Source organism: Psychromonas antarctica, assembly GCF_022267535.1.
Taxonomy (GTDB): domain Bacteria; phylum Pseudomonadota; class Gammaproteobacteria; order Enterobacterales; family Psychromonadaceae; genus Psychromonas; species Psychromonas antarctica.
This window is the reverse complement of the sequence record NZ_JAHNZV010000003.1, coordinates 57672-107723: the sequence shown is the minus strand read 5'-3', so window position 1 is coordinate 107723 and position 50052 is coordinate 57672. Positions and strand designations below refer to the sequence as shown.

Sequence of the window (50052 nt, the reverse complement as noted above, 5' to 3'; positions counted from 1 at the left end):
AATGTGTTATCAATTTTAAGGTTTGTTTGGCTAAGTAAGTCAGCGGTTAATGATGGTAAGTTCAAGGTCTTTGTGGCAGAATTCATTCGATGTCTCTTGTTGTATTATCCTTTGTCTAGTTAACAAGTATTTTACCACAATGAGACATCAACCTCTTTAAAATCATCGAGTTATTTGGGTTTTATTGTTTGTTTTGAATCCCGAAACTTGAGTTATAACGACGCAGACGATTACAGTTTGGCTTACCTTACGGCGACTTTCATTTCTGAACCAGGACATCAATTTCATGACACATTAATCAACGGCTAGCCACGGGTAATGTAATACACTATTTTTTGATAAAAACACTCTAAATCAGCAAGATCAGCTAAATCATTTTTGCTCTAATTACAATAGTCCGCGCCGTATTTCTTGCACCATTGGCGAATCGTTCCATAACGGATAACTACGTCTCAGGTAGTCAGTAATTATTCATTATCAGGAAAACTCTGTATTAACATATGATAAAGCCAAACTGCATGGCTGATAATTTGAGCAGGATAACTGCACCACTATAAAAGAAAAAGAGACTCGGGTTCATTCTACTCTGGCAAATTGGCGTGGAGTAATTATTCTAGTCAATTACACTTAGCGATGCCCAATAGGCTCAGCTTTACCAATCAAAAGAGTTGAATGAGAAATATGACAAATCTGTCATACTTTTCATATTTGTTGCAAGTAAGCCGTATCAGGTGGGATACTTTAATCACTTATCTAAGGATTAAACCCAATGAACATTTTGCTTGTTGAAGATGAACAAAAAATCGCAGATTTTATCTGTGAAGGTTTGCGTGCAAAAAGTTTCAATGTGACTCATTGTGCCGATGGTAATCAAGGGTTTGAGATTGCAAACAACAATAAACACGATGCTATTATCCTTGATATTGGTCTGCCTGGGCGTGATGGATTAGATATTCTCCGTTCTCTTCGTCAAACGGGTAATGACACTCCTATTATCCTTCTTACTGCAAGAAATGAACTGGGGGATCGTGTTCAGGGGCTAGAGATGGGGGCTGACGATTATTTAGCAAAACCTTTCTACGTGGAAGAATTGAGTGCTCGACTTAATGCGTTACTTAGACGACATGAAGGTACCTCACAACATGTCGTTGAGGTTGGTTCGTTGCAACTTGATTGCATTAGCCGCAGCCTTAATTGTCACGGCCAATCGGTTGAACTCAGCAGTCGAGAATTTAGTCTGCTAGCCCATTTGATGCGTTCCCCTAATCAAGTATTAACAAGAGGACAACTATTGGAGCATGTCTGGGGCTACGATTTTGATCCCTGCACTAATGTTGTTGATGTCTGTATTAAACGGATCCGCCGTAAGATAGCTTCACTGGAACGTGCGGGGAAAATGATTGGCGCTATCGAATCGGTACGCGGTACTGGTTACCGACTGACCCCTCGATGAGGCTGTAGAATGTACTTTCGCACGCGTATTTTTGCTATATCTATCCTTACTGTGAGCGTTGTACTTACAGTTGTGGCCACACTAAGTTGGTCACGTATTATGAAGGTGGAACTTGAACACCTTGATAATCGACTTTGTATGGAAGCAAGGCGCGCTATGCGAATGAACTTAGCACCAAGACTTGATGGTGAGATGTCCTTACCCCAAGTAGCCACATCAAAAGGTATTGAGAATTCAGATGCGCGATTTATTGCTGATTTGATGGCGAAGTTACGCATTAACTCACAAAGCAATGTAATGGTTTTTGTTGACTCAGATGCGCATGGTGTTTTAATCGCGTCAGAAGGTACAGATATAAAAAATCTAATAGGCTCATTAGATTGGATTAAATCAGAGCGATTAGCACCACCAGATAAAAATCATCCCATCCGTTGTCAGTTGGCCTCGTTCGAGTATAAACACCAGCAATGGCGAGCGAGTTATTTTCAAAGTCACAATATCAAAAGTTTTATTGCGGTTGACCTTTCTGCTACAACCAGTGAATTAGAGACGACCTTGCGAACGGCTTTTTTTGTGGTTATTCCTTTCTCTTTACTGCTTAGTATTATTGGTGCCTGGTTTATCACTACGACTACCCTTCGGCCTATCAATCGCTTGCATAAGTCAATGGATAGGGTGACCCAAAAAGATCTCAGTCATCGTCTATTAGGCGATAAAGAAGACAAAGAGTTTAAAGTGTTGATCGATGCGTACAATATGATGTTAGAACGACTTGAGGATAGTTTTCAGCAGGTGTCTCGCTTTACCGCGGATGCTGCGCATGAGCTGAAAACGCCGCTCACTGTATTAAGAGGCAAACTTGAGCAAGCGGTGACATCTGAAAATACATCGCAATTAGATTTGAATGCCATTCTTGATGAAGTTGGGCACCTATCGGCCATTACCCGTAAATTATTACTGCTTTCACAGGCCGACTCTGGCTCCATGGCGCTTTATTTTGAACCAATAAATATGACCTCTTTATTAGATGAATTGACCGCTGATATGGAGTTATTGTCCGATGAACTGGTACTTCATTGTACGATTGAAAGAGAGCTTATTCTAAAAGGCGATATCGTTCTAATGAAACAACTTTTAAATAATCTATTGGTTAACGTGATCCGCTACAGCATTCATAAAAAAGGAGTGATTATTGAAGCCCGTCAAAATGAATCCTCCATAGAAATCCTGATCAATAATTTTTGTCTTCCGATGTCAAACGAAGTCAGGAGTCAACTGTTTGATCGCTTTTATCGTGGACAGCCAGAACAGTTGCAAGGCATATCCGGTAGTGGTCTTGGGCTAAGTTTGGCTCGGGAAATTGCCCGCGCACACGGTGGTGATCTCACGCTTGAAGCAAGTATAGAAGATGTTTTTTCTATGCGATTATTACTACCCATCGTTAAATGACAGCATTGTCATCCAACTCCGCCAGCTAATCTATAGACTTAAGGTTATACCAATTTAAATAAATACTTGATCATTCTTGCTGGTTAAATTTCCCTGCGCAATTATATGAACAATGACTTATCCATATTGGTGTTACTCATTAAAGAGTTACCTTAATTACTACGGAGATAGGTCCATGAAAGCAAAAATCATCCCCCATTTTTCCCCCATCGTTCCACTACTAACCTCGATATTGCTTATGTCAGCGGCAACTCAAGCCAATGAATCACTCGAACTCAGCAGTCCTGCATTTACAGATAAGGGGACGCTTCCCATTCAATTTACTTGTGAAGGAGAAGGGATCTCGCCACCATTGAACTGGAGTGGTACGCCGGATGGAACAGAGTCTTTTGTTGTAATCATGGATCATATGCCAGGGCACGGACCTGAGCCTAAAACGGCTAGTAATGAAAAAAACAAACCAGTCCCTAAAGTTGCCAATCGCGAAGAAAACACCCCACCACCTAAATCCCCTAAATCAAGAGGGCCAGAAGGACTGCGCTGGTACTGGACTATGTACAATATTCCGGCGGAAATTTCAGGTATTAAAAGTGGACAATCTGTTGGCACCCTTGGCAGCAATGTTGTGAATGATAATAATGAATATGCGCCACCCTGCTCGAAAGGCCCCGGCCCAAAAAACTACACCTTTCATCTCTATGCGCTTTCAAGCGCTTTAGAGTTGGCTCACTCAGACAAGGTTTCAGAAGCGACGCTGCGAAAAAGGTTGAGTGGCTTAGTACTCGGTTCTGATTCCCTAACCGTTACTTTTGCACGCAGCTGCCAAAGCCCACACAAACCTCGTCCGAACCAAAACAACCAAGTCGAAGAACACGAGCCACCATCAACATTACCGCTATGTAAAAAATCCAATAGTACGCGTACTTCAGCGCCGATAGAAGTAGAGTAATCGAAGATCAGTAGCTGCATAAAAATAGGCGAACGGAACAACATTCATCGAAGTTAAATAATCAAAGAGAAATGACGAGATTGGTATGAAAAAAAACATTAAAACTACATTGGCATTATTTTTTCTGATCGGCGCTATCGTCGTAGGTATCGGCTATAACTACATGGTGGCGAAACAGGTTCAGCCGATGTTCATCACTGATTTTGTGAAGCGTGGAAATATTGAAAGTGTGGTGCTGACAAACGGTGTCTTATACCCTTCGAAATTGGTCAGTGTTGGGGCTCAGGTTTCTGGTTTAGTAGGCAAACTTAATGTCAAGTTAGGCGATGAGATAAAGCAGGGAGATTTGATTGCTCAAATAGATAACCTTACACAACAAAATGCGATCAAAGAAGCACAAGCTTCGCTGAAGAGTATTAATGCTCAATGTGGGGCAAAAAAAGCTCAGATTAAAGTTGCGATGTCTGAGTTTGCACGAAAGAAAAAAATGCTGGTGAATGGTGCCACATCTCAATCAGAATTTGACTTAGCAGAGTCAATATTGGCTGTTTATCAGGCTGATTTGGATCAGCTTAAAGCTGAAAAAGAAAAATCAATTATCAGTGTAGACACTGCCAAGCTCGATCTGGGTTACACAACCATTGACTCTCCTATCGATGGTACCGTGATTTACATATCTGTCGAAGAGGGGCAGACGGTGAATAACAATCAGGGAACACCGAGTATTATTGAGATTGCACAGCTGGATGTGATGACCATTAAGGCGCAGGTTTCCGAAGCTGACATTATTAATGTTCAAGCAGGTCAAGAAGTCTATTTCACTATATTAGGGGCAACGGGCAAGAAGTACCCAGGTGTATTACGTGCGATTGAACCGGGCCCAACATTATTGAGTGGTGATGATAGTTCTTTGAAGATTGGTGATGATGAAGCAATTTACTACAACGCATTGTTTGATGTACAAAATCCAGAGAGCCTATTGCGTTTCGGTATGACCGCGCAGGTCTCTATCATTTTAGAAAATGCAACAGATGCTTTACTCGTTCCATCACAGGTTTTGGTCAAAAAAACCGCTGCGCCCCCTTCTTATCAGGTTCCAATTAAAATAAACGACCGAATTGAATATCGTGATGTGGAAGTGGGCATCAACAATAAAATTTATGCTCAGATACTCTCAGGTCTTAACCAAGGTGATGAGATCGTGATCGGTGAGGCGTCAGCGAGCGACGATAGTGTTTCGAGTAGTTCGATGAATGCGCTATCGGGATCTGAGATGCGTGGACAAGGCGGTCATGGCCAAGGTAGGAGGTAATAACGTATGACTGAAGCACTATTAAATATTGTGGGGGTTACCCGTTCTTTTTCTGCTGGCGATCAAGAGTTGACTGTTCTGAAAGATATTAACCTGCAGATCAACCGTGGTGAGATGATTGCGATTATTGGGACATCTGGCTCGGGCAAGTCGACACTGATGAATATCTTGGGCTGTTTGGATAAGGCAAATAAAGGCAGTTATTTCATTAATGGGCTAAATACCTCGACCATGGGTGAAGATGAGTTGGCGGCATTGCGACGCGATCACTTTGGTTTTATCTTTCAACGTTACCACCTTTTAGGAGATTTAAGCGCACTGGGAAATGTAGAAGTGCCTGCATTGTACGCAAATGAGGGGCCACACGCCCGTCAGGAAAAAGCAAAAAAATTACTGACTCGCCTTGGATTGAGTGATCGCTTAGATCATAAACCTGGTCAGCTTAGTGGGGGTCAACAACAACGAGTAAGTGTTGCCAGAGCACTGGTTAATGGCGGCGATGTTATTCTGGCAGATGAACCAACGGGTGCACTAGACAGTAGCAGTGGTGAAGAAATGATGAAACTTCTTCGTGAGCTACACGATGATGGGCACACCATTATTTTGGTTACGCACGACCCACATGTTGCCGCCTTTGCAGATCGAATTATTGAGATCAAAGATGGAGAGATTATTGGTGATAAACAAACTCGCCCTGCCAAAAAGGTGAGTGAGTCGATAAGCAATCACAAAACATCTGTAGAAAATAAGACAAAAGCAAAATTTGCGCTGAGTTGGTCACGTTATATTGAGGCGTTGAAAATGGCATTGATTGCGATGGCCAATCATCGTCTGCGTACATTTCTAACCATGCTCGGTATTATTATTGGTATTGCCTCAGTCGTGTCTGTGGTTGCACTGGGTAATGGCTCACAACAAACAATTCTGGCTAATATTGCTTCAATGGGCACTAATACTATTGAAATAAAACCAGGAACAGGACGCGGAGATCGTCGTTCTGGTCGAGTGCGTTCGCTCACAGCAGAAGATGCTAATGCGCTTAAAACATTGCCCTTTGTAGACAGTGTTACGCCAACGGTTAGGGCAAATGTGGCGATTCGTTATTCTAGTGAAACAGTAACAGGTTCAGTTCAGGGCGTGGGTACAGAGTATTTCCGTGTACGTGGTTATAGTTTGGCGCAGGGGCAATATTTTGCTGAAGACAGTATTGAGTCCTTAGAGCAGGTCGCTGTTATTGATGCAAACACTAAAGAAGCGCTCTTTTCTGATGGAGAGGCGCTGGGTAGTGTTATCTTTCTCGGCAAACTTCCAGTGCGTGTCATTGGTGTTACAAAGCCAATTGAAAGTGTTTCTAATAATAGTGATGAGCTCAATATTTGGGTGCCTTATACCACGGTATCTGGACGGATATTTAGGCAAAATTATGTCAGCGATATCACGGTAAGGATTGACGAAAATGTCTCTAGTGCTGTAGCGGAACAAGGCATTATTAGTTTACTGACCATGCGTCACGGCCTCGTTGATTTCTTTACTATTAATACTGATACGGTGCGAAAAAGTATCACCAAAACATCCGATACGATGACTCTGCTTATTTCTGCTATTGCGTTTATCTCTTTATTAGTTGGCGGAATTGGCGTGATGAATATCATGTTGGTCTCAGTCACAGAACGAACGAGTGAGATAGGTATACGCATGGCTGTTGGGGCGCGGCAGACTGATATTATGCGTCAATTTCTGATTGAAGCGGTGCTCGTCTGCTTCAGTGGAGGTGCGTTGGGCATAGGACTTGCTTATCTTATTGGTGTTATTTTTCAACACACGAGTAGCGATTTTCTGATGGTCTATTCGACTTCATCGATTATTGCAGCGGTTGCCTGTTCGACATTAATTGGTGTTTTGTTTGGTTTTCTCCCCGCTCGAAGTGCCGCAAAACTTAACCCTGTTGATGCGCTTTCTAGAGATTAAGGGCAAGGAAAATAAAATGAAAACGACTATTAAAATAAGAAGTAAAACCCCTATCACCATGATGGTATGCGTTATTTCGCTATTTGGATTTAGTTCCATGCGCAGTGACTATCAACAACCAGAATTAGAAACACCTGCACACTGGTCTGAAGGACTTTTGCCCAATGAAGATGCTAAAGCAGAAGCGCAGAGTAGCAATACAATTGAACATTCTGACAAGTGGTGGACTTTATTTGAGGACACGCAGTTAAATAGCTTGATCGAGCAAGTGCTTCAATCAAATAGTGATTTAGCAAAAGCGACGCTTACTTTAAGAAAAGCGCTATTAGAGGCTGGCACTAGTGAAAATAATAAAGTACCAACAGTGAGTTTTTCTCATGATTCCTCATTTGAATATGATATTGATTATAACGCATCAAATAGTAACTTTGCTTCGAATTTGTCCCTCAACTATGAATTGGCCCTTTGGCGACGTGTCGATGCCGATGCAAATGAATGGGCCGCGAGAGCAAGCTATGAAGACAGAGAGTACCCAAAAAATTTCAAGTGATATCTTTTATTTACCGAAGTGATTACCGCTTTCAGCTTTGTTTACTTTGCTAATAAATGAATTATGCCTTGTAGAACTTATCAAAATAACGAAATTTATTGAAAATAAAAATGTAAAAATAGACTCCGTTAAGGAACTTTTCGGCAACTGCTCTGCATGATAACAATCAGCAGATATAATGTATCAGTAAAAATTATCGGCCGCATATGGCCTCGCGAGGTTGGCTGCGAATACCTCCTGAAAGCTAACTTGCAAATAAGCTTAAAAATCCATCGGCCATTTTTATCACTAAATATGTATCACGAGGATAAATATCGTAAGCCACTAAAGCGATTGTTACTATCGCATGATGCCAAACGTCGTTTAAAAAATGTTCCTCAGTAATATCAGGGTTTGATCCACTGACTTTCATTCCCGTCATGCATTAAATCATGCACTTTAAATAAATATATATTTTTACAGCAAAGCCCTGTTTTCCTTCCTACAATGATATGAACGAGTATATTCCGCAACTATTTTCACGTTTATAAAGGAGACGATCGTGGTTAAATTATTACAAACAAGAGGCGTACATTTTATGGATTTATCCTCAAAAGAGTTAATTAACGATCTTAAAGAAGCGGTAACCTGTGAAGTATCAAATGTTTGCGCCTTACCATGTCACCGTTGCCCTTATATACGTGAAAAAATTGACATTGAAAAAATAAAAATAGAAGGATTGAATTCCTATACCATCAAATTAGAAAAAATAGAAGAGCAACAACTGTTGATTTATATCACTGCGACGGGTATTGATAATTGGCTGACAAAAAATAATCTGCCATTTATACTACCAGAAAATAATGATGAGGTAGGTAAAGTGGATAATTCAAAGCAGGCATAAGCTTGTCAACCCCTCCTTAGAAATAGACATGCAAAGGCTTAATATAGCGAGCTTTTATAGAATAACGTAAAACGAACCACGCAAGAATATTCGCTTGGTACAAATAATCGCTGGCGAGCATATTTTTTAGCACCGTTAAAGTTTCGCAATGATACTTTTATTGGCATCCGGGAAAGGGTATAAGGCAAGCTGTTCTTTACTCACCCACTTGACTGGCTGCCCTTCTCTGCCTTGCGCCTCTCCTGCGAATTGCGTTACCAAATAAAAATGTAAATTCAATTTACGATCGTCGTAATCAAAACGGACTGAATCTAATTCCTGATGGTTAAGGGCAGTTAATCCCACCTCTTCTGATAATTCTCGGCACATCGCCATTTCAGGTGTTTCACCTTGTTCAACTTTCCCCCCTGGAAACTCCCATTTTCCGCCTTCATGTACATCTTCTGCTCGTAAACAGATTAAAAATAAATGCTCTGAATTTCTTACAATCGCAATACTAATTTCGCTTATTTTCATTAAATATCCTTTTTGCCTTTTTAAAGCAAATAGTTTACCTAATTGCTTGATCTAGCGCCAATTCACTGATTCCAATATTTGCAATTTTAAGGCAAGATATGGTTATATAAATAAACACACCCAAGCTTAATAAAAGAGGTTAATAATAATGATAAAAACTTACTCTGATGCTTTATTTGATGAAATGAAACTGCTTGCTAAATTTCCTGAAAAATCACAACTAGCAGGTATTAAAATACATAATGATGCAGCTCCAACGGTCATTGAGGCTGCAAAATCTTTATTTGAAAAAGGGCTAACTACTTTGCCTGATGGCGGCTATTTAACGGATAGTGGCTTAGAAACAGTTGATCACCTTCACCATGTATTAGCAACCTTAAGCTAATTTATTGGTATTTGACCTTCGCTTGTTGAGTTATCACGCTTAGCAAGGTACATTCAGCCTTAATATTTGTTTTTATTAAGGCTTTTTTTATGAAAGTAATATCATTCAATATCAATGGGCTACGTGCTCGCCTTCACCAACTTCAAGCAATTATCGATAAACACCAGCCTGATATAATTGGTTTACAAGAGATAAAAGTAGATAACGATGCATTTCCTATCGACGCAGTTCAAGCAATGGGGTATCACACCTATTTTCACGGTCAAAAAGGCCATTATGGTGTTGCTATGTTATGTAAAGAAAAACCGATTACAGTGCAATATGGTTTTCCAACAGATAATGAGGATCACCAAAAACGGATGATAATGGTTTCGATTGAAGATCAACAAGGTGAAAAAACACACATTTTAAATGGGTATTTCCCTCAAGGTGAAAACCAAGAACATGAAACAAAATATCCTTATAAACGCCAGTTTTATATAGATCTAAATAACTACTTAAAAACACACCATAACCCCGAAGATAATATTATTGTCATGGGCGATATTAATATTTCCCCACTCGATTTAGACATTGGCATTGGCGATCATAATGCGCAGCGTTGGTTAAAAACCAAAAAATGCAGCTTTTTACCTGAGGAACGTGAATGGCTAGCTAAGTTAATGGATTTCGGTTTTACTGATACCTTCCGCTTGTTAAATCCGGAAGTCAATGACCAATATAGCTGGTTTGACTACCGCTCTCGTGGCTTTGATGATAATCGCGGACTACGCATTGATGTTATTTTAGCAACAGCAAAATTAGCAGATAAAACCATTGATACCGGGATTGATTATGAATTAAGGGCAATAGAAAAACCTTCTGATCATGCCCCTATTTGGACTGAGTTTGCCTAATAATAAAGGGTCATACTAAAATTGACCCATAACTTTAAATTTTTGGCCAAGCTAATTCAGCAACAGGGCCGATACTTTGTAGTTGGCTTAAGCAACGATCTGATCGAAAAAGCCCCCCAAATTGTGGCAATAGTTTAAAACTAAAGGCTTCCTTATTGAATAAAAAGTCCAGCTGATAAGCATGTAAATAACCGCGATCATATCGTTGCGTCTGTAATGACTTTTCTGCATAAAGCGGATCCCCACAAATAGCACTGCCAAGGCTTTTTAACGCCACACGAATCTGATGCGTTTTCCCACTATGCGGTTTGATAACAAAAAGACGTTTTCCCTCTTCAAGCGGGTAACTGAAAAATTGGGTCATTGCCAAATTGTTATTGTTTTTAGTCAGCTTCCACATAGAGCGACGTGATTTTTCCATTCCTCCTTTGATAAGCCCCTGCTTTTTTTTCGGCTTTTGATCACTAACTGCCAAATAATATTTTTGTATTTGATGCGTCGCAAATAATGCCGCAAGCTGAGCAGCAATTTGTGAGGATTTAGCCAGTAATAACAACCCAGATGTCATTTTATCTAAGCGGTGAACACTGTAAAGTTTGCAGCCCAGTGCTTTTTCTGCCGCCACTACGACACCGAAACCACCATCCTCACTATGAAAATTAATATTGGCTTGTTTATTGATAACAATAAACTGATCATTTTCAAAGTGCAAAGAGCAATAATCCGCATACTTAGCTAAATTTTCACTACGCTGTTCAATCATTCTTGCACCTTCGAAAGACACAAGCTACCTAATGCGCTTAGTAACCTAGGCAAGGCGTTAATAATTTCTTGCATATCGGGCAGCTCCATAAATAACGACTGCATTTGTGGATCATTGCTCTTAACTGTTGTCATTTTACTGAGTAATAACTGCGTTGTTTGCAATAATGGATCTGATTTCAGCTGCAATGAATGGTTTTGCCAACTCGCTTCAATCCGAGTTAAGCCAAGTAAATATCCGCAAGCAAATGATCTTCCTGCATCAGTCACTTGCAGAGACTCATTTAACCAACGCTCAGTTGGCAATGATAAAGGCGTTGATTGCTGGTAACTCATTAAACAATCATCATAAAATTGCAGCACCGCCGCAGCAAAATCGGCAGCGAGATTTTCATTACTGAATGATGGCGGCATTTCCTGATCCCATAACAGTGGAAACCAATCTGCCAAATCGATGCATGTCGGAGATGTCGCTATCGCACAAACTATTCCCAGCATTTCATCAAATGCACGACCATTTGTTTTTATTTCAGGAATACAGAAAAGTTCATTGAGAGCTTGATATCGGATTACGGGGGCCTTCATGGCGAATTCTCCAGATAAGAAAAAGCCCGCCAAACGGCAGGCTTTTAAACATAATTTAAGGTTGCTTTTTTCTAGAATAAAGCTTGAGATAAATCGTATAAATCTTGACGGAATGGACGTTTCATCTCTTCCAAGCATTCAATAATATCATGATCAACCATTTTGCCATTTTGAATACCAATACAACGCGCACTTTTACCTTGCATTAGTAACTCAACACTGTAAGCCCCCATGCGACTTGCTAAAATACGATCAAATGCCATTGGTGTGCCACCACGTTGGATATGTCCTAAAACAGTTGCACGCGTTTCACAATTGGTTTTCTCTTCAATTCGCTTAGCAAGCTTGGTGACATCCGTCACGTGTTCTGTGATCGCTATAATCGCGTGTTTTTTACCTTTTTCTTGGCCGCGTGCAATTTGTACGAGTAATTCTTCCTCGTTAAAACCAACTTCAGGTACGATTACATACTCACTGCCGCCAGCAATGGCTGCCCATAGTGTCAAATCACCACAGTAACGGCCCATTATTTCAACAACAGAAATACGGTTATGTGAAGAAGAGGTATCACGTAGGCGATCCACAGCGTCAACAACGGTGTTCAACGCAGTCATAAAACCGATAGTATAATCAGTACCTGCAATATCGTTATCAATTGTTCCAGGAATACCGATACATGGATAACCCATTTCACTGAGCTTTTTAGCCCCCATATAAGAACCATCACCACCGATCACGATCAGTGCTTCAATGCCATGTTCTTCTAAATTTTTAATCGCTTCTTTGCGTACACTTTCCTCTTTAAACTCAGGAAAACGAGCACTACCTAAAAAAGTACCGCCGCGATTAATAATGTCAGAAACAGAATGACGATGCATCTTTTTAATTTTATTTTGATGAAGCCCTGCATAGCCATCGTAAATACCGTAAACCTCAATATCATTTGCTAAACAGGTACGGACAACGGCTCGTACTGCAGGGTTCATGCCTGGCGCATCGCCACCACTTGTTAAAACACCAATTTTTTTAATCACTTACTACCTCGACTAATTACATAAATTAACAATTGACTCAAATACCAAAAAACGACAAATGCGAATTTTTAAATTATTTAAGTAATATAATTCAAAATTTTTATACGATAAAAACAGGATATTTTTATGCCCGTATTTTTATCACTTAATGCTGCAATACACCACAACTATTCCCAAGCCACTTGGAAATTTAAAAAAATTGTATTTCCAAGTCGTTCGATTTTGTAAAGGTGCATCTCGTTAACAAACCCAATCTGCATAAATACTTATATTGCTTATGCTCACTCAGCCTGATTATCTTACAGTAAAAAAAGAGATTCTTTGTTCTTTCGCAAGTTCGACTAACAAAAAAAAAGGAACTATCATCTATTTGTAATATTAAGCAGCTAGATTATATTAAAACTAATAGGAGTAATAATAATGAGAAATAAACAAAAACGCTTACGCAACAATCAAATTTGGTTTTCAGTTTGGAATGCTAAAAATACAGCTCCCAGTCCAAAATGTGACGCAGCTTATCATCCACCCCGTATTTCCAATAAATAAAAACAGGTCAATCGACCTGTTTTTTACTTAATTTCTAGTGCTGTACAATCTTTATGTAGCTAAGATTACCATAACTAAAAACACCTAGCCTAATCTGTCAGATGCAACTTTATAGAATGGATCTTCAACTAAGTTTATTTCAACCAATACGCCCGCTTTATTTAAGAGTTTACGACAGTCTTGACTCAAATGACGAATATGAACTTTCTTACCTTCACGCATATAACGATCCGTTAATACACTGATCGCTTCAATGGCAGATTGATCCACCACACGCGAACCTGCAAAATCAGCAATCACATGCAGAGGATCATTTTTAACGTCGAACAGATCTAAGAAATTGCTAGCTGAGCCGAAGAAAAGAGGGCCATTGATACGGTAACTCTTCTCTTTACCATCTTCACTAACTTGACTGACTGCATGAATACGGCGCGCATGTTCCCAAGCAAAGACCAAAGCAGAGACAATAACGCCGACAAAAACCGCTATCGCTAAATCGGTCACCACCGTCACCGCCGTAACCAACAAAATAACAAATGCATCTTTTTTAGGGACCTTGCGCATCATTTTAAAAGATGCCCACTCGAAAGTCCCCAATACAACGATAAACATCACGCCAACTAGCGCAGCTAGGGGTACCATCTCAATCAAATCCGACGCGAATAAAATAAAGGCCAATAAGCCTAATGCCGCCGTGATACCCGATAAACGGCCACGGCCACCGGAATTAATATTAATCATTGATTGACCAATCATGGCACAACCCCCCATACCACCAAATAAACCATTAACCATATTTGATACGCCCTGGCCAATACACTCTTTATTGGCTCGACCACGTGTATTGGTCATTTCATCAATCACAGTCAGGGTTAATAAGGATTCAATTAGCCCTACCGCCGCAAGAATCAATGAGTAAGGCAAAATAATATGCAGCGTTGCAAATGAGAAAGGCACTGCAGGTAATGCAAACGTCGGCAAACTACCGGCTATCGTTGCATTCTCATCCCCTGACATTGAACGCAAAAAATCAACAACAGTACGAGTTTCTAATGCAGGAATAAAATAAACCAATAACGTCACTGTAACAATTGCAACTAAAGTCGAGGGTACAGCCGTGGTTAGTTTAGGTAAAAAATGGATAATCAGCATCGTCAATAGCGCTAAACAGAGCATAATATACAGTGCACTACCTTGTAACCATTCAAGCTGCCCTGATGCAGTTTTAACCTTAAATTGGCCAAGTTGCGCCAAGAAAATAACAATAGCTAATCCATTAACAAAACCTATCATCACTGAATGGGGCACCATGCGGATAAATTTACCAAAATGAAAAACACCAAATAAAATTTGTAGCAATCCGGCCACTAATACTGCCGCAAATAGATATTGCACACCATGTTCAGAAACCAGTGATACCATTACCACTGCCATGGCACCGGTTGCACCTGAAATCATTCCTGGTCTGCCACCTAGAACAGCGGTCACTAATCCGACTATAAAGGCACCGTAAAGACCTATCATAGGATCGACACCGGCAACAAATGCAAATGCAACGGCCTCTGGCACTAATGCCAGTGCAACAGTCAGACCAGATAGTATATCATTTTTTGCACTGTTCTTACTGAACTGGGGAAAATCAAACACAGTTTATAATTCCTTTGGTAACACGAATAAATGGTCGCGAATTGTAGCCGCTTTTGTATCTAATTAATAGTAAACGATGAATTAATAAGCGCCGCTCTATTTGTGTTAGTCGTATATTTTATACAGATCTTTTTGGCAGATAAAAACTAGGGTGAAAGCTCGGTTTCCCTTTCCCATGCTTGCTGATGATATTGATAAAGTTGATTAGAACCTAAATAATTTACTTTTATGCTGTTTTGATCTACATAAAAATCTTTATTAAAAACAAAGGCACTTTGTAACAGCGCACTCGTTAACCAAGTTGTTTGTACTTTGATTTTTTCTTGGCCTTGCAAGCGCGCACTAACACTTCCGCCCCTTTTTGTCGCCACTGTCCACCCCCATTCTCCGAATGAGGGTACATTCTGATGGTACTGCTCAACGTCTTTAAATTTAGCAGTTTTAACAGTCTTAGCTATTGATATAAATGCATTTTTAGCATGAAATGGAGAGGTGGATTGGACCACCATTGCACCATCACCATTGAGTAAATGGTTAAGGCGGTAGTAGAAATTGACGCTGTACATTTTATTTAAGTCAGGATGACTGGGATCGGGTAAATCGACAATAATCACATCAAAAATTTTCTTTTTCTGTAATAAATGGTCGATCGCGATAAAGGCATCATCGTGAATGACATCAACACGCGGATCATTAAAACTATTTTTTGTTAAGTGTACGATTTTATCCGCTAAATATTCGGGGAGTTGCTTTTGTGGTGACTTAAATAGCGCGACTAAATTAGGGTCGAGGTCAATTAAGGTCACCGCTTTCGGCTGCCATTTTAAAACTTCACGTAGTGCTAAACCATCTCCTCCACCAATAATTAAAATATGATCTTGTCGGGCAGAGGCCTGCATTGCCGGATGTACTAAAAATTCGTGATAAATCTGTTCATCTAAACTGGAAAACTGCAAACGTCCGTTAATATAAAAATTATAAATGGGCTCTAATCCGCCCCCTAAGTGACGTCGAGTAAAAACGAGGTTTTGATAAGGGGTTTGTGTTTGATAGACCACTTTATCCAGATAAAGCATATTTTGCATCTGTTTTTGCCATAAACCACCATATTGAAAGACCAAAGCAATTAATGCAGCTAACAAGAGATGGCCTAATAATAAATATTTAATATGCTTGAGCTGCTTTTTAAAACGCAGCAAAAAAACAAATCCGGCAATAAGATTAAGTGTTGCAGTCAGTGCCGCTGCTTGGCTTATTTCAAGACGCAACATAAACAGCACCCAAATTGCAGCGCCAATACCCGCACCGATATAATCGGCCCCATAAATAGTACCTGCATTATGCGCTAAATGGTGGCCATAAACAGACTCACGAATACGTGCAATTAAAGGGATTTCCATGCCGATTAAAAACCCTAGTATAAAAGCAAACAGGTATGGAAGTTGGCCACTTAACCAACTTATTTGCGCCAGTATCCCACCTCGTGGCATAGCATCTATCGGGATCAAGTAAGTGTCTGCAATTATCTGTGGCAATGTTTGACTCAAGCCGATCACAGCCGCTATGCATAAAGTCGCACTGCAGCCAATAAAGGCGACAAGCAATTCTAAAACAACAAAACCTTGAAAAGCATCTTTTACTTTTTTAGCAGCAAATGCGCCTAAGCCCATAGAGACAATCATAATGCCGATAATTGCATAAATAACAGTTTCAACACTACCCAGAATACGTGCTGAATAATGAGAAAGTAGATACTCGTAAATCAAACCACAGCACGCTAATGTCGCCATAATTAAGATCAACAGAGAATCATCAACCAACAGTTTTAATTTTTTCGAATCGCCCATCTTTACTCTCTTTAGCCGTTAAAAAAAAAGTCACCAACACTGTGATGACCTTTATTACACGTGATTAATTAAAGATTAATTTAGGTCATTAAGGCCATTAACAATAATGCGATTGAGAATGAGGTGGTTAATTCAATCAGTGCAATACCAATATTTTGTTGATCTTCGACCTCTTCTCGACGGTTAATTCCCCACAACACAAGCACTTTTGCGAGCATCGTTAATAATGTTAAACAGACCATCAAAATTAAACTCATTACAGCCCATTGCATAATGCCGACCAACAAATTTTGGGCGTTATAATGAATGAAATAACTTGCGGCAGTGACCGACATCGCGGTTGATATGAGGTAACCAGAATAACGGATTGCCAACGCCATTTGACCCGCCTCTAACGTTGCTTGGAAGCTAACTGCGCTATTACGAGCATATTGCCACTCGAAGACCCGGGTAATAATAACGAGCATAAGTTGGGAAACAATCCATGCACAAAATAACGCGATAAAGGTATTAAGATCAATGCCTTCTACCCAAATCAAAGCAGCCCTCACTACAATTGCAGTGGCAATCACGGACGCTGCATCAACAATACCGACGGAGATATTTCTTTGTAATATCTGCTCATGTTTACGAAAATCAGGCAGTGCAAATTTATCATGAATATAACGACCGGCTTTAATCATCACCAGACCCGCCACGCCATAAGTTAACATCCCAATTAATTCAACAAGATATGAGCCGGCCAATTCACCGGTAATAGCCCCACTCAGGGCAATCCCCATTGCGGCCACGCCACCCGCTAAACTGATACCGTAGGCAAAATTATCTTTCTCAGCGAGCTCATCTGTGGTATCAACTTTACTAATGAAACCCATGGTATAGCGGATCCCACCCAATAAAAGAATAGCCACTGCCATATCAATTAGTAAATAGCCAACCAGCGAACCGCTTTGTCCTAACATTGTGATTAATTCATTCATATTATTGCCTTATTTTCCGCGACTTATGCCGCGAGAAGAAGTGGATTTGCTATTTCTGAAACTACTTGAAGATTTTGTTCTTGAAAAGCTCGACTTCCCCGAAAATGGGGCGGATTTTTGTGCTTGCTGACTTGAGCTTGACATGCGGCTTGCGCCTGTTTTCGATTTTGCATAAGGACTCTTAAAACCGCCTTTATTGGCAAACTGCTTATTGGTTTTTTTCGCTAAGTTATCTTGTGATTTAGCCTGTTGCGGCGAGGTATAACGGTTGCGTCCATAATCGTTATAATAGCTGTAATCTCGGCGAGAGGACCAGCGGTCGTATTGCACTCGACGAGGTGATAAGGCAGAAAACATAGCGTACATGCCATACCATTGCCAAAATGAACCACCACTACTATTGCTCTGCCAACTGCCATACCCGGGGTTACCAACTAACTGACTACCGGCACCATTATCCTCGGCTCCATTAGCTTGAAGACTGCGCTGCTTACTAATGGCGTTAACACGCGCTAACTTCCCTTCGGACATATCCGCAATAACATTAATCGGATCGGATAAGGCATCATTAAAAAGAATAGCATCTGCCGCTGCGATTAAGTTTTCTGTTTCATAAAGCTGCGCTTCAATGTCCCCCAATACTTGCGGTTGCTCTTTAACGGTTTTCAAACGGTTTTGCAGACCTTGATACATAGGGCCATCACGACTTGCATCACGGCTTAGTTGCCCCAGTAATGGCTTCAAATCGGGTTTTTCTTGTGCCAATAGTTTTGCGTACTCGCGCAAGATACTAGTATTGCGAATTGCATTTGTATCTAGGTTTTGCCCAAGATTTTCAACTAAATAATCTGCGCGTTGAATATTGCTCTTTAGTTGAGCTGGTCGGTCATCGCCACAGGCAACAACTAACAAGCTCATGCAAAACACCAGTAATAGTTTAATTTTCATTACCTTCCCTAATTAGATAAATAATCAATAACACGTTGTAAATCGTCAGCCGTATCAATACCGGCAGGTGGCACTTCACAAGCTTGTTGTACATGAATCTTAAACCCATGCCATAACACCCGCAGCTGCTCAAGCTTTTCAAGTGACTCTAATGGCGAAACGGACAGTTGCGCATACTCTGCGAGAAATCCAACACGATATGCATAAATACCAATATGGCGTTGTAATTTGCAGCTATCAAATGCATCCTTGGTTTTATTCTCAGCACTAAAGTTATCACGATCCCAAGGGATAGTCGCTCTACTGAAATACAAAGCCATCTGATTTTTATCACAAACCACTTTTACCGCATTAGTATTAAACACATCAGCTAAAGTGTCGATAGGTGCACTCAATGTAGCCACACTGGCACGCTTATTATGCTGTAAATTGGTAGCAACCTGACGAATGACTGCAGGAGGAATAAGCGGCTCATCACCTTGCACATTAACAATTATTTGATCGCTGCCGAATTGATACTTTTGGCATACTTCCGCAAGTCGATCGGTGCCCGATTCATGCATTATTGAAGTCATACAAACTTCAATATTTTCCACTGCCGTTAAAGCATCAACGATACGCTGATCATCGGTTGCAACAATCACACGTGAAGCACCACTTTTTAAAGCTTGCTGCGCCACACGAACGATCATACTTTTACCCACAATATCAAGTAGCGGCTTTGCAGGCAAACGTGTGGAATGATAACGCGCTGGAATGACAACAATAAAAGACATGGTTAAGCTTCCTCGTCTTGCGCAATAGTGCGGGCGCGCACTGTCAATAAAGCAGGAATACCATCGACAATAGGATAAGCGAGGTGATCAAATTTACAGATGAGCTCATTGGTTTCTTTTTTAAACCCTAATTTTCCTTTGCATACGGGACAAGCAATAATGTCGAGTAATTTAATATCTATCATCTTATTTCCTTAATTTTATCTAATAGCTGCTTTTCAAAAAATACTGGTAACTGCGCATCAATTGGCAAATACCACCAATTTTTCTGTGCGAAAGTGGTGCACTTTACCGCATCTTTTTCGGTCATCAACAAGGGTAAGTGTGGCTCAAATTGTGTAAAGTCACCTTCACTAAAAGCATAATGGTCAGCAAACGCAATCGCTTTATGTATCGTGAAATGTTGTCTGTTTAGGGTATCAAAAAAACGCTGAGGGTAACCGATAGCGGCACAGGCGTTTATTGTACAGTTTAAAGGTAGCAAAGCATCAGCCCCATCAACCCTTAAACAACGACTTGGCGCCAATAACATAGTAATTTCATCCGCGTGCAGCTGACCATTGTTGATAATAAAATCTACTTCTTTTAAACGCGATAAAGGCTCTCTTAACGGGCCCATCGGCATTAAGTGGCCATTACCAAAACGACGTTGCCCATCGACAACCACAATTTCGATATCACGCTGCAAAGCATAATGCTGTAGTCCATCATCGCTGATAATGATATCAACCGCACAATGCTTACTTAAGTACGCTGCTGCAGCGCTGCGTCGCGGATCAACAACAATCGGAAGTCCTAAACGTTTAAAAATCATCACGGGCTCATCCCCCGCTTGCTTTCCGGTTACTTCTTCATCAACAAGTAGGGGATAAACCTCACTTTTTCCCCCATATCCGCGGCTAATAATTCCCGGTTTATAACCTTGTTCAATTAACAGCTCACATAACCAAATCACAAAAGGGGTTTTTCCATTTCCGCCTACGGATATATTGCCGACAACAATTACTGGCAATCTGTTTTCCGTACTTTTGATGAGTGCTTTTTTATACACGAAGCGACGCACTAAAGTGATGCCAGCAAACAGCAGTGAAAAGGGGTATAAAAACCAGCCCCACCAGTGTATTGCTTGATACCAAAAGCGCATTACAAATCTCCAGATGCTTGAATTTTATTGAGGCTATGGTAAATCGCCTTTTCAGCCATCAGTTGAGCATGTGTGCCACGCTCAACCACTCGCCCCTCATCAACAACCAGTATCTGGTCGGCATGTTCAATCGTTGACAAACGATGCGCAATCACAATCGAGGTGCGATTTTTTTGTAATTCATCCAGAGCAGCTTGTATATGACGCTCAGATTCGCTATCCAGAGCAGAAGTTGCTTCATCTAGAATTAAAATAGGAGCATCACGAAGCAGTGCTCGGGCAATCGCTAAACGCTGACGCTGCCCACCGGACAATAACGTACCATTTTCACCGACAACCGTATCAAGACCGTTAGGGAAAGCGTTAATAAACTCCATCGCATGCGCCGTTTCTGCCGCTTTAATAATATCTTCACGACTGTATTTATCTGTATTAGCATAGGCAATATTATTAGCAATAGAGTCATTAAAGAGATGTACACTTTGTGAAACGATCGCAACTTGACTGCGCAAAGACGCCAAGCGGTAATTTTCAATATTAACCCCATCTAAAATTATCTCACCACTGTCAATATCATAAAAACGCGTTAATAGATTCGCGATAGTTGATTTACCACTGCCTGAACGTCCCACTAATGCGATAGTTTTCCCCGCTTTGACTGTCAGACTCACTTTATTTAAAGCCGGTTTCTCAGCGCTGGGGTAGGTAAAGATAACATCCTTTAATTCAATATCGCCGTGAGCCCGTTTAATTTCTAGTGTACCTTTATCTTTTGCCGGTGCTATATCTAAAAGAGCAAATAAACTTTCACTTGCAGCAATACCGCGTTGAATTTCATTATTAACCTGAGTTACCGCTTTTATCGGTTTCATCAACATCATCATCGAGGTAATAATGACCGCAAAGGTACCTGGGGTGAGGCTATCCATAATCTCAGGAAAAGTGGCAAGATAAAGTACAAAAGCCAACGCAAAAGAAGCCAAAGTTTGTATGATCGGCACGCTGATAGCTGAGGCGCTAGCCATTTTCATGTTTTGAGAACGAACGGTGTTGCTTATGCGGTCAAATTTATCACTTTCAATATTTTTCCCTCCAAACATCAACACCTCCTTATGTCCTTTTAACATTTGCTCAGAGGTAGTCGTAACTGTTCCCATCGCACTTTGTATATTTTTACCAATTTTTCGAAAACGTTTACTGACCACCTTGATAGCGATTCCTAGCACCGGAGCCACCAAGAAAAAAACCAGAGAGAGTTGCCAGCTTTGAAAAAACATCATCGTCACTAAGGCAATAACCGTCGCACCTTCTCGAAATATTTTGACCAACGCATTACTCGCTGCATTCGACACTTGACTCGCATCATAAGTTATTTTAGAAAGCAGATCGCCGGTATTGGTTTTATCAAAAAAACTAATTGGCAATACCATCAAATGGTTAAAAAGTTGACGTTGTAACTTCATCACCACATGCGTACCCACCCATGCCATGCAATAAGAGCTTAAAAAGGCGGCAATACCGCGTGCGCCGACAATAAGCACAACGAAAATAGGCATAAAGGTTAAAACAGATGGATCGTCTCCCGTGAGACCTTTATCCATTAACGGCTTGATTGAATAAACAAACGCAGCATCCACCGCTGCATAGCCTAACATACCAACAATTGCGCCAAACAAACCTGATTTAAACTCTTTAACATAGCCCGCTAAGCGCTTAAAGGCAGGCCAACTACTTTGTTCTTCGTTTTTCATGGGGACACCCAGTAATGATTTCTAGAGAGAAAAAGAGTGATGATACCAATAAGGGGCAAGATCTTCTCTATATGTTTGCATCTTAATTTTCTCTTGCGTTATAGTAAATCGAATAAAACCCTGTAAGCCCGTGTTGACCGTTTTAATGCCCTGCTTTTCATAAAGTGACTTTACCTGTGCCGCTGGAAATCCCCACTGATTCATAAACCCCGCAGTAAAAATGCCCCACCGCGGCGCAACCCTGTTGATAAAAGCACGACTCGATGAATGTTTGCTACCATGATGAGGGGCAAACAATAAATCACTTGGTAATGAAAGAGGCGAATGTTCAAGCAACAATAACTCCTGCTTTTTATCAATATCGCCAGTTAACAAGAGCGCGTGTTTGCCATCACTAATACGCAATACGCAGGAATTATTATTGTTGTTCTCTGTAACCGAAAAGGGAGATAAAGCCGCAATCGATAATAATCCAAAAGACCAGCTATCTCCCGCTCGACATAAATGTCTCGCCTCACTTACCGCTGCATCCTTAAGCAGTGGTTCACCAAAGATAATATGCTTAGGTTTAAATGCATTACGAATCACTGTAAATCCCCCCGCGTGGTCGATATCACTATGACTTATCACTAAATAATCCAACTCGCGAATACCCAATAAATCCAAATAAGGCACTATCTCACTTTTGGCAGTGCTAAATCCCGATGGATATGACGGGCCCGTATCATAAAGCAGAGTCTGCCCCTGACTTCTAACTAACACAGCTAGTCCTTGCCCCACATCAAATACCTCAACAAACCACTGCGTTGAGTCATTTAATTTATTCTTCCAGAATGAAGAAATAAATAGCGTGAGCAGCAGCCCACTAAATAACAAACTTGTTTTACGGTTATTAGCGAGCAGAAAATAAAGAACAAATAATGTAACAACCAAGCTGACAAACATAATAATAAGCTCACAATAAACACCTGAATAGCTTTGGTAGGCCACACCTCCCCAAGCAAAAAAAGTAAAGAAAAAATTGATCATTACATCGGCAGTAGAAAAGAGCAGTAATGCGATAGGCTCTGCGATAAGAGAAAACAAACACCCCAATAAAATCAAAGGAATTATCAGCACCGAGAAAAGCGGTACCGCAACAAAATTAATAAAGGGCGATAACCAACTAAGCCCAGAAAAACTTAATAACTGAATCGGTATCATCAGTAAGGTTAAAGATAATTGTATAAAAAAAAGAAAGCTTAAGTAGCGTTTGCTGGCTGCAAATAGACTATCGGTTGCGTTATCTTTATGCTGTTTTGCGACACCGGGAAAACGCCATATAATAATTAAGATAATAGTTACCGCTGCAAACGATAACCATAAACTTAAACTTAGAACAGATAAGGGATCCCATAATAGAATAACCAACAGAGTCACCCCCAATAGATCAACAAGCGCACATTTGCGCTTTAATGACAAAACCACAACGGCAAATAGCAACATTAAAAAAGCCCGCTGCGTAGGCAGTGAAAATCCGGCAAGGTAGACGTAAAAAAGCGCACCAGAGAGCGCAGTAAAATTCACCAGACGCCAAGCAAACCAACCTAAATAACGTTCAACACAAAAACGCTTTACTAGCTGCTGCACCAACAGATAAACAAAAGAGAAAAGAAGACCTATATGTAATCCTGAAATGGCAAATAGATGAGCAATAGCCAACTTTTGGATCAAGTCTTTTTTTTCACTGCTAATTAATGTTTTATCTGCAAATGAGAGCGCTAAAATAATGCCTTGGTGATTTAAAGAATTTGATAACGTAGTTACTTTTTGATAAAAAAAAGCGCGAAAAGAGCGCCTAGCTGATTGCTGAAAAAGATGTGCTTTAATAGTTGCCTGATAAGCAACATGGTTAGAGTAACGCCATTTTTGACGATCGAATCCAGCCGGATTTGCTCGCCCGTAAACAGGTTTAAAACGAACCTTAAAAGCATGCACCTCACCCGCTTGGACATCCAATGTTGGCTTATACCAGCGCATTTCTAACAGTGGTGAATAATTTAAGTGATTACCATCAATTTCAATTAATTTAGCGGTGAAATAACCTCTATTTTTAATACTTATTAATGAATTAATTTCCACTATTATGCTATGGTCTTGCTTATCAACAAACGTTTGTAATGATGTGCTGTTAGAAAAAGGTAATACCCTATTTAACCAAGATGGAGGCAAACTTCCCGTTAAAGCTAAATGAGTATAAAAAGTAATGTAAATAGCGAGCAATGGAATCACAGCTAAAGTGCGTAAACGTGGTAGAATTAATAAAACAAAAAAAATAATCAGGCAATAAACGATATCTTTATCATTTAACAGACGCGGCCAAAACAGGCTTGATAAAAAAACAGCAATTGCTAGCCACAAAACTATGCGCATTGTTATCCGAATTAATTAACAGTAAAACTTAATTATATGCCAAAAAAATTTATTAAACGGTTTTTACCAACTCCAGAAACATTAAAAGCTCACCCTCACCTTCGACATTTTAGTGAAACTTTACAGAATCCTAATTTATGGCATTTAAACCGTAGGAGTGTAGCTGGAGCTGTTAGCGTAGGTTTATTTTGCGCGTGGATGCCCATTCCGTTTCAGATGGTATTGGCTGCCGTTATTGCGATGCTATTTACCGTTAATCTCCCTATCTCGGTCGCATTAGTTTGGCTTTCGAACCCAATCACCATGCCGCCCTTATTCTATGGTGCATATCGTTTAGGTGCATTTATCTTGCAAGAGGAAGTGGTTGATTTTCATTTTCAGCTGACACTGACTTGGTTAGCTAAAACACTTGAAACCATAGCCCCCCCTCTGCTATTGGGCTGTTTTATTATGGGCACTATCTGCTCGATCTTAGGCTATGTGCTGCTACGTATATTCTGGCGTGTCAATACCACCAAAAAATGGCAGCGTCGCAATAGAAGATAGATTTAAAGCCTGTTACCTCAAGATGCAAAATCAGCATATTGAGGTAACGTAGGTCTATTCGCGAAACTCTCCACATTTATAAAGCGGCTAGAAAACACAATGGACATTGCAAAGTTATTTTTATAAGTGAACAAACCGAATTAACATCTGCTATTGAATATACTTGTTTTCCCTCCCGTTTTAGACCCACTATCTATTTTATCCAACGCTTACCAGCCCCCCCCAAAAAAAACACATCACCACAAAACACAAAACATAAGCGAGTGCTAAACTAACAGTGAGTATGTTAATGAACTGCGCACTAGATAAACGAAGAAAACTTAACAATCCATAACTATTGGCCACTGTTGAAAGCCATGTCAGGCTACAATTCTAAACAGTATCAATAATATGGCCGACCATAACAGGCTGCTGAAAGGTAAGCTATTATGATCTTAAGCTTGATGTAGATAGCGCATTATTTTACATGCTTATGTAGATGACTTAGGTTATTTTTTGTAAAAAAATTAAAACCACTACCACGCACACTTCATACGACTGCGAAACTGCGTTTCGGTTCGCATTCATAAAAGAGGGGCTGCGCGCTACACAGAGAAAAAACTAACATACTAAAATATAAGATAATTATTATTTTTTATGTTTTTCTGTGTTTTCCCTCATTTTACTCTGTGGTGCGATTTTTTGACGTGTTTTTATCTTTTCCCATTTTTACCTGAGTTAAGTGCATGAGCATGTTATTTTATATAGTTACGACTATTGATAAGGTATTTAATAGGGAGAAATACAATGATTTATAAGCATATATTAGTTGCTGTTGATTTAACAAAGTCCAGCGAAATAGTGATTAGTAAAGCCGTAGCATTAGCAAAAGAGGCGAATGCTAAGCTATCATTTATTTATGTTGATGCCAATTATGTGAGCATGGTGGGACCCGCCGGTACGTTAGGGTTAGCGAGGCAAGCGGCCTCTGATGGACGAGAGAAAAAGTTATTACAAAAAGAGCTGCACACCTTAGTCGATAAGCTTGATTATCCTGTACAAAACACGCTAGTTGTAATGGGTGATTTAGAAGAAAAATTAACAACTGCAGTCAATCAATTAGATGCGGATCTATTAGTTTGTGGGCACCATCATGATTTCTGGAGTCGTTTATTATCTTCAGTACGCAAACTTGTCAATACCGTTAGCACAGACTTATTAATTGTTTATATCGAGAAGTGATAAAGAAGCAGTTTATACTCTGAGCAATAATCACTACCGATCAGCGATGCCGATTGCAGCTTAATGAATTATGAAAGCGCAACGGCATATTTCCCACCCGTTACCCAGAGATGGTGTAAATCTATTGGAGCGATGCTGAAATTCGCTTCGATTGCTTATTTTTACGCTTATCCCCCAAACCACCTCAAGGTACACATTCAGATCATCGTCCGAACGTTAGAAAAAGGCGAAACATAATGCTTGTTTTCGGCCGCAGTCCCCGCAGGGCATTTTGAAGTGACATCGGTATAGATTAAAAAGTTTCGATTAATATTAGATCTGTAGGTATTTTTGTTAAGCAGATCTAGATAAACGTATTAATTAAACTTTATCTCATATTTACAATGCTATAGTAACGATCAGGTCAACTGTTTGTATATAGGAATCAATATGTTAAATGAAAATCACGCACTTATTCTGGACTTCCCAGAGCTAAAATTAGACATTGTTCATTTAAATCACAGCGATCAGATATTTAGAGAGAATGCACAGCAATATCACCTACTCGATTATGAGATTCGTCAACTTGAAATCGCAGATTGTCCGACCGATGATGAGAATATGAATCAGCTCAAACATGAAAGAGCAAAATTAAAAGATAGTTTATATCTACAATTAAAAGCACACCACGAGCTAATAACCTCTGTTTAATAAATATTAATAGTGGTCTAAGTAAATTAGCCACTATTTCTTTGTATATACGCAAGCTAATACAAAATGCTGATTTCTGCATCTTGTATTAGCTTACGTATATATTAGTTCGCACGTTCGGCGATACACTCCGTCTCTCCCATCTCAAATTCACGGCAAATCAGAGGTCGCTTTTCGTAAATAGTGCAGCGCATAGTATTTCGATCCAAAGCGGCACACCAACCATCATCTAATCGCGCCATGGTCTGCCCTCCCCACCTATCGGTCTTAATATAATTGTCGGGTACGCCTGTATCGGTAATAATCATCACTTCTAAACGGCAACAGCAGGCCTCACAGTTTGCACAGCTCACTTCTGTATCCGCTAGCGTTGTGATCTCAATATTCATTAGTTAGTTTCCATTTCAGTAAAGTCTTTATTGCCTTAAACTATTTCTATCATTGCCGCTCGCGATCTCCCGTTAGGTAAATCCACAATATTTGTTGTACAACAAATAACGCTGAGAATGAAAAATAATAGCATAACTTTAAGCCTGTTAGACTATGATTCAAGGATATATGTTGTTTGTTTACTAACAACGTAAAGGTTGCGGTTGTATTTATCTATAACGTTTCAAAAAGGCGGCACGGCCATGGAATATAAAGATTATTACAAAATAATGGAAGTTGGACGAGATGCCTCTGCGGATGAGATTAAACGTGCTCACCGTAAATTAGCCCGTAAATATCACCCGGATATCAGTAAAGAAGTAGATGCAGAAGCTAAGTTTAAAGAGGCTGATGAGGCCTACCGAGTGCTTAAAGATCCTAAAAAACGTGCTACTTATGATCGGATTGACCCCAATCTAAAATCGGGTCGGACGTTCTCTCCTCCACCTAATTGGAATGCAGGCGCAGAATTTAGTGGTGCTGAGTTTAACGATCCGGATGGTAGAGTTTTCAGTGATTTTTTTGAAGAGTTGTTTGGTCGTCAGAGGCGTTCGGCACACACGGAAAGTCACGCGCAGTTCAATAGCAGAGGGCAGGATCATCATGCCAAGGTGCAGATCGCCATTGAAGATGCCTTTACCGGTGCCACACGTAGCGTCAATCTGCAAAGTCCAAGCCTAGATGACTATGGACAATCTCATCTAACTCAGCGAACACTTAATGTGAAAATTCCCAAAGGTATTAAAGAGGGGCAACAAATTCGTCTCTCCGGCCAAGGAGCCCCTGGCATGGGAAATGGTGGTCGAGGGGATCTTTATCTGGAAATACATTTTAATCCTCATCCCTTTTATCACACAGAGGGGCGAGATCTGTATATGCAATTGCCTGTAACACCGTGGGAAGCGGCACTGGGCGCAACTGTTAAGCTGCCCTCCCCGAATGGCATGTTAGATCTCAAAATTTCAGCGGGATCAAACAGTGGTAATAAACTTCGTCTTAAAGGCAGAGGGATCCCCGGCAAACAAGCTGGAGATATTTATATCACTCTAACGGTAGTAACGCCACCAGCAACAAGCGACGCGGCCAAGGCTCTATATCAAGAGATGGCAAGCACATTGGCATTTAATCCAAGAGTCAAAATGGGGGGATAAAGCATGCTCAAGCAAATCGTATTATCTGGCATCATTGTTGAAGAAAGCAGTGCTTTTACCTTAGACGAACTTAGCCGAGCCTGTGGTAAACCTGAAAAGTGGGTTATCGGATTGGTGGATGAGGGAATCATTGAAGCCGAAGGTGGAGATCCCCGACATTGGCAATTTCATGGATATTGCCTGCGCCGCGTACAAATTATTCAGCGTCTCGAAGCCGATCTCGGACTCAATTTAGCAGGCGCAGCACTTGCTTTAGAGTTGCTTGACGAGGTCGAAACGTTGCGTAATCGCATCGCGATATTAGAGCAGTAAAATCTGTTTTATTTGTGATTTATTACTTAACCTCAATTCTGGATAAGCTAAACGATACAGTACCGTTATTTACGCGTATTTCTGCGTTAAATCATCTGCCAATAACCAGTTATTGCTGCGATGATTCGCCTTGAACTACGCAAAACTAACAGCACTGTATAATATGTTTTTTAACTTGTTGATATTTAATCTAATTTCGCTTCCATTATCCAGAACTGAGGTTACTTAACGTTATAAAAAGCTAGCCAATAATTTGACTAGCTTTGATCATTATTAAACGTTAATTATGCACTCACTAAATCGAGCGTATCACGCGCAATAACCCATTCTTCATTGGTCTGAATAACCATAGCAACGGTACTGCCGAGATCGGAGATAATACCTTGATTAGATACTTTACCAAAACGGTTTGCTAAGTTAGCTTGCTGGTTTACTTTAAAACCTAACAAGCTCAAACGTGCGAGCGTGTGTTGACGAATAGGAGCTGAATTTTCACCGATACCACCAGTGAATACCAGCGCGTCCAAACGTCCCTCTAAAGCCGCTGTATAGCTAGCAATATATTTAGCTAGGCGGTAACAATAAAGATCCATTGCACGTTTAGCTGCAATGTTTGTTTGGTAGTTATCTTCAACAAAACGACAATCAGATGTTTCTTCTGTCAATCCTAGCAGACCAGACTCTTTGCTCAACATGCTATGAATGTCATCGATACTATAACCTAGCTCATCGTGCAGATGGAATATAACAGCGGGATCGATATCACCGCAGCGAGTCCCCATCACTAAGCCTTCCAAAGGGGTCATACCCATTGAAGTATCAACCGAAACACCATTTTTAATCGCACAAACTGAACCACCATTACCGAGATGACAGTTAATAATATTCAATTCATTGAGCGGTTTATTCAATATTTTAGCTGCTTGCAGGCTAATATAAAAATGGCTTGTGCCATGCATACCATAACGACGTATACCATTTTCGCGGTAAAGTTTATAAGGCAATGCATATAGAAACGCTTCCTCGGGCATCGTTTGATGAAAAGCGGTATCAAAGACGGCAACATTAGGCAGCAATGCAAAAGCGCGTTGCGCGGCACGGATACCTTCAAGGTGGGCGGGGTTATGCAGCGGCGCTAGCGGAATACAGTCTTCAATTTCTTTTATTACATCATCAGTGATCACCACTGATGATGTAAATTTTTCTCCGCCATGCACAACTCGATGACCGATTGCAAATAAGTTTTCTTTTAATTCGGTTTTTTGAAAAAGAATCTTACTGACAATGTAGTCAAGCGCTTCTTGATGCGCAGCACCCGCACCTAAATCAGCACTACCTTTCTCCCCTTCTAGCTTCCATTTGATACGCGCATCATCTAGATGCAGGCATTCAGCAATGCCTGAAAATTTTTCATCACCACTGCTAGTATCGATGATAGCGAACTTCAAAGAAGAACTGCCACAATTAAGTACAAGGATCAGTTTGCTGTGCATTTTGTATATCCTATTTCTTACCAAAACAAAGGGTTAGACTATAAATCATTTCTAACTATAAAAAAGTAGCGATTTTTCAATGCCACCAAAAAACCAAAACAACCAAAGGCAAGCTATCATAGTATTTAAGACAATATCACAAGAATACGCAGTAATCCAAAAGATCACAAAAATAGTTTCATAAGGCTTATATACCTACTATTAATGTGTGTTATTAGCGAGTACGTGATAAAAAAACTATTTAGGTGTTATTTTTGTTAATTATGTATTTTTAACGTGGCTATTAAATCGTTATTATTTTCTTAATATCAAAAAATAAGAATTTTATACCATAGCGTATTGATAGTTTTTTTTATGTCGCCCTAGGCAAATTAGCATAGCAATAAGTGGTTATTGATCGCATATTTAACACAGAAGCAACTGCTCTATATGTGATTTTATTATCCCCAACAAAGATAAAATTGATAAGTGGGAAGCTACAAATACTGACGTATCAGAAAGATGGTTATTTTACTCAACCTCAACTCAGGATAGTGAAAGCAAAAATTATATTCAGGACTATATATTTAACCTCAGTTCTGGATAATGGAAGCGAAATTAGATTAAATATCAAAAAGTTAAAAAACATATTATACAGTGCTGTTAGTTTTGCGTAGTTCAAGGCGAATCATCGCAGCAATAACGGGTTATTGCTAGATGATTTAACGCAGAAATACGCGTAAATAACGGTACTGTATCGTTTAGCTTATCCAGAATTGAGGTTATTTAGGACTATTAGGTTAGAAAATAACATCATACTGTATTGATAGTTTTGTGTAAGGCAACTTAGCGTAACAATAACGGGCTATTGACCGCTGAGTTAAAGCAGAAACACACGGAAGTAGCTACGCTGTATCAATTACGCGCGGAGGTTACTTAAGCAAAAAAAAAGCTATCCAACTGCTTGGATAGCTTTTTACTAGACTCGTTGTTAAAGGTCAGTTAATACCTCAAAACTTAACCTGTAATACGTTTATGTAACTCTTGTACTGAGTTGACTGTTGCAGCGCTAGCAGTGGGATCTGCAAGATGCGCTTGGCATGCTGCAAAAGCACCGTTAAGCGTCGTTGTATAGTTCACTTTATAGCGTAATGCCGCACGACGAAGTTGACGTGAATCTTCTATTGCCACACGCCCCTCAGTCGTATTTACCATATAAGTGTACTCGCCATTTTTGGTACGATCTAAAATATGCGGACGACCTTCATGCACTTTATTGACAAGGCGAGCATTAATGCCCGATTCTTGTAAGACAATCATCGTGCCGTGTGTCGCATCAATCTCATAACCTAAACTCACTAAGTTTTTCGCTAGCTTTGCTACTCGTTTTTTATCACTGTTACGCACAGAAAGCAGAACACGTCCAACACTAGGCACATCTTTAATCGAACCTAATTCGGCTTTTGCATAAGCTTCAGCGAAACTATCACCGACGCCCATCACTTCACCTGTACTGCGCATTTCCGGCCCTAAAATCGGATCTGAACCAGGGAATTTATGGAAAGGTAAAACCACTTCTTTTACTGAATAATAAGGTGGGATCACTTCTTCTGTTATACCCAACTCTTTTAGTGTTTTACCTGCCATCACACTTGCACCAATTTTTGCAATCGGCACGCCCGTGGCTTTAGATACAAAAGGTACAGTACGTGCTGCACGGGGGTTAACTTCGATCATATAGATCTCATTATCTTTCACCGCGAGCTGGGTATTCATCAAGCCAATAACGCCGAGCTCTAATGCCAATGCACGAATGTAACCGCGCATCTCATCTTGTATTTCAGCGCTTAGGGTATATGCAGGTAAAGAACATGCAGAATCACCTGAGTGAACTCCCGCTTGTTCGATATGCTCCATAATGCCACCGATAACGACATCTGTACCATCGCAAATAGCATCAATATCTACTTCTATCGCATCATCTAAGAAACGATCCAATAACACCGGTGATTCATTAGAAACACTCACCGCTTCTTTAAAGTAACGGCGTAGATCTACTTCATCATAAACAATTTCCATTGCACGGCCACCCAACACATAGGAAGGACGTACGACTAATGGGTAGCCAATACGCTCAGCTGAAATAACCGCTTGTTCTGTCGTTGTAACCGTATCATTTTCTGGTTGCTTAAGACCTAAACGTTGCACTGCTTGTTGGAAACGCTCACGATCCTCTGCACGGTCAATAGCTTCTGGTGAAGTCCCGATAATAGGAACCCCAGCAGCTTCAAGAGCACGTGCTAATTTAAGCGGGGTTTGACCGCCATATTGTACGATAACGCCTTTAGGTTTCTCAACTCGCACAATTTCTAATACATCTTCTAATGTAATTGGCTCGAAATATAAACGATCGGATGTGTCGTAATCGGTTGAAACAGTTTCAGGGTTACAGTTAACCATAATAGTTTCATAACCGTCTTCACGCATCGCTTGAGCGGCATGAACACAACAATAATCAAATTCAATGCCCTGACCAATACGGTTAGGGCCACCACCAATAATCATGATTTTTTCATTATTAGTCGGATTAGCTTCACACTCTTCATCATAAGTAGAGTACATATACGCTGTATCCGAAGAGAATTCTGCGGCGCAAGTATCAACACGCTTATATACAGGATGCAAATCGAAACGTTCACGTAATTTGCGAATTTCGGCTTCAGCCACACCCACAACGGTCGCGATTCGACTATCAGCAAAACCTTTACGTTTTAGACGTTTAAGCACGGCTTTATCTAAACCACGTAAACCGCCTTCAGCTATTTTAGTTTCTTCAAGAATCAGATCTTCAATTTGTACCAAGAACCAGTTATCAATCATGGTAATGGTATGGATTTCATCGATGCTCATGCCAATACGGAATGCATCACCGATATACCATAAACGTTCTGCACCGGCTTCACGCAGTTCATATAATATTTTGTCTTTAGCGCCTTCATCATTAAGATCAACCATTGGGTTGAAGCCATCTGAACCGACTTCCAATCCGCGCATCGCTTTTTGCAATGACTCCTGCTGGTTACGGCCGATCGCCATTACTTCCCCTACAGATTTCATCTGAGTGGTTAATCGATCGTTTGAATTAGCGAATTTTTCAAAGTTAAAACGCGGTATCTTTGTAACAACATAATCGATAGTCGGCTCAAATGATGCGGGGGTTTTGCCACCGGTAATATCATTTTGCAGTTCATCTAATGTATAGCCAATCGCCAATTTCGCTGCTATTTTCGCAATTGGGAAGCCCGTTGCTTTAGAAGCTAAGGCTGATGAACGAGATACACGCGGATTCATCTCAATAAGCACCATACGGCCATCTGCAGGGTTAATACCAAACTGTACGTTTGATCCACCCGTTTCAACACCTATTTCACGCAGTACAGCTAAGGAGGCATTACGCATTAACTGATATTCTTTATCGGTTAATGTTTGCGAAGGTGCAACTGTAATCGAATCCCCCGTATGAATGCCCATCGGATCGAAATTTTCAATGGCACAAACAATGATACAATTATCATTTTTGTCGCGAACCACTTCCATTTCATACTCTTTCCAACCGATTAATGATTCATCAATTAACAGTTCAGTAGTCGGTGAAAGATCGAGTCCATTAGAGCAGATATCATCAAACTCTTCTTTGTTATAAGCAATACCACCACCCGTTCCACCCATTGTGAAAGAAGGACGAATAATACAAGGGAAACCGACCATTTCTAATACACCGTAAGCTTCTTCCATTGTATGTGCGATACCAGCACGTGGGCAGTCAAGACCGATTTTTTTCATTGCCGCATCAAAACGACTACGATCTTCCGCTTTATCAATCGCATCAGCCGTAGCACCGATCATTTCCACATTGTATTTTGCTAGTATGCCTTTTGCTTCCAGCTCAAGCGCACAGTTTAATGCCGTTTGTCCGCCCATCGTCGGCAGCACTGCACAGGGCCGCTCTTTGGCAATAATTTTTTCGACAACTTGCCAATGGATTGGCTCTATGTAGGTTGCATCAGCCATATCGGGATCAGTCATTATGGTTGCTGGATTAGAGTTCACCAATACAACACGGTAACCTTCTTCTTTGAGTGCTTTACAAGCTTGTGCGCCTGAGTAGTCAAACTCACAGGCTTGCCCGATAATAATCGGCCCGGCACCAATAATTAGGATAGTTTTTAAGTCATTACGTTTTGGCATCTGAAATTTACCTTTTTATTCGAGTTCGGTTACTAAGCGTTTTTATACTGTTCAATCAATTCAATAAAGTGATCGAATAAAGGCGCCGCATCATGGGGACCAGGGCTCGCTTCTGGATGGCCTTGGAAACTGAATGCAGGTTTATCAGTACGATGAATACCTTGTAGTGAACCATCAAACAGCGAAACGTGTGTTACACGTAGATTCGCAGGCAATGTTGATTTATCTGCAGCAAAACCGTGGTTTTGGGCCGTAATCATCACTATATCACGATCTAAATCTTTAACTGGATGGTTGGCACCGTGGTGACCAAATTTCATTTTTAAGGTTTGTGCGCCGCTGGCAAGCGCCAGTAGTTGATGGCCTAGACAGATACCAAATACTGGGATTTCTGTTTTTAAAATGGCTTGAATCGCTGTAATTGCATAAGTACATGGCTCTGGGTCACCTGGACCATTAGATAGAAAAATACCATCTGGATTCATTGCTAACACATCGCTCGCCGAAGTCTGTGCAGGGACAACCGTGACACGACAACCACGGTCTACCAGCATGCGTAAAATATTACGTTTAACACCATAATCGTAAGCAACAATATGGTATTTAGCGTCAGTGATAGGAGTCGGTAAACCACCCGTCAATGTCCAACTACCTTGTGCCCATGTAAATGCTTTTACTGTAGTCACCTGTTTAGCTAAATCCATCCCTTTCAGACCAGGGAAAGCTTTAGCTAAGGCAAGTGCGGCAGCTTGATCACGATTTTCACCCGCGATGATACAGCCAGCCTGCGCACCTTTTTCACGTAAGATACGTGTCAATTTACGCGTGTCAATTTCAGCGATACCGACCACATTACGCGCTTTTAAATAATCACTTAGGGAAGCTTGGCTACGGAAATTACTTGCAAGGAGAGGTAGATCACGAATAACTAATCCGCAAGCATGAATTGATGATGACTCTTCGTCTTCATCATTTGTTCCGGTATTTCCTATGTGGGGGTATGTTAGTGTCACTATCTGACGAGCGTATGATGGATCTGTTAGAATTTCTTGGTAACCGGTCATTGACGTATTAAAAACAACCTCACCGACGGAACTTCCGTCAGCACCGATTGACACACCTTCAAATACAGTTCCATCTTCCAATACCAGTATGGCAGAATGACTCAAGATAACCTCCATTGGGACAACAGTAAAAATAAAATCTACAATTGCTGAAGGAAAATAATGCGTTTTTTCCGCCAAGCAATCATAAATTTTGGCAAATTCGCGACAGTTTATAGATCTTAAACGTAATTGACCAATCAATTTTTTATTTCATTTAAAAATGTAGGGATAAAAAGAGTACTTGGGAATATTTAAAGTAGCGGAATAAACAATAAATTCGCCATTGCGGCGGCACGCACAAGCTCAAAAACACCAGAACCAGCACCTTGAGGTAGTTTGATTATATTCAGTAAATTTTATACAAAATAGTCGATTAGCTATCTGTCTGTAAAAAGTTATGCAACACTGTATATTTATTGATTATAATCTCATTAGCTCGCCCTAAATTTTTTGTCTCTAACCACCCACGCAAATTAGGGTTCTTTATTTTTTCAGACTAAAAGGTCTATTATGCAACAATTACAAGCAACTAAAGCGGCACAACTGTGGTCTTATTTTCTCACCATCTGCAGTATTCCACACCCCTCTAAGCATGAGCAGCAATTAGTTGCTTGGATTATTGATTGGGCAAAACATAAAAATATCAGCTGCATTCAAGATACAACCGGGAACCTAATTTTACGTAAACCGGCTAGTGCAGGTTATGAAAATAAAACAGCCGTGATATTGCAGGCCCATTTAGATATGGTGCCTCAAAAAAATAGCCAAACGAAACATGATTTTTTAACTGACCCGATAATCCCTGTTATTGATGGCGAATGGCTGCACGCAGAAAACACCACCCTCGGGGCAGACAATGGTATTGGCATGGCTTCTTGTTTAGCCGTGCTTGCTGACAATACAATTGCACATGGCCCACTTGAAGTACTTTTAACAACAGATGAAGAAACCGGTATGACGGGAGCCTTCGGCCTACAAGCGAATGCACTGCAAGGGAAAACCTTGATTAATACGGATTCAGAGCAAGAGGGTGAACTTTACATCGGCTGCGCTGGCGGCATTAATGTAAATATCGACCTACCTTATGAAATAATGGAAGCAGAGCCTGCCGATAATGCTTATGAAATATCACTGTGTGGTTTAAAAGGAGGCCATTCCGGCTGCGATATCAATTTACAGCGCGGTAATGCCATCAAAATATTAGCAGATGTATTGCACAATCTAAATGAGTTTCCGTTTCATCTGGCTCTATTTGAAGGTGGCAGCTTACGTAATGCCATTCCACGCGAAGCACGCACTGTAATCGTATGTAACCAACAGTATCAACATAGTTTGGAAATAATTATCAACAGCTTACAATTAGAGCTGGCAAATAAATTTCACCATGTTGAAGCGCAGTTACAACTCACAGTAAAAGCCTGCCAGTTACCTGCATTTGTGCTTACCAATCAAAGCCAAACTAATATTTTAAATAGCTTAACGGGTTGTGAAAATGGTGTATTTACCATGGATGATGATTTTTCTGATGTTGTAAAAACATCAAGTAATTTAGGCATGGTGACGCAAAACATGAATGAACAAATACGCTTTGAAATTCAAGTGCTAATACGTTCACAACTGGAACAAGAAAAACAATTAGTAGCGGATAAAATAAGTGAGCATTACAAAGTTAATGGTGGACTCGTACGACAAAATGGAAATTACCCAGGTTGGAAACCGAATCCGACATCCACTATCTATAAAGTAATGGAAGCACAATACAGCAAATTATTTGATAAAAAGCCAAAAGCAATGGTCATTCATGCGGGATTAGAATGTGGTTTATTCAGTGATAAATACCCACACTGGGATATGATTTCATTCGGCCCAACCATTAAATTCCCGCACAGCCCTGATGAAAAAGTGCATATTGCAAGTGTCGACAAATACTGGCAGTTATTAGTGGCAACCTTAGCGGCGATTGATTAACGCCATAAATAACAAACTTTTTTGATCACTTCCTTCCCGCTGTTTTGTGAATAGGCGAAACAAGGGAAGCCTTATTTAATATCTAATTAAATGATCTTTAGGCGCAGGATAACGGTGAATAATGCTAACAGCGGAAATAAAGTACGTTAGCACATACTAAAGCATTGAGTGAGGTGCCCATGAGTGAAAAAATGGACAATAAAGTGCTGCCGTTGAAGATGGCTGCGCTGAGCAAGGGAACTGAAAGCACCATTAATAGCAGTGATGCTATTGATATGATAAACCACGGCAGTGAATTTACTATTAATCTCACCACCCCGGTTGGCATGAAATTTATGGCAAAAACCAAATTTATTGGTTACCACTCAAACAACCTTATACTGATCGAGATCCCCGATACATCGGATGACAAAATTGATTTCTATTTTCAAGTCGGATTTTGGATGAATATCCGTGCCATTTCTCAAAAAGGAGAAGGTGCGATAATCCATTTTCGAAGTCAAATTGTGCATATGCTCAGTGGCCCTATTCCCATGATATTGATCTCTGTACCAAGCATGATGCGGATTTGTCAATTACGTAAAGAGCCCAGATACGAAGTGAGCCTGACAGCTAGTGCGATGATAAGTAGTCAAAAAGTCGAGTGTGAAATTCGCGATATTTCTAAAGGAGGTTGCCGCTTTATTACAGGAACAATGGTCAAACACTTCGATATAGGTGAGAAAGTGACCATTGAAATTATTACAGCCCAGAGAACACGACTTAAACAGTTTCCACTGACGGGTACTCTATGCAACTTGCAAAGCTCACTTCATTATTCTAAATATGGCTTTAAATTTGATGATGAAGGCCAAGCCAGTGCGAAAAAATTGCTCGCTTATATGAAATTTGGCGGTACCCGATTCATATTAATCGGATTATAGAAAAATAGCCGCTAGCACCACTCAACCAAGTGGCAGCGCGCTCTTTTTAACGATCTCTCTTAACACAAAACTAGAATGTACCCCGGTGACGCCCTCTAATCGGGTTAACTGTCCAAGTAAAAACTGTTCGTAATGTTGCATGTCACGCACCACGACTTTTAATAAAAAGTCTGCCGACTGACCGGTCACGATCAGGCATTCCATTACTTCTGGTAGGGTCGCAATTGAACGTTCAAAATTATCAAAGCGTTCTGGTGTATGTCTATCCATAGTAATACCAATCATCGCCGTCAGCTTTAATCCTAACATGGCAGGTTTAAGCAATGTCACATGCTTGTCGATTATGCCAGATTCTTCTAACCGTTTAACTCGACGAGAACAGGGCGTCGCAGATAGCCCAACACGCTCAGCCAATTCTAAATTGGTAATACGCGCATTATCCTGCATCAACTGAAGAATGTTTTTATCTATTCGATCTAATTTAATCAATTCCTGCATGAAAACCAACCTGAAAGATACATTTAACTAATAATAGCATTTTTTTTAGATTTTAATTGCAAAAAATCAAGAAAATAGAGCTGAATTTGCAATCTCTCACTAAGCCATTCAATCTATAATGAGTACATGGATAGCGAGCGAGGTTTCTTACCCTGAAGCAAGCGGTCACCACCTTACCAAGGTGGCGCCATCTCGTTAATCCTCCCTATCACCAAAAAAGTTATCAAAAGGTAAAGATCCATGGTCAATAACACCGATACCCAGCCAGCTTTTAATCACAAAAAATATCGTGCCTATCCCGCGATGCAAAAAAAAGATAGACGCTGGCCAGATCAAGTTATCACTGCAGCACCTAAATGGTGTAGTGTCGATTTACGCGATGGTAACCAAGCGCTTATTGAACCGATGAGTCCAAGCCAAAAATTGGATATGTTTAAGCTATTAATCGATGTTGGTTTCAAAGAGATTGAAGTTGGATTTCCGGCCGCTTCGGCGCCCGACTTTGATTTTGTGCGGCTGTTAATTGAACAAGATTTAATCCCCGATGACGTCACTATTCAGATACTAACCCAAGCACGAGAACATTTAATTGCGCGCAGTTTTAGCGCCTTAGAAGGTGCAAAAAAAGCGATTGTTCATTTATATAACTCTACCAGCACGGTGCAACGTGAACACGTCTTCAAAAAATCTCGCGAAGAGATTAAAACAATGGCGCAACAGGGGGCGCAGTGGATACAAGACTATGCAGCCAAGCAGTGCAATACGCACTGGTCATTTCAGTATTCACCAGAAAGTTTTACCAGCACGGAAATGGATTATGCCGTGGAGGTGTGTGATGCAGTGATTAATATCTGGCAGCCCACGCCAGATAACAAGGTCATTATTAATTTGCCTGCCACGATAGAAGTCTCGACGCCCAATATTTATGCCGACCAAATTGAATGGGTAAATGACAATATTAGCCATCGAGAAGCCGTTACCATTAGTTTGCACACTCATAATGATCGAGGTTGTGGTGTCGCAGCTGCTGAACTTGGTGTACTGGCCGGCGCGGATAGAATAGAAGGGACTTTGCTCGGCAATGGTGAGCGCACAGGTAATATGGATATCGTGACAATGGCGATGAACCTCTACAGCCAAGGCATAGATCCTAAATTAAAGTTGGCCGATATGGATCGTATCATCGCCACCATTGAACGCTGCACGCAACTGCCCGTGCATCCACGCCACCCCTACGCGGGCGAGTTAGTTTTCGCGGCATTCTCTGGTAGTCATCAGGATGCGATTAATAAATGTATGGATATCGATACCAAGAAACGCCAAGCCGATCCGCTTACGCCTTGGCAGGTCGCCTATTTACCCATTGATCCTCGTGATTTAGGGCGCAGTTATCAGCAGGTTATCCGCATCAACAGTCAATCAGGTAAAGGCGGGGTTGCGTACATACTCGAGCAGGACTACGGTATAAAAATGCCACGTTGGATGCAGATAGACTTCAGCCCACACGTACAAAGCTATGCTGAAAAAAGCGCACAGGAAGTCTGTGCAGCAACCATCTACGATATTTTTTCAATGACTTATTTAGCGCCACACAAAAGTGCTCAAGTGCACAGCTACCAGCTTAACCGTCAGGGGGATAATGAGCAGTTACGAGTGACCATTATTAGCGATCACAGTTCGGTCGCAATTGAAGGTCAAGGCAAAGGAGTACTTGATGCATTTATCAGTGGCTTAAGCAGATCAATAGAAAGCGATATCGTGGTGATAGACTACAGCGAACATGCGCTGCCCAGCAGGCAAGGCGCAGAAAATGAACAAGCAGAAGCGTTAGCTTATGTGCAGCTGAGTATTAACGGGATGCGCTACTGCGCAGCGGCCAAATGCAACGATATCGTCAGCGCGTCTTTGCAAGCTGTACTTAACGCAGTAGTACGTAGCGGGATAAATATCAGCAAGCGCAGTAAAGTAAATGTAAGTTGTTAATACAGAGCGCTTGTAAATAACGACTTCACTTGCTTATGTTTAACCGCTACCCACCAACAAATAATCAGCAGGTGACGGCAAACTAATAGATTATTTGTGCTTATCGACTAACCACGCCTGCACTTCATTGTAATCGCCTCGATAGACAATACGATCTGCTTTTTTACCGAGTTGATAGTGGTACATAGGATCATAATATTGCGCTAGGATAAGCCCTAGCCAATCAAGGTGATCCTCTACCTTTCCCGTTTCCTGCTGCACTTTTACCGCGCGTTGCTGACGCGCAAGAATATTTGCATAACGCTCATTACCGAGTCGTCTGCGGATACCCAGCAAGCCTTTTTCCAGATAAGCGGCGAATTCGATCCAACCACGAGCTTCACCATAAAGATTCGCAAAATCAGTCTGCATGCGACTGACATAGTCATCAAGTAATCTTCCTAAACGAATATCCAAGGGATCGTCAATAACAACAATCGGCGCTAACTGCATCACTTTATAAAGACTTAAGGGAAGATTCACCGAGCCAATATTACGCCCTTCATCTTCCAAAATAGTGCAACGGTAGCCCCGAGCCTGTTTTTTCAGAGCATCAATCGCTAAGCTATTATCAAAATTAATTTGACTATTCTGCGCTGACACATAACGACCAAAGGAAGATCCTCTATGATTTGCAACCCCTTCCAGATCCAATCCATTTTTTAAAGTCTTGATCAGATCAGTTTTACCACTGCCAGTACAACCGGCAATAATAGTGATAGGATCCTCGCTGATACTTTCTAGCGTGTCTAATAGATAACTGCGCATTGCTTTATATCCCCCCTCAATAAAAGGATAATCAATACCCACCTCTTTCAGCCATTGCTGGGTTATGCGCGAACGCATCCCGCCACGAAAACAGTACAAGTAGCCTTGCGGGTTTTCCTCACAAAAGGCTTTCCATTGTGCCACGCGTTGTGCTTTTTTATCACCGCTTACAAGTCGATGGCCCAATTCAATGGCAGCATCCTGTCCACTGTCTTTGTAACATAACCCAACAGCCGCCCTTTCATCGTCAAGCATCAGTGGATAATTACGTGAAGAGGGGTACGCTCCCAGAGAAAACTCAACAGGCGCTCGCACATCGATCATAGGCGTATCGTTTAAAAATATATCACGGAAATCACGACTGTTGTTTCGCACCATTAGCAGATCTCTATTAAAACAGGACCATCTTGCACCATTAATTCACCGATGGCATGCAACTCGATATTGTGCTGCTCGGCAATAGCATGTACTTCATCCACCCCATCAGGACTGACCGCCAATAATAAACCACCTGAGGTTTGTGGATCGCAAAGCAGCGCTTTTTGCTGCGCAGTAAGTGCGCCAATTTTATCGCTGTAACTGGCGTAATTTCGCTCAGTACCGCCGGGTACACAGCCTTGTTCAATATAATCAAAAACAGCAGGAAGATGAGGCACCTTATCAAAGTGAATGATCGCTTTTAACACGCTGCCTGCACAGATCTCAGTTAGATGACCAAGTAAACCAAATCCAGTCACATCAGTCATCGCTTTTACCCCGGAAACGTTGGCGAAGGATTCACCGGATTTATTTAACTGACACATCCAGTGGCAGGCAAGTCCTTGATGCTCATCGCGCAATTTGGACTGTTTTTCTGCAGTGGTTAAAATTCCGATCCCTAACGGTTTAGTGAGAAATAACTGGCAACCACTTTCCGCCTTATTATTACGCTTCACCCTTTCGGTTGGTACTATCCCTGTCACAGCGAGTCCGAAAATAGGCTCAGGTGTATCGATAGAATGACCGCCCGCTAATGAGATCCCTGCATCACGGCATACTGCCCGACCACCTTCAATGACCTTTTGTGCAATTTCTGGCGCTAACAGATTGACCGGCCAACCAAGGATAGCAATCGCCATAATTGGCTTACCACCCATTGCATAGATATCACTGATCGCATTGGTTGCCGCAATTCGTCCAAAATCATAAGGGTCATCAACAATCGGCATAAAGAAATCAGTAGTACTGATTACTGCAGTGCCATTTTGCAGATCAAATACGGCAGCATCGTCTTTACTCTCATTACCAACAAGCAGATTGGGATCATGAAAAGGAGCTATCTGTGAATGTAATATTTGCTCTAAGACTTGCGGGGATATTTTACAGCCACAACCCGCGCCATGACTATATTGTGTAAGACGGATCTCATCCATACCACTCTCCAAAAAAATTCTGATTGACTAATGAGGCGATTGTACGCCCGCATTGCGGGAGTGTCATCCGCTTAAGAAGGCTAATATCAAGGCCATAAACGATTTTTAGAGCGTCAGAAATGAAAATAGGCAGTCTATTCGCGTTTAGGGAAATAGCATAATGTAGAAAATAAAAACACAAGCAAGGTCAAGTTACCCTTAATATTTGCCATGCCTCACAGACTTGGCGAAATTTTACGACATTGCCAGATGTTCGGTCTGGATGCCATTTAAGTGCTAGTTTTCGCCATTGGCGACGAATATCTTGATTGGATGCACGCTCGTCCAGCGCGAAAATCTGCAGAGCCTGCGTTTTATCTATTATTTGCTCAAGCTTACCAAGATCATGCTTATAACGGCCCCAAAAGCTATTAAGCAGTGCTTCGATGCCCTCGGCACTGGTATCAAAGTGAGACCAGTCAAGGTAATAATTGCGCAGTGCATCGTTTTGTTTAAGTAGAATAGCGATATTAGAGGGCAGCTGAGCCAACAATTGAATATCCATGGCCTGAATCTGCAACCAATGATCGGGCAAGAGCATATCCTGCAGTTGATAAAGGGCGTTCATGAGCAAGAAATTACGTTTAAATAGGGCTTTATTGGCATCCTGATCTAAGTCAGGCAACAGCCCTTTAATTTCTAGTTCACTGGCTAGAACATGTACTTTCCAGCTTTGCTGTGATGCGCTCAGAAGGGTCAGTAATGGCCAGATAAGAGGGTTGTCTAGGCTGTTTTCTGAGTCAATTTGCACTATATTATTTACCTTCAAAACTATTTTATAATTCTTCATAACCTCTATCGCAAAGTCAGAAGAGATAAAAGTTCGACCCTAACATGTCGGGTGCAATTAATTTTTAATCTAGCTGTTTCAGCAAACCTAAATGTTGCGCATGAAAACGTAGATGCTGTTCAATAAAGGTGCTGATAAAATAGTAGCTATGATCATATCCTTCAGCCATATTAAAGATCAGCGGATAGTGGTTTTCTTTGGCTGCTAGAAGCAAAGTATTAGGTTTAAGTTGCCCCTCTAAAAAATCATCATGGCTGCCCTGATCGACCATCGCTGGAATTTTGGCCGTGGCGGCTGCCATTAACTCACTGGCATCATATAAACGCCACGCAGCTTGATCTGCCCCTAAATAGGCTGTAAATGCTTTTTTCCCCCAAGCACAGTTGATTGGATTGCAGATAGGGCTAAAGGCACTAACAGATTGGTAGAGAGTGGGATTGCGTAATGCGATCACTAATGCCCCATGTCCGCCCATCGAGTGACCACTAATTACCCGTTGCGCATTCACCGGAAAATGCTTTTCAATCAATTTAGGTAACTCATCAGCCACATAATCGTACATCTGATAATGTTTATCCCATGGCGTTTGCGTGGCATTAACATAGAAGCCAGCACCTAATCCTAAATCATAGGCTTGCTGTCGATCATCCGCCACACCTTCGCCACGCGGGCTAGTATCAGGGGCGACAATAGCAATACCAAGCAATGCAGCGATACGCAGTGCCCCGGCTTTTTGCATGAAGTTTTCATCACTACAAGTCAGCCCCGATAACCAGTACATAACAGGAACTCTGTTGCTGCTACTTGCCTGCGGGGGTAAATAGATAGCAAAACGCATTTGACAGTTAAGCTTTGCAGAGTGATGGCTATACTGCTTATGCCAACCATCAAAGACCTTATTATTACTGATATTTTCGATGCCCATTATGTTTCCTTTTTATAGCAAAACAGCCCTTTTCTAAAAAGGGCTGGCAGTTAACGACTTATTGTAGAAAGCTATTTATCAAAATGGATCACAGAACGAATACTTTCCCCTTTATGCATCAGTTCGAAGGCCTCATTAATCTCTTCTAACGTCATGGTATGAGTAATAAAATCAGAGAGTTTAAATTCGCCTTGCAGATAACGTTCCACATAATCAGGTAATTCAGTACGTCCTTTTACACCACCAAACGCACTGCCACGCCATACACGCCCAGTCACCAATTGGAATGGTCGCGTGGAGATTTCTTGACCGGCACCTGCCACCCCAATAATGACCGACTCACCCCAACCTTTATGACAACACTCCAGTGCGCTGCGCATAACATTAACATTGCCGATACATTCAAAGGAGTAATCAACCCCGCCATCAGTCATCTCAATAATCACATCCTGAATCGCTTTATCGAATTTTTTAGGATTAATACAATCTGTAGCGCCCAATTTTCTGGCTAACTCAAATTTACTTTCATTGATATCAATCACAATAATACGGCTTGCTTTGGCCATCGTAGCGCCTATAACCGCCGAAAGACCAATTCCACCAGCACCAAAGATAGCCACTGTCGCGCCAGCTTCAACTTTAGCAGTATTCATCACCGCACCGATACCCGTTGTTACACCACAACCGAGCAAACAGATTTCTTCTAAGGGAGCCTCTTTATTCACTTTTGCTAAGGATATCTCTGGCAATACCGTATATTCTGAAAAAGTTGAACAACCCATATAGTGATAAATTGGCTGGCCGTCTTTATAAAAGCGCGTAGTGCCGTCGGGCATTAGCCCTTTCCCCTGAGTTTCGCGGATTTTTTGACACAAATTGGTTTTACCCGACTTACAGAACTTACACTCGCCACATTCGGGTGTATATAAAGGGATCACGTGATCGCCAACCTGAACACTGCTAACCCCTTCTCCTACTTGCTCAACAATCCCTCCTCCTTCATGGCCCAAAATAACCGGGAAAATTCCTTCAGGATCATCACCAGACAGAGTAAATGCATCCGTATGGCAAACACCTGAAGCCATAATTTTAACCAGCACTTCGCCTTTTTTAGGCAGCATCACATCGATTTCTTCGATGGATAAAGGCTGGTTAGGTCCCCAGGCAATAGCGGCTTTTGATTTAATAAATTGATCTGTCATGGTAGCTCCTGTGAGTATGCAATGTGTTTATTTTACACCATTATATTTATTTCTTATAGAATGATAATATAGGTAAACAGTAAATCACTTTTACGAGATGGTAACAATCATGAGATGGGAAGGGATTAATGAATTTGTGGCGGTGGCAGAAACGCACAGCTTTACCTTAGCGGCAAAAAAGTTAAATATTTCCACAGCGCAAGTTAGCCGCCAAATCAGTGCATTAGAAAAACACCTTAATATCAAACTTTTTTACCGTACTACTCGCCATGTATCATTAACCCAAGAAGCGCAGCTCTTTTATCAACATTGCCGTCATCTACTCGAGAGTTTAGAGGCCGCCGAGCAAGCGCTCAAAAATTTGCAGGCGACGCCGCAAGGGACGATTAAACTCTCAGCCCCCATCACCTACGGCGAACAAAAAATCATTCCATTAATCAATAATTTTGTAACGTTATATCCGGATATTGAGATCATTAGTGATTTAAGCAATCACCGAGTTGATTTGCTTGAAGGTGGCTTTGATATAGCCATCCGCCTTGGCCAGCTTGAAGACTCTAGTTTAATAGCCAAAAAACTCAGCGAACGGGTAAATTATCTATGTGCATCACCACAATACATTGAAAAATTCGGAGTGCCACATTCTCTGTGCGAATTAAAAAATCACAATTGTCTGTTAGGCACGCGAGATTATTGGCGTTTTAACGAACAAGGGCGGCAAAAAAGCGTTCGTGTAAAGGGTAATATTCGTTGTAACAGTGGGGTTGGACTGGTTGATGCTGCGTTAAAGCATATTGGTATCGTCCAATTACCCGACTATTATATTCAGTCGTACTTAGACTCAGGACAGCTGCTCACTGTGCTCGATAATAAACGAGAGCCCCCCGAGGGAATCTGGGCGCTTTACCCGCAAAACCGTTATCTTTCACCAAAGATAGCGTTGCTGTTAGATTACCTCTGCGACCATTTAGGTGAACAGTCTATTTAGCAGCGTTTAATAAGCGCTGCTAAATACAAGGGCTCCGATCTGAATTCCTTACCAGCCTAATCAAGCAGGTGTTTAACAAGATAATGCGCAACCGCTTCGTCATCACAGTTACCGATAACCTCATTCTCGGGTAACGCTGATTTCACTTTATGATGCGCCGTTCCCATCACCACCCCTTTAGCAGCCATAGAGAGCATTTCAAAGTCATTCATGCCATCACCAAATGCAATACAGTCTTTTAACCCATAGCCCTTCATTTTAGCAACCGCATCAAGCGCATGCCCCTTAGAAACTCCGCGGTCCATTATTTCAAGGCAGTAAGGGGTCGAAAAAGCGATATTGGCCCGATCTGAGAAGTTTTCTTTAATTTTATCTTCCCAAAGCACTAGCTTGTCGTGGTCTTTATCTTCACGGGTAATAAATATTTTAGCGACATCTTCTAATGGCGGATTTTTCACATCGAATATTTTATATGGAAAGTGTCCCTGGCAACATCCGTTATTGCTCTCTTCTTTATTGATTAGCCAGTCATCACTGCGATAGATATTGATATGGATTTCAATATCATCTTTGAGCATATCCATAATAGTGGCAATGATATCTTCGGGAAGATTTTGTTTGAAAATAATTTCATTGTCACTGTTATGAACATGCGCGCCATTTGAGGTGATCATAAAAGCAGGAATACCCAACTTCTCACGCATATTCGCCACATCAATATGATGACGACCAGTGGCAAAAATAAAGTCAGTTCCCTGCTGATGCAGTTGTGTTAATACTTGCTTCGTAAAAGGGGTGATTTTGTGATCTGAGGTCAGTAGTGTGCCGTCGAGATCGGATGCTACAATTTTATACATATAAATTCTCGTATAGATGTTACCGAAAATAAGTGCCCGCTTGCGCCGACACCCTGCTATCGTTTCGATCAGCTTGTCATCCTTGTACCAATCCTTTTCATTGTTTAGCACACCCACTCCCTTTGATGTGATAAATCCAGTATGTCATTAATTAATGGGTGATCAGCCTAACTGGCAATATAATTTTTCAATTAAGCTTTTGTTAAAAATTTCTGCGCACTAATAAAATCACCAAAGCGGCAACTCATCGCCATGCTCCCTCAATATGCTTTATCATCATTGAGTAAGATGGGGATAGAGACCACTTACGGGCCGTTTTTTATCGCTTATGAACGGCTACTTTTGATGCGCTTGCGGCGCGAATCTTGTGCTTTTTTGGGCGCGTGAGCGGCATTAGAAGCGGGTACTTCGAGCTTTGCTGCAAATCCAGCAATCTCTTTTCGAGTAATAAATTCACCGAGACGATTTTCAATCGCACAAAGGTTTTTAAAATCATCTCGAGAAACAAATGAAATAGCTTCGCCAGAAGCACCAGCACGACCAGTACGGCCAATTCGGTGCACATAATCATCTGCATCGTCGGGCAGATCGTAGTTAACCACCCGCTGCAAATCGTCAATATCAATTCCCCGTGCAGCAATACCCGTTGCCACCATAAAGTGAAGCTCGCCCGCCTTAAAATCGTCTAATAGTTGCGCACGGACAGCCTGACTTCTGCCGCTATGAATAGCCTCCGCTTTAATACCGCGCTTTTCCAGTTGACTGACTAACTTAGCCGCCCCACGTTTGGTTTCGATAAAGATCAACGCCTGCTGCCACTGGTTTCCGCTAATTAAATGACTGAGCAAGGCAGATTTATTTTCTTTATCCACAGTCACCAGCCACTGATCTATTTTAGGCATAGTGGTTGTATCGGGTGCGATCGCAATTTCAACCGCATTTTCAATTGCGGTTCTCGCTAAAAAGCGCACCTGATCGGAAAGCGTCGCTGAAAACAGTAGGTTCTGTCTTTTCAGTGGCAAACGTTCAACAATTTTATTAATATCGGCAATAAACCCCATATCGAGCATGCGATCCGCTTCGTCGATCACCAGTACTTCTAACTCGTCAAAATGGATCGCTCTGCTGGTATACATATCCAATAATCGCCCGGGCGTTGCTACCAAAATATCAATGCCTTCTATGAGACGTTGTTTTTGCGGCTCGCCATCAACCCCACCATACATTGCCATCGACGTCAGATGCACATGTTTTCCATAAAGAGCGACATTAGCTTCAACCTGTATTGCCAGTTCGCGAGTAGGTGTCAAAATCAATGCCCGGATCCGTTTTGCACGCACTGCTGGCGCATCAAGTAAATTTTGCAAAATAGGCAGCACAAAACTGGCTGTTTTACCTGTCCCTGTCTGCGCAGCAGCAATTAGATCCTTACCTGCCAAAATGACTGGGATCGCTTGTTGTTGAATAGGGGTCGGGATCAGGTAGCCCTGTTCGGCTACAGCTTTTACAATCGGATCGCTTAATCCAAGGGTGGAAAATGGCATTTTAAATCTCTGGCTTATAATAAATAAAGGAAAGTTAAGGCGACAGGCAATAACAACAAAATAGATTCCATCATTCTAACACGAAGCAAGACGATCTGGGATCCCCTCTGTACAGTAAATTAATGATTTCAGTTTCCCTATTGCCCAC

General features: G+C 41.1%; 44 protein-coding genes. 18 read left to right on the top strand and 26 right to left on the bottom strand.

The window, feature by feature from the left end; translation table 11 throughout:
• Positions 1-769: 769 nt before the first annotated feature.
• From KSO91_RS01950 to KSO91_RS01925, 6 genes are all read left to right on the top strand, one after another.
• Positions 770-1453, top strand: a complete 684-nt coding sequence (locus KSO91_RS01950; RefSeq protein ID WP_238740805.1) for a response regulator transcription factor — start codon at positions 770-772, stop codon at positions 1451-1453.
• A gap of 162 nt (positions 1454-1615) precedes the next feature.
• Complete coding sequence (locus KSO91_RS01945) at positions 1616-2902, top strand: ATP-binding protein (protein WP_238740803.1); 1287 nt, start codon at positions 1616-1618, stop codon at positions 2900-2902.
• Positions 2903-3077: 175 nt separating this feature from the next.
• Positions 3078-3851: a YbhB/YbcL family Raf kinase inhibitor-like protein gene (locus KSO91_RS01940; protein WP_238740801.1), complete on the top strand. Its 774-nt coding sequence runs from the start codon at positions 3078-3080 to the stop codon at positions 3849-3851.
• 85 nt (positions 3852-3936) lie between these two features.
• Positions 3937-5163 (top strand): efflux RND transporter periplasmic adaptor subunit, encoded by a 1227-nt coding sequence (locus tag KSO91_RS01935; protein WP_238740799.1) that lies wholly within the window; start codon positions 3937-3939, stop codon positions 5161-5163.
• Positions 5164-5169: 6 nt separating this feature from the next.
• Positions 5170-7131 carry a MacB family efflux pump subunit gene (locus KSO91_RS01930; RefSeq protein ID WP_238740797.1) on the top strand — a complete coding sequence of 654 codons (1962 nt, stop codon included), beginning with the start codon at positions 5170-5172 and terminating at the stop codon, positions 7129-7131.
• 16 nt (positions 7132-7147) lie between these two features.
• Positions 7148-7681 carry an outer membrane factor lipoprotein domain-containing protein gene (locus tag KSO91_RS01925; RefSeq protein WP_238740795.1) on the top strand — a complete coding sequence of 178 codons (534 nt, stop codon included), beginning with the start codon at positions 7148-7150 and terminating at the stop codon, positions 7679-7681.
• Positions 7682-7925: 244 nt separating this feature from the next.
• On the opposite strand, the gene KSO91_RS01920 is transcribed toward KSO91_RS01925, so the two are convergent.
• Positions 7926-8102: a hypothetical protein gene (locus KSO91_RS01920; RefSeq protein WP_238740793.1), complete on the bottom strand. Its 177-nt coding sequence runs from the start codon at positions 8100-8102 to the stop codon at positions 7926-7928.
• A 120-nt stretch (positions 8103-8222) separates the two neighbouring features.
• On the opposite strand from KSO91_RS01920, the gene KSO91_RS01915 reads away from it, so the two are divergent.
• The gene (locus tag KSO91_RS01915; RefSeq protein ID WP_238740791.1) at positions 8223-8564 is read left to right on the top strand and encodes a hypothetical protein; all 342 of its coding nucleotides are present in this window, start codon (positions 8223-8225) and stop codon (positions 8562-8564) included.
• A gap of 135 nt (positions 8565-8699) precedes the next feature.
• Here KSO91_RS01915 and mutT read toward each other — a convergent pair whose 3' ends face one another.
• On the bottom strand, positions 8700-9080 hold the full coding sequence (gene mutT / locus KSO91_RS01910) for an 8-oxo-dGTP diphosphatase MutT (protein ID WP_238740788.1): 381 nt from the start codon (positions 9078-9080) through the stop codon (positions 8700-8702).
• A 148-nt stretch (positions 9081-9228) separates the two neighbouring features.
• On the opposite strand from mutT, the gene KSO91_RS01905 reads away from it, so the two are divergent.
• A complete protein-coding gene (locus KSO91_RS01905) occupies positions 9229-9465 on the top strand; it encodes a TIGR02647 family protein (protein ID WP_238740786.1) in 237 nt (78 codons plus the stop codon).
• Positions 9466-9554: 89 nt separating this feature from the next.
• On the top strand, positions 9555-10361 hold the full coding sequence (gene xthA / locus KSO91_RS01900) for an exodeoxyribonuclease III (RefSeq protein WP_238740784.1): 807 nt from the start codon (positions 9555-9557) through the stop codon (positions 10359-10361).
• Between the two features lie 34 nt (positions 10362-10395).
• Here xthA and KSO91_RS01895 read toward each other — a convergent pair whose 3' ends face one another.
• The 12 genes from KSO91_RS01895 to KSO91_RS01840 form a co-directional block, all read right to left on the bottom strand.
• Positions 10396-11124 (bottom strand): TIGR01621 family pseudouridine synthase, encoded by a 729-nt coding sequence (locus KSO91_RS01895; protein ID WP_238740781.1) that lies wholly within the window; start codon positions 11122-11124, stop codon positions 10396-10398.
• Positions 11121-11708, bottom strand: a complete 588-nt coding sequence (locus KSO91_RS01890; RefSeq protein WP_238740779.1) for a UPF0149 family protein — start codon at positions 11706-11708, stop codon at positions 11121-11123. Before KSO91_RS01890 ends, KSO91_RS01895 begins: the two co-directional genes overlap by 4 nt.
• Before the next feature lie 71 nt (positions 11709-11779).
• A complete protein-coding gene (pfkA, locus tag KSO91_RS01885; protein ID WP_238740777.1) occupies positions 11780-12742 on the bottom strand; it encodes a 6-phosphofructokinase in 963 nt (320 codons plus the stop codon).
• Between the two features lie 630 nt (positions 12743-13372).
• The gene (locus KSO91_RS01880) at positions 13373-14935 is read right to left on the bottom strand and encodes a SulP family inorganic anion transporter (RefSeq protein ID WP_238740775.1); all 1563 of its coding nucleotides are present in this window, start codon (positions 14933-14935) and stop codon (positions 13373-13375) included.
• Between the two features lie 146 nt (positions 14936-15081).
• Positions 15082-16782: a polyamine aminopropyltransferase gene (locus KSO91_RS01875; protein WP_238740773.1), complete on the bottom strand. Its 1701-nt coding sequence runs from the start codon at positions 16780-16782 to the stop codon at positions 15082-15084.
• An 80-nt stretch (positions 16783-16862) separates the two neighbouring features.
• On the bottom strand, positions 16863-17762 hold the full coding sequence (locus KSO91_RS01870; protein WP_238740771.1) for a DUF350 domain-containing protein: 900 nt from the start codon (positions 17760-17762) through the stop codon (positions 16863-16865).
• Positions 17763-17771: 9 nt separating this feature from the next.
• Positions 17772-18710: a hypothetical protein gene (locus KSO91_RS01865; protein ID WP_238740769.1), complete on the bottom strand. Its 939-nt coding sequence runs from the start codon at positions 18708-18710 to the stop codon at positions 17772-17774.
• Positions 18711-18718: 8 nt separating this feature from the next.
• Complete coding sequence (kdsB, locus tag KSO91_RS01860) at positions 18719-19486, bottom strand: 3-deoxy-manno-octulosonate cytidylyltransferase (RefSeq protein WP_238740767.1); 768 nt, start codon at positions 19484-19486, stop codon at positions 18719-18721.
• A 2-nt stretch (positions 19487-19488) separates the two neighbouring features.
• A complete protein-coding gene (locus KSO91_RS01855; RefSeq protein ID WP_275113880.1) occupies positions 19489-19671 on the bottom strand; it encodes a Trm112 family protein in 183 nt (60 codons plus the stop codon).
• A complete protein-coding gene (lpxK, locus tag KSO91_RS01850; RefSeq protein ID WP_238740765.1) occupies positions 19668-20630 on the bottom strand; it encodes a tetraacyldisaccharide 4'-kinase in 963 nt (320 codons plus the stop codon). The genes KSO91_RS01855 and lpxK overlap by 4 nt, the downstream gene beginning before the upstream one ends.
• A complete protein-coding gene (gene msbA / locus KSO91_RS01845) occupies positions 20630-22381 on the bottom strand; it encodes a lipid A ABC transporter ATP-binding protein/permease MsbA (protein WP_238740763.1) in 1752 nt (583 codons plus the stop codon). The genes lpxK and msbA overlap by 1 nt, the downstream gene beginning before the upstream one ends.
• 21 nt (positions 22382-22402) lie before the next feature.
• Positions 22403-24793 (bottom strand): DNA internalization-related competence protein ComEC/Rec2, encoded by a 2391-nt coding sequence (locus KSO91_RS01840; protein WP_238740761.1) that lies wholly within the window; start codon positions 24791-24793, stop codon positions 22403-22405.
• A gap of 36 nt (positions 24794-24829) precedes the next feature.
• On the opposite strand from KSO91_RS01840, the gene KSO91_RS01835 reads away from it, so the two are divergent.
• The 3 genes from KSO91_RS01835 to KSO91_RS01825 all read left to right on the top strand — a co-directional run bounded on the left by KSO91_RS01835 (position 24830) and on the right by KSO91_RS01825 (position 27250).
• On the top strand, positions 24830-25339 hold the full coding sequence (locus KSO91_RS01835) for a DUF2062 domain-containing protein (RefSeq protein ID WP_238740759.1): 510 nt from the start codon (positions 24830-24832) through the stop codon (positions 25337-25339).
• A 786-nt stretch (positions 25340-26125) separates the two neighbouring features.
• Positions 26126-26560, top strand: a complete 435-nt coding sequence (locus KSO91_RS01830; protein WP_238740757.1) for a universal stress protein — start codon at positions 26126-26128, stop codon at positions 26558-26560.
• 429 nt (positions 26561-26989) lie between these two features.
• Complete coding sequence (locus KSO91_RS01825; RefSeq protein WP_238740755.1) at positions 26990-27250, top strand: HP1242/YdcH family protein; 261 nt, start codon at positions 26990-26992, stop codon at positions 27248-27250.
• A gap of 104 nt (positions 27251-27354) precedes the next feature.
• Here the strand turns inward: KSO91_RS01825 and KSO91_RS01820 are convergent, their stop codons facing one another.
• Positions 27355-27639: a YkgJ family cysteine cluster protein gene (locus KSO91_RS01820; protein ID WP_238740753.1), complete on the bottom strand. Its 285-nt coding sequence runs from the start codon at positions 27637-27639 to the stop codon at positions 27355-27357.
• A 243-nt stretch (positions 27640-27882) separates the two neighbouring features.
• Here KSO91_RS01820 and KSO91_RS01815 point away from each other — a divergent pair, with 243 nt between their 5' ends.
• Positions 27883-28830 carry a DnaJ C-terminal domain-containing protein gene (locus KSO91_RS01815; protein WP_238740751.1) on the top strand — a complete coding sequence of 316 codons (948 nt, stop codon included), beginning with the start codon at positions 27883-27885 and terminating at the stop codon, positions 28828-28830.
• Positions 28831-28833: 3 nt separating this feature from the next.
• Entirely contained in the window at positions 28834-29142 is a 309-nt protein-coding gene (locus KSO91_RS01810) for a chaperone modulator CbpM (RefSeq protein WP_238740749.1), read from the top strand.
• A gap of 284 nt (positions 29143-29426) precedes the next feature.
• On the opposite strand, the gene KSO91_RS01805 is transcribed toward KSO91_RS01810, so the two are convergent.
• The 3 genes from KSO91_RS01805 to carA all read right to left on the bottom strand — a co-directional run bounded on the left by KSO91_RS01805 (position 29427) and on the right by carA (position 36043).
• Positions 29427-30635 carry an acetate kinase gene (locus tag KSO91_RS01805; protein WP_238740747.1) on the bottom strand — a complete coding sequence of 403 codons (1209 nt, stop codon included), beginning with the start codon at positions 30633-30635 and terminating at the stop codon, positions 29427-29429.
• A 996-nt stretch (positions 30636-31631) separates the two neighbouring features.
• Complete coding sequence (carB, locus tag KSO91_RS01800; RefSeq protein ID WP_238740744.1) at positions 31632-34862, bottom strand: carbamoyl-phosphate synthase large subunit; 3231 nt, start codon at positions 34860-34862, stop codon at positions 31632-31634.
• A gap of 32 nt (positions 34863-34894) precedes the next feature.
• The gene (gene carA, locus KSO91_RS01795; RefSeq protein ID WP_238740819.1) at positions 34895-36043 is read right to left on the bottom strand and encodes a glutamine-hydrolyzing carbamoyl-phosphate synthase small subunit; all 1149 of its coding nucleotides are present in this window, start codon (positions 36041-36043) and stop codon (positions 34895-34897) included.
• A gap of 435 nt (positions 36044-36478) precedes the next feature.
• Between carA and KSO91_RS01790 the strand changes: the two genes are divergently transcribed.
• Positions 36479-37936, top strand: coding sequence for an aminoacyl-histidine dipeptidase (locus KSO91_RS01790; RefSeq protein ID WP_238740742.1), 1458 nt, complete (start codon positions 36479-36481; stop codon positions 37934-37936).
• A 179-nt stretch (positions 37937-38115) separates the two neighbouring features.
• Entirely contained in the window at positions 38116-38859 is a 744-nt protein-coding gene (locus KSO91_RS01785) for a PilZ domain-containing protein (protein WP_238740740.1), read from the top strand.
• Positions 38860-38880: 21 nt separating this feature from the next.
• On the opposite strand, the gene KSO91_RS01780 is transcribed toward KSO91_RS01785, so the two are convergent.
• Complete coding sequence (locus KSO91_RS01780) at positions 38881-39357, bottom strand: Lrp/AsnC family transcriptional regulator (RefSeq protein WP_476705448.1); 477 nt, start codon at positions 39355-39357, stop codon at positions 38881-38883.
• A gap of 240 nt (positions 39358-39597) precedes the next feature.
• Between KSO91_RS01780 and leuA the strand changes: the two genes are divergently transcribed.
• Positions 39598-41340, top strand: coding sequence for a 2-isopropylmalate synthase (gene leuA / locus KSO91_RS01775; protein ID WP_238740738.1), 1743 nt, complete (start codon positions 39598-39600; stop codon positions 41338-41340).
• 90 nt (positions 41341-41430) lie between these two features.
• Here the strand turns inward: leuA and mnmH are convergent, their stop codons facing one another.
• The 5 genes from mnmH to KSO91_RS01750 form a co-directional block, all read right to left on the bottom strand.
• On the bottom strand, positions 41431-42525 hold the full coding sequence (gene mnmH / locus KSO91_RS01770; RefSeq protein ID WP_238740736.1) for a tRNA 2-selenouridine(34) synthase MnmH: 1095 nt from the start codon (positions 42523-42525) through the stop codon (positions 41431-41433).
• Positions 42525-43559 carry a selenide, water dikinase SelD gene (gene selD / locus KSO91_RS01765; protein ID WP_238740734.1) on the bottom strand — a complete coding sequence of 345 codons (1035 nt, stop codon included), beginning with the start codon at positions 43557-43559 and terminating at the stop codon, positions 42525-42527. The genes mnmH and selD overlap by 1 nt, the downstream gene beginning before the upstream one ends.
• Positions 43560-43746: 187 nt before the next feature.
• Positions 43747-44349, bottom strand: a complete 603-nt coding sequence (locus KSO91_RS01760; protein WP_238740732.1) for a DNA-J related domain-containing protein — start codon at positions 44347-44349, stop codon at positions 43747-43749.
• A gap of 103 nt (positions 44350-44452) precedes the next feature.
• Complete coding sequence (gene fghA, locus KSO91_RS01755; RefSeq protein WP_238740730.1) at positions 44453-45313, bottom strand: S-formylglutathione hydrolase; 861 nt, start codon at positions 45311-45313, stop codon at positions 44453-44455.
• A gap of 71 nt (positions 45314-45384) precedes the next feature.
• Positions 45385-46515, bottom strand: a complete 1131-nt coding sequence (locus KSO91_RS01750) for an S-(hydroxymethyl)glutathione dehydrogenase/class III alcohol dehydrogenase (protein WP_275113878.1) — start codon at positions 46513-46515, stop codon at positions 45385-45387.
• A gap of 109 nt (positions 46516-46624) precedes the next feature.
• On the opposite strand from KSO91_RS01750, the gene KSO91_RS01745 reads away from it, so the two are divergent.
• Entirely contained in the window at positions 46625-47503 is an 879-nt protein-coding gene (locus tag KSO91_RS01745) for a LysR family transcriptional regulator (protein WP_238740728.1), read from the top strand.
• A gap of 56 nt (positions 47504-47559) precedes the next feature.
• Here KSO91_RS01745 and KSO91_RS01740 read toward each other — a convergent pair whose 3' ends face one another.
• Complete coding sequence (locus KSO91_RS01740; protein ID WP_238740726.1) at positions 47560-48360, bottom strand: Cof-type HAD-IIB family hydrolase; 801 nt, start codon at positions 48358-48360, stop codon at positions 47560-47562.
• Between the two features lie 326 nt (positions 48361-48686).
• Positions 48687-49904: a DEAD/DEAH box helicase gene (locus tag KSO91_RS01735; protein WP_238740723.1), complete on the bottom strand. Its 1218-nt coding sequence runs from the start codon at positions 49902-49904 to the stop codon at positions 48687-48689.
• Between the last annotated feature and the right edge of the window lie 148 nt (positions 49905-50052).

Bases quoted from the DNA above. Each gene is read 5' to 3' on its own strand.
- mnmH (WP_238740736.1), bottom strand. From the start codon at position 42,525: ATGGTGCGAAACAACAGTCGTGATTTCCGTGATATATTTTTAAACGAT.
- KSO91_RS01745 (WP_238740728.1), top strand. From the start codon at position 46,625: ATGAGATGGGAAGGGATTAATGAATTTGTGGCGGTGGCAGAAACGCAC.
- leuA (WP_238740738.1), top strand. From the start codon at position 39,598: ATGGTCAATAACACCGATACCCAGCCAGCTTTTAATCACAAAAAATAT.
- KSO91_RS01750 (WP_275113878.1), bottom strand. From the start codon at position 46,515: ATGACAGATCAATTTATTAAATCAAAAGCCGCTATTGCCTGGGGACCT.
- KSO91_RS01925 (WP_238740795.1), top strand. From the start codon at position 7,148: ATGAAAACGACTATTAAAATAAGAAGTAAAACCCCTATCACCATGATG.
- carB (WP_238740744.1), bottom strand. From the start codon at position 34,862: ATGCCAAAACGTAATGACTTAAAAACTATCCTAATTATTGGTGCCGGG.
- mutT (WP_238740788.1), bottom strand. From the start codon at position 9,080: ATGAAAATAAGCGAAATTAGTATTGCGATTGTAAGAAATTCAGAGCAT.
- KSO91_RS01870 (WP_238740771.1), bottom strand. From the start codon at position 17,762: ATGAATGAATTAATCACAATGTTAGGACAAAGCGGTTCGCTGGTTGGC.
- KSO91_RS01895 (WP_238740781.1), bottom strand. From the start codon at position 11,124: ATGATTGAACAGCGTAGTGAAAATTTAGCTAAGTATGCGGATTATTGC.
- kdsB (WP_238740767.1), bottom strand. From the start codon at position 19,486: ATGTCTTTTATTGTTGTCATTCCAGCGCGTTATCATTCCACACGTTTG.
- KSO91_RS01830 (WP_238740757.1), top strand. From the start codon at position 26,126: ATGATTTATAAGCATATATTAGTTGCTGTTGATTTAACAAAGTCCAGC.
- lpxK (WP_238740765.1), bottom strand. From the start codon at position 20,630: ATGCGCTTTTGGTATCAAGCAATACACTGGTGGGGCTGGTTTTTATAC.
- selD (WP_238740734.1), bottom strand. From the start codon at position 43,559: ATGGATGAGATCCGTCTTACACAATATAGTCATGGCGCGGGTTGTGGC.
- KSO91_RS01820 (WP_238740753.1), bottom strand. From the start codon at position 27,639: ATGAATATTGAGATCACAACGCTAGCGGATACAGAAGTGAGCTGTGCA.
- KSO91_RS01945 (WP_238740803.1), top strand. From the start codon at position 1,616: ATGAACTTAGCACCAAGACTTGATGGTGAGATGTCCTTACCCCAAGTA.
- KSO91_RS01905 (WP_238740786.1), top strand. From the start codon at position 9,229: ATGATAAAAACTTACTCTGATGCTTTATTTGATGAAATGAAACTGCTT.
- KSO91_RS01805 (WP_238740747.1), bottom strand. From the start codon at position 30,635: ATGCACAGCAAACTGATCCTTGTACTTAATTGTGGCAGTTCTTCTTTG.
- xthA (WP_238740784.1), top strand. From the start codon at position 9,555: ATGAAAGTAATATCATTCAATATCAATGGGCTACGTGCTCGCCTTCAC.
- KSO91_RS01940 (WP_238740801.1), top strand. From the start codon at position 3,078: ATGAAAGCAAAAATCATCCCCCATTTTTCCCCCATCGTTCCACTACTA.
- KSO91_RS01810 (WP_238740749.1), top strand. From the start codon at position 28,834: ATGCTCAAGCAAATCGTATTATCTGGCATCATTGTTGAAGAAAGCAGT.
- KSO91_RS01865 (WP_238740769.1), bottom strand. From the start codon at position 18,710: ATGAAAATTAAACTATTACTGGTGTTTTGCATGAGCTTGTTAGTTGTT.
- KSO91_RS01835 (WP_238740759.1), top strand. From the start codon at position 24,830: ATGCCAAAAAAATTTATTAAACGGTTTTTACCAACTCCAGAAACATTA.
- KSO91_RS01950 (WP_238740805.1), top strand. From the start codon at position 770: ATGAACATTTTGCTTGTTGAAGATGAACAAAAAATCGCAGATTTTATC.
- carA (WP_238740819.1), bottom strand. From the start codon at position 36,043: ATGGAGGTTATCTTGAGTCATTCTGCCATACTGGTATTGGAAGATGGA.
- KSO91_RS01825 (WP_238740755.1), top strand. From the start codon at position 26,990: ATGTTAAATGAAAATCACGCACTTATTCTGGACTTCCCAGAGCTAAAA.
- KSO91_RS01935 (WP_238740799.1), top strand. From the start codon at position 3,937: ATGAAAAAAAACATTAAAACTACATTGGCATTATTTTTTCTGATCGGC.
- KSO91_RS01780 (WP_476705448.1), bottom strand. From the start codon at position 39,357: ATGCAGGAATTGATTAAATTAGATCGAATAGATAAAAACATTCTTCAG.
- KSO91_RS01855 (WP_275113880.1), bottom strand. From the start codon at position 19,671: ATGATAGATATTAAATTACTCGACATTATTGCTTGTCCCGTATGCAAA.
- KSO91_RS01875 (WP_238740773.1), bottom strand. From the start codon at position 16,782: ATGGGCGATTCGAAAAAATTAAAACTGTTGGTTGATGATTCTCTGTTG.
- KSO91_RS01815 (WP_238740751.1), top strand. From the start codon at position 27,883: ATGGAATATAAAGATTATTACAAAATAATGGAAGTTGGACGAGATGCC.
- KSO91_RS01840 (WP_238740761.1), bottom strand. From the start codon at position 24,793: ATGCGCATAGTTTTGTGGCTAGCAATTGCTGTTTTTTTATCAAGCCTG.
- KSO91_RS01740 (WP_238740726.1), bottom strand. From the start codon at position 48,360: ATGTATAAAATTGTAGCATCCGATCTCGACGGCACACTACTGACCTCA.
- fghA (WP_238740730.1), bottom strand. From the start codon at position 45,313: ATGGGCATCGAAAATATCAGTAATAATAAGGTCTTTGATGGTTGGCAT.
- KSO91_RS01785 (WP_238740740.1), top strand. From the start codon at position 38,116: ATGAGTGAAAAAATGGACAATAAAGTGCTGCCGTTGAAGATGGCTGCG.
- KSO91_RS01930 (WP_238740797.1), top strand. From the start codon at position 5,170: ATGACTGAAGCACTATTAAATATTGTGGGGGTTACCCGTTCTTTTTCT.
- KSO91_RS01890 (WP_238740779.1), bottom strand. From the start codon at position 11,708: ATGAAGGCCCCCGTAATCCGATATCAAGCTCTCAATGAACTTTTCTGT.
- KSO91_RS01920 (WP_238740793.1), bottom strand. From the start codon at position 8,102: ATGACGGGAATGAAAGTCAGTGGATCAAACCCTGATATTACTGAGGAA.
- KSO91_RS01790 (WP_238740742.1), top strand. From the start codon at position 36,479: ATGCAACAATTACAAGCAACTAAAGCGGCACAACTGTGGTCTTATTTT.
- KSO91_RS01735 (WP_238740723.1), bottom strand. From the start codon at position 49,904: ATGCCATTTTCCACCCTTGGATTAAGCGATCCGATTGTAAAAGCTGTA.
- msbA (WP_238740763.1), bottom strand. From the start codon at position 22,381: ATGAAAAACGAAGAACAAAGTAGTTGGCCTGCCTTTAAGCGCTTAGCG.